This window comes from Flavobacterium sp. ALJ2 (genome assembly GCF_015594725.1).
Classification (GTDB): domain Bacteria; phylum Bacteroidota; class Bacteroidia; order Flavobacteriales; family Flavobacteriaceae; genus Flavobacterium.
In genome coordinates this window covers 1-57671 of sequence record NZ_JADNRC010000018.1, presented here as the reverse complement: position 1 = coordinate 57671, position 57671 = coordinate 1, and the positions used below count along the sequence as shown (strand labels likewise).

Below are 57671 nucleotides of genomic sequence, written 5' to 3'. Positions count from 1 at the left end.
ATGGGACAATATATCAAAGATGATGATTTGCCAAAGGCAATAATTGCCGATTTAAAAAAAGTTTGGATTGCAGGACAGGTAAAAGAAAAAGACATTCGTTTTATTAAAAAACTAGATGGCGCCGAAATTCAGGTAGCCTCCTATCCTGATAAAAAAATTATTGGAAAAATTTACCACGTCGATGAAATAGTTGATGAAGCTACCCGAAGCATACAAGTATTAATAGAGTGTATAAACAACGATCATATACTGAAACCTGGCATGTATGTAACAGTAAAATTTATAGATACTCCCGAAAACACCTTGTTTGTTCCTGCCAAAGCAGTATTACAATATAACGACAGAAGTTTTGTACTTGTTCAACTAGAAAAAGGAAAATATGCAAGACGATATGTGGAAACAGGAATTACAAACAACGGAAAAATTGCAATAGTATCAGGATTAAAACAAAATGAAATAATCATAAGTGAAGGTGCTTTTTATCTGCTTGAAGCGAAGTAAAACAAAGAGGTTCTGAGTAGCAAAGAGACAAAGGTTTTTCCCAATATTGTCATTTCGACGAAGGAGAAATCTTCGCGAGAAACTCCATAATCATTGTTAAGCTACTGGACGAGTTTTACTACGTCTGTTTGCTATCGCTCGGATCTACTTCGTCGAAATGGTAAACAAGATGTGATATTAACTACAAAATACTAAATATCAGGTTATTATTGTCTTTGGAGCTCACTTTGAACCTTTGTACCTCAGACCCTTTGACCCTTAACAAGAAAAAAAATGAAAAAACACCTATTTCAAACAACAATAGCAAAACGCTGGTTAATACTAGCATTATTCTTACTTCTTTCCGTATTTGGCTATTATTCATGGACAAAGCTTTCGGTAGAAGCCTATCCAGACATTGGCGATGTAACCTCGCAGGTAGTCACGCAAGTTTCGGGTTTAGCAGCCGAAGAGATAGAACAACAAATCACTATTCCGATAGAACGCGCCATAAATGGTTTACCAGGTATGCACGTAATGCGAAGCAAAAGCACCTTTGGACTATCTATGGTAACTATTGTTTTTGATGATGGAGTCGATGATTATTTTGCCAGAGCAAGGATTCAGGAGCGTTTAAACGATGTTGAATTACCCTATGGGGCAATTCCGGGTTTAGACCCACTTACCTCTCCTACTGGCGAAATTTATCGATACATCATCGAAAGTAAAAACCATGACCTGAGAGCCCTAAGTGAATTACAACAATACACCATTATTCCGAGAATAAAACAAATTGCAGGAGTTGCCGATGTTACCAATTTTGGAGGTATTACAACACAATATCAGGTAGAACTAGACCCTCGAAAAATAGAACAATATGGTTTATCATTAAGCGAAGTAACTGAAACTATCGAAAAAAACAACGCCAATGTTGGAGGAAGTGTCATCAATCGTGGAGATCAGGCGTATGTAGTACGTGGAATTGGTTTGGTAAAAAACCTAGAAGATATTGGGCGTATTGTAGTAAAGTCAGTAAACGGAGTTCCGATTTATCTAAATGATATTGGAAAATTAAAATATGGAAATCTGGAGCGCAAAGGGGCATTAGGATATTCAGACAAGCGAGGTGCAGATTATTCAGATAATATACAAGGTATTGTACTTTTGCTAAAAAACGAAAATCCATCAGTAGTTTTAAAAGGAGTAAATGAAGCTGTTGCTGATTTAAATAAAAATTACCTTCCAGAAGGAGTTCAGATACATACTTTTTTAGACAGAACCGATTTAGTCGATACCACACTTACCACCGTATCACATACCTTATTAGAAGGAATGGCACTGGTAATTATTGTATTAATTGTTTTTCTTGGAAGTTGGAGAGGCGCATTATTAGTAGCAATTACAATTCCTATTTCGCTTTTAATTGCCTTTATTTTAATGAAGCTTACTAATATCCCAGCCAATTTACTTTCGCTGGGAGCAATTGATTTTGGAATTATTGTAGATGGCGCAATAGTAATGATGGAAACCATACTGAAGAAACGAGAGGATCATGAAGACATAGAACTCACAGAACAAAGTGTTGCCGAAAGAGCAAAAAGTGTAGCACGACCAATATTTTTTGCAACGCTAATTATCATTATTGCTTACTTGCCATTATTTGCTTTTGAGCGTGTAGAGAAAAAACTGTTTACACCAATGGCATTTACTATAGGATATGCATTATTAGGAGCATTAGCAGTTGCCTTATTGCTTATTCCGGGATTGGCTTATTTTATTTATCGCAAGCCACAAAAAATGTATCATAATAAATGGTTGGATAAACTAACCAATGCTTATCATAACAGCATCCTAAAGATAATGAAGGCTCCTAAAAAAGTAATTGCACCATTAGTTGCAGTACTAAGCTTTGCATTTATACTTACTGCAATGGTAGGAAAAGATTTTTTACCTCCACTAGACGAAGGTTCAATCTGGTTACAAGTATCGTTACCACCGGGTATAACTTTAGAGAAATCAAAAGAAATGAGTGATACGCTGCGTCATCGAACATTAAAATACGATGAGGTAACCTATATGATGGTACAAGCAGGTCGTAATGATGACGGAACAGACGCATGGACGCCATCGCACTACGAATGCAGCATTGGTTTAAAACCATATAGCCAATGGAAATGGGGAAAAACCAAAGCCGATTTAATAAAAGAACTCGGAGAAGAATACGCAAGCATGCCAGGTTATAATGTAGGATTTACTCAACCGATGATTGATGGTGTAATGGATAAAATATCAGGAGCACATAGCGAATTAGTTGTAAAAATTTATGGAAACGATTTTAAAGAAACCAGAAGAATAGCCGAAGACATCATTAAAACATTAAAAAACGTAAAAGGTGCAGTTGACTTAGCTATTGATCAAGAGCCACCATTACCCCAAATACAAGTTATTGCCGACCGTCAAAAAATTGCTCAATACGGACTGAACGTAGATGATGTGTCAGAATTAATAGAAGTAGCAATGGGTGGAAAAGCAGTGTCTCAAATATTTGTAGAAAATAAAGTTTATGATATCATAACGAGATACAATGAAGAAAGCCGTAATAGTCTGGAAAAAATAGGAAATCTAATGCTGACAAATTCCGAGGGAATTAAAATTCCGTTGTCACAAGTATGCGATATTAAGCTTAATACAGGAGAAAGCACCATTGCAAGAGAAATGAACAAACGCCATCTTACGGTTAGATTAAATTTAAGAGGTGCCGATTTAGGTTCTTTCCTAGCAGAAGCACAAGCTAAAATTGAAGAAAAAGTAAAATACGACCACGAAAAATATAAAATAAAATGGGGTGGCCAATTTGAAAATCAAGAGCGAGCATACAGCCATTTAGCTATTATTGTGCCACTAGCATTATCATTAATGTTTGTGTTACTATATGGTGCATTCGGGAAATTTCGTCAGGCAGGATTACTAATGAGTATCGTTCCACTAGCATTATTTGGAGGAATGCTGGCGCTTAATGTGCGAGGTATGACGCTTAACGTATCATCTGCTGTAGGTTTTATTGCCTTGTTTGGAGTTGCCATACAAAACGGAGTTATTATGATTTCGCACATTAATCAGCTTCGCAAAAGAGGAATGGATTTACTTGGTGCAGTAACAAATGGCGCAAAACAACGCTTTAGACCTGTATTAATGACTGCAACTGTTGCCATATTAGGACTATTACCAGCCTCATTAGCAACCGGCATTGGCAGCGATGTACAGCGCCCTCTGGCAACAGTAATCGTATATGGATTGCTGTTCTCTACCATTCTGACACTATTTGCTTTACCATCACTTTATTATCTGATGGAGAAAAAATTTGGAAACGAAAACGAAGTACTACAAGAAGAAGTCGATAATCAATAAAACGATGCATTATGATTAAAAATATAAAATATAAATGGGTACTCGTTTTGATACTGCTGTCGATTTCGGCAGTATCAAATGCTCAGATAGATACCACATTTACACAAGTAAAAATAAACTATACTCATTTTTTATCATTAGTAAATAAAAATAATTTAGGGTATGCAGCTGAGAAATTTAATATAAACATAGCCGAAGCAGATATAGAAGCTGCAAAAGTATTTCCTGATCCAGAACTTGCTATTGGAGCTAGCGACAATGGACAGCGAAGAATGCAAATGGGATATGGTTTTTCGTCAGAAGTAAGCTGGACATTAGAACTTGGCGGAAAGCGAAAAGCTCGAATAAGTGTAGCAAAAAGCACAAACGAGCTTACAAAAGCATTGCTAGAAGATTATTTTCGTAACCTGCGTGCTGAGGCTACTTTAAACTATTTAACCAGCTTAAAGCAAAAAGACATCTTCAAGGTACAATTAAACTCCTATACTATTCTTAAAAACATAGCAGCAGCAGATAGCATTCAGTATAAATTAGGGAATATAGCCGAAATTGATGCACGCCAAAGTAAGTTAGAAGCCAACTCAATGCTCAATGAAGTGTACCAAAGTGAAGCCGATTGGAAAACTGCTCTATTAGAACTAGGAACTATGGTAGGCAATCAAAAAGCAGATACATTGTATTCGCCATCAGGAGACTTAGCGAAGTTTGACCGTTTGTTTGATTTGAATGAGCTAATTACCGCTGCCGAAAACAATCGAGCCGATTTACAGGCAGCACTAAAAAACAAAAATGTATCTCAGGAACTTTTAAAATTAGCCAAAGCAAATAGAGTAATCGATCTGGGGTTAGGTTTAGGTGTAGAAAGCGCATCGATAGTGAGTAATGCAGTAGCTCCTACTCCATCATCAAACTCCGTTTCGGCAGGCATCACAATACCTTTGAAATTTTCAAATCGATATAAAGGAGAGTTAAAAGCTGCAGAATTTGGTACGCAACAAGCTGATGTATTATACAAACAAACAGAATTACAAATTCAGATAGAAGTAAGAAAAGCATACTTTAATTATCTCACAGTACAAAAACAAGTGCGCCAATTTAATACAGGTTTACTAGCAGATGCACAAAAACTTCTTGATGGAAAAGTATATAGCTACAAACGTGGAGAAACTAGTTTACTCGAAGTTTTAAATGCACAACGAACCTATAATGAAACCCAACTTAATTATTATGAAACCTTATACAATTATGCTGCCGCACTAGTTGAACTAGAAAAATCAGCAGGTATTTGGGATATTACTTTTTAAAATAATACAGCTAAAATGAAAAACATATATACAATCTGCATCATGCTCTTTTTTATATTAAAAATTAGTGCACAACAAGAAAGCTTCACATTTGGCATAAGTGGGGGTACAAACTGGTCATCATTAAAAGGAAAAGATATTGATAATCTATCCAGTGATGGATCATCCAAAAGAACAATCGGACATTCAATCGGGATTACACTCGATAATAAAACATCCAATTACTTTGGTTTAAAACATGAGCTTTTTAATAGCCAGCGTGTTACAACAATCAGAATAGATGATGAGATAAATCCAGAATTCGACAGCAAATTTAAACGTCAATATATAGACCTGTTTCCTGCCAGCCCTACTCTTTATTACAAAGGGTTTGAAGTTTATGCAGGACCATATCTAGGCCTTTTATTAAACGCTTCGGTAAAACGCAAAGATGAAAACGGAAATACATATACCGACAAAATAATTTACGGAACTGGGCAATCTTCGGGCAATTATAGCCAGAAAATGGATGCGGGATTTATAGTAGGGTTAAATTATGCATTACCAAATGGTATTAACATAGGTGCAAGATACACTAGAGGTTTGGTGCCAATATTAGAAAATTCCGAAAGTAAACACCAATGGAAAATATACAATGAAAGCTTTTTTGTAACAATCGGTTATAAATTCAATAAAAAGTAATCTGTTTTTTCTACACATAAATTTTGTGCCATGTAAAATTACAGAATACAAATCTGATTCCTAAATTGATATTCTAAATTTTAATATTTATATGGATAAGTATTACTTTCAAAGTTTGATTTTGCTATTAAAAACATATATATTTCCGCCTAAAATAATTATTAATTTTGTAAAAAATTTAATATGATTGAAGATCAGGAAATCGCTAGTAAAGCATCTCTTATTGCTTATTTTGAAAATATTATTCCACTTAACCAAAAAGAAAAAGCGCTTGTTTTAGAAAAATTCCAGTCAAGACATTACCGAAAAAAACAATATGTATTACAAGAAGGTGATATAAGTACACATATGTATTTTGTAGTACACGGATGCCTTCGCATGTACAAAGTAGATAATAAAGGTGGTATTCATATTATTCATTTTGCAGCAGAAAACTGGTGGATGAGCAACATCGGAAGTTTCTATTCTGCAATGCCCTCAGAAATGAACATCGATGCTTTAGAAAATACATTGGTTTTGCATATTAGCTATAATGACTTAACAACACTATATGTTCAGTCTCCAAAATTCAATCGTATCTTCCGTGTATTAATAGAAAACAGCTATGTATCACTACAGAAACGCTTGCTCCAAAATATCAGCTCCACAGCAGAAGACCGCTATAATTCATTTCTAGAAACCTACTCTCATTTAGCAAACCGCCTGCCTCAAAACCAGATTGCTGCCTTTTTAGGCATCACTCCAGAGTTCGTTAGTCGCTTACGTCACCGCTTAAACAAATCAAATACTTAAACTAGATCAATACTTTTTCTTGATCTAGTTCATTGGTAAACTCACATTCTTACCTGAACTTTGCCTTTTCAAAATTTAACTAATAAATCTAAAAGACATGAAAAAGTTTAGTGTAACAATTTTACTTTCTACTTTATCAATTATATATAGCTCTGCACAAACGATAAACTATGATGGTAAAGAATTTGAACTTTCTAATGTAATTGCAACCACTACCTTTTTAAATGGTGAAAAAGTTCTAAAAGTTGAACGTGATTTAACAAAAGTCCCATTCAATATAAACCATTTAGAAAAAACTGTTGACGAACCTACGTTTCTTAAACTAAAAAATGTAGAATTTGAAAATGGTATAATTGAAATAAAAGTTTTGAGCCAATTACAAGATCCTTTACCTTTTAAGTTCTCAAAAGGATTTATAGGACTTGCTTTTAGAGTTAATAAAGATAATAGTTCCTACCAGTCAATTTATTTAAGACCTAAAGCTGGAAGATCAGAAAACCAATTAGAAAGAAACCATACTGTTCAATACTATGCTTACCCAAACTATAAATTTGCTAAACTCAGAAAAGAGGAATACAAAGGTCAATACGAAACTTATGCCAATATTGATTTAAACGAATGGATAACAATAAAAATAGAAATCAAAGATAAAAAAGCAATACTTTACCTAAACGAACAAAAACATCCTTCGTTTATTGTAAATGAAATGTTAGGAGATTTTAATGGCAATGGCATTGGTCTTTGGGTAGATGTTGGCACAATAGGCTATTTTAAAGATCTAAAAATAATTAAGACAAAGTAACCAGATAATCAAAGCTATTTACTCCTGTAGCTAAAGTAGTAGATTTGCTAAGTGTACCTCCTGGTTCTAAAATTTTATCATTTTTGTGAAGTCCATTAGATGCTCTTATCTTATTCAAAGAAATCTGTTTTTTCCATTCCAATACTTAATACTATTATTTGATTCATTAAATATTACAAGTCCTTTTGCCTTTACATCACCAATAAAAGTAGATATAATAATTTTAGAGCAAAAACAGATATACTCCTTTTTTTAAATTTTCACTTAAAGCCATAAAAGGAGTACAACAAGCTATAATATGTTTTACTTAATTTAAAATAATACAACTAGTGAAAACAGAATTTTAAAAACTCATAATTTTTTTACTTCATAAATAATAGCTATGCTTTTTGTTTCCATTTTAGCATTTGGGATTTTCGGTAAACCAAAGGAGAAACACCTTTTATTTCTTTAAATTTTCTATTAAAATTAGAAATATTATTAAACCCGCATAATTCTGAAACTTCTAAAACCGAAAATTCTTGTGACCTCGATAATAACTTACCCGCCCGCTCAATCCGTATTTCTATCAGGAATTGAAAAAAAGTCTTGTTGGTCCGGACTTTAAAATATTTACAAAAAGCATTTTTTGTCATATTCGATAAAGCAGCGATTTCTTCGAGGGTAATATTCTTCTGAAAATTAGTCATCACATATTCAAAAACCGTTTGCATACGCTTTCCTTCATTGTCTGTAATTTTCTTATCATAGATATAACTAGAAAGTGGCACCTTCTTATCTTGAGAAAGTTTTTTAATTATTTCTAAAAACAGAATAAAACGGTCAAATTCGTTTACCTTTTTAATTTTCTTAAAACACTTAACTGTTTTATTAGAAGGATTATTAACTACAAATCCATTCTTGCTATTTTCCCAAAAAGGCTGGATATCTTTTAAACCAGGCAACATAAAGAAATCTTTTCCAAAGGAATTAGATGTAAAAAACAATGTTAGCATAACTGATAACTCATTTGTGCTGGTTTCGCTTCTAAACACATGTGGCAGATTACTTCCTATAACGATAATATCTCCTTTTTGATAAGGAGAAATAGTATCGCCTACAAAAATGGTTCCTTCACCATTCTCAATATAGCTAATTTGAATTTCTTCGTGTTGGTGCAATTTATCATAAAAAACAAACTCTACATCCTCTTGATAAATTAGCGAATCTTCTTTAGTTTTTGGAATCTTAAACGGAAATACTTTCATAAGAGATAAATTATATGCCATAAATATAAAAAAACATATACATATTAAGTAATAATTTTAAATTTTAGCATTAAACAGGATAATATAATACCTTTTTATGATAACTTAACTAATTACATATTTACTGGTTATAAATATTTTTGAAAAAATTAAAATCGTAATTATGAGTATTCAATGGAAAGGCGTTATGCCAGCAGTTACAACAAAGTTTACTGCCGATGACAAGTTAGACTTCAATATGTTTGAAGTAAATGTAAGAGCTCAGCTCGAAGCAGGTGTTTCTGGAATTATTTTGGGAGGAACACTTGGAGAAGCAAGTACATTATTAGAAGATGAAAAAAAAGAATTGATTAAGGAAACGATCAATATAGTTAACGGACAAGTTCCAGTGATCATGAATATAGCCGAACAAACTACTCGGGCTGCCATTCTAGCTGCTAATAAAGCCGAAGAAAATGGCGCTAAAGGATTAATGTTATTGCCTCCTATGCGCTACAATGCAGCTAGTCATGAAACAGTTACCTATTTCTCTGAAGTGGCTAAAAGCACTTCGCTTCCTATCATGATTTACAACAATCCTATTGATTATAAAATTGATGTTTCATTGGATATGTTCGAAGAAATTTTGAAATTCGATAATATTCAGGCAGTAAAAGAATCTACTAGAGACATATCAAATGTAACCCGAATTATAAATCGTTTTAAAGGTCGTTTAAAGGTATTGTCTGGGGTTGATACTCTAGCATTAGAAAGTATTTTCATGGGGTCTGACGGATGGGTTTCGGGTCTAGTAGATGCTTTCCCAGCAGAAACAGTAGCCATTTTTAAATTAGCAAAAGCAGGAAGAGCCGAAGAAGCATTGGCTATTTATAGATGGTTCTTGCCGTTGTTAGAATTAGATATCAATCCGCTTTTGGTACAAAATATAAAATTAGCTGAAGTAGCTACAGGTCTGGGAACAGAATATGTTCGTGCACCGAGATTACCACTTCATGGAGCTGAAAGAGAAAGAGTCTTGGCAATCATTGCTGAAAGCTTACGTACAAGACCTACACTTCCTGATTATAAATCGATAGTCATATAGGTTTACATTAAAAAGAATAAACTTTATTTAAGTTTGGTTTGTTTTTAGTTTGGTTTGTTTTGGAGCTGGTTATTTTGTGAGGATAGCCAGCTCATAAAACATACTGCTTTTAGCAAGTCTCGATTCAATTATAATCTTAAACATATAAAAAATGATTACAGGAAAAAATTATATAGGAAGTAAGCTTAAAGCAGCAGGAACTAAAATATATAAAACAATAAATCCTCAGTTGAATATAGAAAATCCTTGGTCATTTATAGAAGCAACTCCTGAGGAAATAAATGAAGCTGTTGCTCTGGCAAATGATGCGTTTAAAATTTATAAAAATTATCCAGCACAAAAAAAGGCTGATTTTTTAAATGATATTGCCGAAGAAATTCTTGCTCTTGGTGATGGATTGCTAGAAGTATATTGCTCCGAATCAGGATATCCAAAAGGCAGAGCCGAAGGTGAACGGGGACGCACAATTTTTCAATTACGTTCTTTTGCAAACATGCTAACTGAAGGAAGCTGGCTCGAAGCAACAATAGACACTGCAATTCCTGATAGATTGCCTTTACCAAAAGACGATTTACGTAAAATGCTAGTTCCATTAGGACCAGTTGTTGTTTTCGGCTCGAGTAATTTTCCATTTGCATTTTCTACTGCAGGTGGTGATACCGCTTCGGCCTTGGCAGCAGGCTGTCCTGTTATCGTAAAAAGTCATTCGATGCATATCGGAACAGGCGAAATGGTTGCCTCGGCAGTTATAAAAGCAGCTAAAAAGAACAATATGCCCGAAGGTATTTTCTCAAACTTAATTGGTAGCGGAGTAACACTCGGAACAAGTTTGGTGAAACATCCGCTTGTAAAAGCTGTAGGATTTACAGGAAGTATTAATGGTGGTAGAGCTTTATTTGACTTGGCTTCACAGCGCCCAGAACCTATCCCTGTATTTGCCGAAATGGGAAGTATTAATCCTGTTGTTATACTACCAGAAGCATTAGAAAACAACAGCAAAAAATGGGCAACTGCCTACGCAGGTTCAATAACCTTAGGAACGGGTCAGTTTTGTACTAATCCAGGATTACTTTTAGGAATTAAAGGCGAAAAGTTAAATCTTTTTATAGCTCAATTAGCAGATGAAATTGAAAAAATAGCGCCCTCATGTATGCTGCATCCATCCATCAAAGCTGATTTTAATAATGGAAAAGAGAAGATACAATCGCAAAACGGAGTAAGTACTGTTGCTGAATATAAAGGAGAAATCGCTCCAAATTATGCTCCACAAACAATACTCGCCGTAGATGGTAAGACCTTCTTAGAAAACCCTACTTTAAGCCATGAAGTTTTTGGTCCGTTTTCTATTATTGTTCAATGCGAAAATAATGAAGAATTGCTGAAAATAATTAATAATTTAGACGGACAATTAACAGGAACTATAATTGCCGAACCAATGGAACTTTATAATTATAATACAGTTGTAGATGCTTTACAGAACAGAGTCGGGAGACTAATTTTTAACGGTGTTCCAACTGGTGTCGAAGTGTGTGCTTCGATGATTCATGGTGGCCCCTATCCTGCTTCATCTGATTCACGATTTACAGCTGTAGGAATTCATGCCGTTAAACGCTGGGTTCGACCATTTAGTTACCAAAATTGGCCAGACGAGTTATTACCTCCTGCATTGCAAAATAAAAATCCTTTAAATATTACCAGAACTATAAATGATATAATAACCAACAAACCTATTTAGTTTATGCCAAGAAAAACTTTTTTTTGTGTCGATGCACATACTTGTGGTAACCCAGTGAGAGTAGTTGCTGGAGGCGGTCCAAATTTAGTTGGGAATAATATGAGCGAGAAACGCCAACATTTCTTAAAAGAGTACGATTGGATTCGTAAAGGGCTAATGTTTGAGCCTCGAGGGCATGATATGATGAGCGGCAGCATACTTTATCCGCCAAGTGATCCAAATAATGATTTTGGAATTTTATTTATCGAAACATCTGGCTGTTTGCCAATGTGTGGTCATGGAACTATCGGAACGATAACTATCGCTATTGAAGAAGGATTGGTTACGCCAAAAATTCCAGGTAAGATAAAAATGGAAGCTCCTGCTGGTTTGGTTCAGATTGAATACCAACAAACGGGTAAAAAAGTAGATTGGGTACGATTAACCAATGTTAAATCATATTTAGCCGCAGAAGGTCTTACTGTGGATTGTCCTGAACTCGGTGAAATAGTTTTTGATGTTGCTTATGGCGGAAATTATTACGCAATTGTAGATCCGCAAACCAATTTTTCAGGAATACAGGATTTTACAGCAGGAAAAATTGTTCAATACAGTCAGGAAGTTCGCAAACGAATTAATGAAAAATATCCCAATCTTTTCATTCATCCCGAAAATGATACTATTCGCGATGTAAGTCATATGTTATGGACAGGCGATCCTATAGATCCAACATCCTCAGGAAGAAATGCCGTTTTTTATGGAGATAAAGCCATTGATCGTTCCCCATGCGGAACTGGAACATCTGCTAGACTTGCTCAGCTTCACGCAAAGGGCAAACTAAAAAAAGGAGAAGATTATATACACGAAAGTTTTATTGGTAGCAAATTTATAGGAAAAGTCGAAGAAGAAACTTCTATTGGAGATATAAAAGCCATTGTTCCGAGCATACAAGGATGGGCAAAAGTATACGGATACAACAATATAATCATTGACGAAGATGAAGACCCGTATGCATTTGGTTTTCAAGTAATTTAACAAAAACAAAACCCAAAAACAAATCATTGTTTTACAGAACATAATTCTTACCAATGATTTTATAAATTTATAAGTATAATGAAAAAAGTAAGCATTATTGGTGGAGGAATAATCGGACTATGTTCAGCATATTATTTAGCAAAAGAAGGCTATCAGGTGGTTGTTTTCGATAAATCGGATATGACAGATGGTTGTTCTTATGGCAATGCAGGAATGATAGTTCCTTCACATATTATTCCGTTGGCACAACCAGGGATGATTACTCAAGGGATAAAATGGATGTTTGATAGTCAAAGTCCGTTTTATGTAAAACCAAGATTAAGTATAGATTTGGCAAAATGGGGATTACAATTTTACAAACATGCCAATAAACAACATGTAGAAAAAGCAATGCCAGCACTTTGTAATTTATCACTTTTTAGTAAAGAGCTATATCAAGATTTTATCAAAGAAAATAATTCTTTTTTTTATGAAAAAAAAGGACTTCTAATGCTTTATAAAACAGAGAAAACTGCCGAAGAAATTAATCATGAGGGAAAACTAGCTGAATGTTTTGGCTTAGAAGTAGATTACCTTTCTAAAGATGAAGTAACCAAACTAGAAACAGGAACTAAAACTGATGTACTGGGCGGTGTGCATTATAAAAGTGATGCGCATATCTATCCTCAAAAATTCATGCAATTTATAAAAGCAGAGTTGAGTAGATTGAATGTAACAATTCATAATAGAACGCTAGTAGAAGATTTTGTAATAAAGAACAATACTGTTACCGAAATACTTACCGACATGGGGCCTTTTATGACCGACGAAGTTGTTTTGGCAACTGGATCATGGAGCCCAAATATTGCTAAAAAATTAAATCGTTCCATTTCAATATTACCCGGAAAGGGATATAGCTTTACACTAAAAGATGTAAATAAAAAACCTTCTATTCCAGCAATTCTATGCGAAGGAAAAGTGGCTGTGACTCCTATGAACAATGATATCCGTTTTGGAGGTACAATGGAAATTACTCATACTAACGATACCAAAATTAACCAAAATAGAGTTCAGGGAATTGTTAATAGTATCAATGATTTTTACCCTGATTTAAAAATTGAAATGCCAAAAGAAAAAGAAATATGGTACGGATTCAGACCTTGTACTCCATCCGGAATGCCAATAATTACTCGTGACAAAAGAATAAAAAACTTAACTTTGGCTACTGGACATGCCATGATGGGATTAAGCTTGGCTCCTGCAACTGGTAAAATTGTTTCAGAAATTATTTCTGGAAAAAACACCTCTGTTAATACACAAATGTTTCAATTATAAAATCTTATGAGATACGAATCGATTCCTTCTTCTTTATTTACCGAAAACAGAAAACGCTTTTCGATAAAAATGAGCCCAAATAGCTTGGCTATTTTAGTTTCTAATGATGTAATGCCTAATAATGCAGATGATGTTATGGGGTTTGCGCAAAACAACGATTTATTCTACTTAACAGGAATCGATCAAGACGAAACTATTTTGGTTCTTTATCCAGATGCGTATAAAGAAGAAAATCGAGCTGTTTTATTTGTAAAAGAAGTAAGTGAACATACTAAACTTTGGGATGGGGATTTCTTGACCAAAGACGAAGCAACAGCAATTTCGGGTATAAAAAACGTAAAGTGGATTCATGAATTTGAAAAGACTTTACAACTTTTTGCTTTTGAAGCTGATACTTTTTATTTGGGTCACAATGAACACATAAAAAGAATTACATCAGAGATGGCTACTCGTCAGGACCGAATGATACAATGGTGTAAAGAAAAATATCCATTACATCAATACGATCGAACTGCGAAAATTACCCGAGAATTAAGACCAATAAAGTCCGAAGAAGAAGTTACTCTTATAAAAAAAGCAGTAGCAATTAGCGTTAAAGGCTTTAAAGGGCTTCTTAGTGCTATTAAACCAAACATAAATGAATTTGAATTAGAAGCCGAACTTGTTTATGAGCTAATAAAAAATGGAGCTACACGTCATGCTTTTAAACCAATTATTGCTACTGGAAAAAATGCATGTGCTCTACATTATAATTCTAATGATACCATTTGCAGAGACAATCAAATGGTCTTAGTTGACTTTGGTGTTTGTTATGCCAATTACAACTCAGATACTACCAGATGTGTTCCTGTAAATGGAGTATTTTCTCCTCGTCAGCGAGAAGTATATTCGTCTGTATTACATTGTTTAAAAGAAGGTTCTAAGTTTTTAAAACCGGGTATCAAACATAGTGATTATGAAAAACAAATGGCTGGGTTGGTCGAAAAAGAACTAATTAAACTTGGTTTAATTACAAACGAAGATATTGCTAATCAAAAACCAGATTCTCCAGCTTATAAAAAATATTTTATGCACGGAACAGCCCATCATTTAGGACTAGATGTTCATGATGTAGGATTGTATTCTCGCACTTTAGAAAAAGGAATGGTGCTTACCTGCGAGCCAGGAATTTATATACCAGAAGAGGAAATCGGTTGCCGATTAGAAAATGATTACCTGCTTACAGATGATGGCAACATCAATCTCTCTGAAGCATTACCTATAGAAATTGAAGATATAGAAAGACTTATTCAAAAAAAATAGTCTTATACCCTCCTTTTAGGACTATTAATTTTAACAGTTACAAGAGCATTTTTGTAACTGTTTTTTTTATCCTACAAAGTTTTTTTCAAACCATGTAAAGGGTTTAAGGAACTTTAGTTTAAGCAAAATAATCCTAAACTTGTCATTTCGACGAAGGATACTCGAGCGATAGTGAACAGGCGAAGTAAATCTCCGCAAGAAACTAACTCACAGTTTTTCTTAAATTGTCGAGCTACTCATGGAGATTTCTCCTTCGTCGAAATGACAAGTTTGTGTAAAAATCTGCTTTAAATTGAGCTATGTTTGAGTTTGAAATCCATGTCAAACTGTTCGGTTTATACCCCATTTATACCTCATCATTTTAGTAAATATTATCCCGTAATTTTTCAACAAAACACATAAAGAACCATTTAGTAAACAAATACTTTCAAATCTAGAAAAGACAATAAATCAAAAATAAAGTATACTTAAAACAAGATAATATAATCTGAGTTTATGATAATATATTGGCATAAAAAAAGCTATAAATGCAAAATATTTGCACTTATTAATAATAAAACCAGTATATGAAATTTAAATTTAATTTTAGGAAAGTTGCAATACTCTTTTTTGTATTTGCAACACAACTAATTCTTGCACAAGAAAGATTAGTTACAGGAATTGTGACCGATGATACAGGAATGCCTTTACCAGGCGTGAGTGTATTAGTTAAAGGAACCAAAACAGGAACACAGACTGACTTTGATGGAGCATACGCTATCAATGCGTCTCCTAGTCAAATTCTTTCATTTAGCTACATCGGAATGAAAACTCAAGAAATGCCTGCAACTAACAATAAAGTAAACATTAAAATGTCTGGCGGTTCGACATCACTTAACGAAGTTGTAGTTACTGCATTAGGTGTAAAAAGAGAAAAAAAATCGCTTGGTTATGCTACTCAGGAAGTAAAAGGAGAAGATTTAACTAAAGTAAATAGCGGTAACGTAGCAAACTCACTCTCAGGAAAAGTTGCTGGTGTTGATATTAGACGAAATAATAACATAGGTGGTTCAACGAATGTTGTTATCCGTGGATCATCATCGTTAACTGGAGATAATCAAGCTTTATGGGTTGTAGATGGTGTTCCGTTAAACAATGATAACACCAATACTAAAGAACAAAAAACAGCTGGAAACACTGGTGGATATGATTACGGAAATGCTGCATCGGATATAAATCCAGATGATATCGAATCTATAAATGTCTTAAAAGGAGCTGCTGCATCTGCTCTTTATGGCTCTAGAGCTGCTAATGGAGTTATTCTTGTAACTCTAAAAAAAGGCAACAAGACCAAAGCTGGATTAGGCATTACTTTTAACAGTGGTGTAAACATAGGAGTCGCTGATAAAAAGACTTTACCTGAGTACCAAATGGAATACGGTGGTGGTTATGGCGATTTTTATGGAACTGTAGATCTTGGAGGTGGCGTACATCCTTATGCAGCAACAGACGATGCTTCTTGGGGACCAAAATACGATCCAAATATATTAGTTTACAAATGGAACTCTTTTTATCCAGAATTACCTACCTATGGCATCCCAACTCCATGGGCTCCTGTTAAAAAAACGCCTAATGATTTTTACCAACATAGCCTTACTTACACTAATAGTATAGCTGTAGCAGGTTCTAATGAAAATGGAGATTTTAGATTTGGATACACAAACTACAATCAGGCACAGGGAATATTACCAAATAGCAGTAACAAAAAAGACAACTTTAACTTTTCAGCAAGCTACAACCTTAGCCCAAAAACCAAAATATCTGCTTCAGCAAATTACCTAAAGGCATATGCAAAAGGAATGAATGAAACTGGGTATGGTGATGGTGGAAATAACTACCTAAGTAGTGTGAGACAATGGTTTAATACAAGTATAGATTTTCAGGATTTAGAAGATGCTTACAATATAACAGGCAGAAATACGAGTTGGAGTATTGGTGGACCAAATGATTTAGAGGTACAATTTCATGATAATCCATACTTTCAACGAGATAAAAACTACAACTCTTTAAACAGAGATCGTTTCTTTGGTAATTTTGCTATAAGCACTGATGTGGCAAAATGGCTAAACGTTGTAGGTAAAGGATCTGTAGATTATTACACCCAATTACAAGAAGAACGTATAGCTGTAGGATCTAGAAGAGTAGCAAATAAAAAAGGCCAATATTCAAGATATGATAAAACATTCCGTGAAGTCAATTTAGATTTAATCTTAAACTTTAAAACTGACATAACAGAAAATATAAAATTTTATGGGTTATTAGGAGGGAATTCAAGACGATCAGTTAAAGGTAATACCCTTTCAACAACTAATGGAGGTTTAATTGTTCCTGAAAAATATATGTTAAGTAATACTATATCCCCTATTAACTTCCCTCAGGAATATTTAGAAACTATAGGCACACAAAGTGTATATGCAAACGCAACTTTCAATTTTAATGAAACCTATTTCTTGGAAGGTTCATATAGAGTTGACCAATCATCGACATTACCTAAAAAAAATAACACATACACATACCCTTCTATTACAGGTACTTATGTTTTTAGCAATCATATCGATGCTAGTTGGTTGTCATTTGGTAAACTACGTTTAAATTATGCTGAAACTGGAAATGATGCTGAGTTTGCAGTAATCCAATCAACATATGACAAGTTGAGTAATTTTGGACCTGATGGCATACGTTTTTCTGATGAAAATAATAAAAGTAACGCCGACTTAAAGAGCGAACTTACTAAAGGATATGAAGCCGGTATAGAACTTAAATTCTTAAAAAATAGAGTAGGATTAGATTTTTCTTATTACAAAACAAATACTACCAATCAAATTTTATCAATCGAAAATCCTTCGCAAACTGGATATAGCAGATCATGGATTAACGGTGGAGATGTTGAGAATAAAGGATATGAACTTTCTTTGAATGTTATTCCGTTTAAAACCAAAGACTTTTCTTGGGAAGCTAGAATTAACTGGGCAACCAATAAAAACAAAGTGCTTGACCTTGGTGGCGCCCAAAGACTTTCTATAGGATCAACTCAAGGAATTGGATATATCGCAGAAGTTGGTAAACCAATCGGACAACTTATCGGAAGAGGATATAAATATCTTGATGGACAAAAAGTTGTAAAAGACAACGGAAGATACGAAATTGTAAATGGAGCAACAATTGGTGATGTAAATCCTGAATGGACTGGAGGTATCAACAACATCCTTAACTACAAAAATTTCACTTTTAACTTCCTTATAGACATTAAAAAAGGTGGTGATGTATACTCATTAGATCAACAATTTGGACATACAACAGGTATTTACCAAAGTACCGTAGGAAATAACCATTTAGGCAACCCCGTGAGAAATTCTATTGCTGATGGAGGAGGAATTATCCTTGATGGTGTAAAGGCCAATGGAACTCCTAACACTACAGTTGTTTTGGCTGATTATGATACTTATAACGCTATGCCACAAGAAAGATACGTTTACGATGCATCTTATGTAAAATTACGTGAAGTAGGATTAAGCTATAAACTGCCTTCAAAATACTTAACAAATACATTTATGAATAGTGTCATTTTTGCTGTAAACGGTAGCAACTTATGGATCATTAGTAAAAATCTTCCGTATGCTGATCCAGAAGCCGGAACCTCATCTGGTAACTTACAAGGTTTTCAATCAGGAGTATTGCCTACAACAAAGGAGTATAACTTTAATTTAAAAGTTCAATTCTAAAAACAAATAAAATGAAAAATTTAAAAACAATATTCTTTGCAGGAGCACTATTGCTTACAATAGCTTCTTGTGATGATCTCGATACATTAAACGAAAATACTAAAGCGTATACAACAACTGTACCTAGTGCTTTAATGACTACCTCTCAAGTAAATTATTCTTATTTCTTGACAAATGCATCAGTAAATGATAATAACTTTAGAGGATATGCTCAATATTGGTCTACATCAACTTACACAGATGAGGTAAACTATAATCAGGCAAAAAGAAACTTAGGAAACTCTCATTCGGTACTATTATATAGAGATGTTTTAAAAGATTTACAAGTTGCTAAAAACATGATAACTAACGAGCAAGCTCTAGGCTCGATAGAAATTGCTGTTAAGAAAAATAAATTAGCTGTATTAGATATTCAAATCATAATGGCTTACCAAACTTTAGTTGATATTTTTGGTAACATCGTTTACTCAGAAGCACTAGATATTACAAATCATCCAACTCCAAAATATGATGATGCCAAAACAGTTTATCTTGATTTAGCACGCAGACTAGATGAGGCTATTGGAAATCTAGATAGTGGTAACAAAAGTTTTGATTCAGCAGATCTTATTTATAAAGGCAATGTTGCAAAGTGGAAAAAACTAGCCAATAGTGTTAAGCTAAAAATGGGATTACATCTTGCTGATGTTGATGCTGCAAAAGCAAAAACTATGGTAGAATCTGCGTATAACTCTGGATTAATAAATAACAATTCCGAAAATGCTTTGTTTCAATACTATAGTACTGTTATAGATCAAAATCCATTATATACAAGTTTGGCAGAAGAGAAACAAATCATACTTGCAGAATTTTTTGTAAACGAATTAAATGCTAAATCTGACCCAAGAAGAGATGTCTTTTTTGATCCAATTTCAAAAATTGGTGGCGTATATAAAGGTGCTCCATATGCAAAACAAGTTACTTACAGTGGCTTCTCACTCCCAGGAGTTAGAATAAAACAAAAAACAAATCCAGGTGTAATTTTCGATTATACCGAAACTTGTTTCTTACTTGCTGATGCTGCAAACAGAGGTTTTAGCGTAGGTGGCACAGCTGCCGATTACTATGAAAAAGGAATTCGTTCTAGCATGGATTATTGGAACGTTTCAAGTGCAGATGCAAATACTTATATAGCCAGAACTGATGTAGCTTTTGCTACTGCTTCTGGAACGGATAAACAAAAAATTGCTTACCAACTTTGGATTGCTTACTACAACCGTGGTTTCGAAGCTTGGACTGAATATAGAAGGTTAGACTTCCCTATTTTAGTAGCTCCACCAACAGCAGTTTCTGAGGCTGAAGGAAAAGTACCAGTGAGAAATATCTATTCTCTTTTTGATTCTACATTAAACAGAGATAACTACAATGCTGCTGCTACAGCAATTGGTGGTGATAAAATGACAACAAAATTATTCTGGGATAAATTTTAATTTTGAATTAGTAACATATTAAGCTTTCCTTGAATTAAAACAGGCACTCCCCAGTGCCTGTTTTTTTACGCTTCATTTCGAACCTTAATAGAAAACATTTTTTAAATACGAAATAAATAATATTTTATAACAATAAAAACACATAATTAAAGGTTAAACATAATTTATAGATAATTTAACATCATAAAAGAATAAAATAGTACAACTCCATAATTTAATATAAAAATATCTTTGGCTTCATACTAACAAATTCCAAAGAATATGAAAACAAAATTATTTTTATTTATGACGCTCATTTTCGTTTTAAAAATAAGTGCACAAGGGTTGCCTTGTCGGACTAGTGAAGAAAACGAAAAAATCTACAAACTAAATCCTCATGCATTAAAAGAAAAACAAGACTTTGATGCTTTCAGCAAAAAATTCAGCACAGAGAAAAAATCCAAAACATCCAAAAAAGTAGAAACATCCTATGTTATACCAGTAGTGTTTCATATTTATGGTGATGTGCAAAGTGGAAAAACCGTTACTTACCAAAAAATTGTAAATCATCTAAAAGAACTTAATGATGATTTTAATGGACGTAATGCTGATTACGCAACAGTTGATCCTTTTTTTCAGGCAAGAAGAGGAACATTAAAAATTGAATTTAAACTTGCCAAAATCGATCCAAATGGTGGTTGTAGTACTGGTGTTGTATTTCATCCCGCCAAAAACGGTTATGGTAACGGTGGTGGATACGATGACCAAATTGCTGCAGATGCATGGGATAATAAAAAGTACATGAATATTTACATCCAAAACGATTTATATGCCGATGGAACACTTAACAATTCAGGCGTTGCATGGTACCCTAGCTCAAGTATGACAGCAAGCAATACGGCTAGAGTTGTATTTAATGGAGCGTATTTATTTGATAATTCATACAGCAAAGAATTCTCGGCTACTTTAACACATGAATTTGGTCATTTCTTAAACCTAATACACACTTTTGAAGGTGGATGTACAGGTTCTGATGAGGTAGATGATACTCCACTTGAAGATGGAAAACATACTTTATCCTGTACACAAGGTACAAACTGTAATGGAGATAGAGTAAATAATGAAAACTATATGGGATACAATGGTGCTCAAGGTTGTTATAAAATGTACACTCAAGGACAAATCGACAGAATGCTTGCTGCCTTAGAGCATCCTGCTAGAAAAACACTTTGGCAAGAAAGCAATTTAATTGCTACTGGCGTAAACACAACAGGCGGATTATTAGCTTCAAACACAAATTTCTTTAAAGAAGCCGTTGTTAACGATGGTTCATTTGATTCTGCACCAATAATTACCCTTACAGGAACAGAAACTTTTGCACTTGCATCTGGAACAATGACTTCTGGAACACATTTTACTCATACTTTTCCAGCAGGAATTACTCCAGTAATTACAGTTAATTCTAATTCTCAATTAACTGTTACTTTAACAGGAAAAGCTACAAGCCACTTAAAGTCTAATAGTGCCAAAGGAACAATTACATTTTTACCAGCTGCATTCTCAGGTGGAGCTTCAACCATGACATGTACGGCTTTATATTACGATATTAAATTTGTAGATCCTTATGGAATATACTTTGTAGATATGCCAGATGCTACAGCAAATGCAGCCCTTACTTGGAAAGCATTTGATATAGAAACAGGAGATGATCCCTCTTTTGGAGCTTGGAGATACACAACCGATGCATTAAAAATTGAGACTTATGCAAAAAAACTTGTATGCGAAACAGGAACTAGAAACATTTCGCTACTTCCTGCAAATACGCAAGTAGGTCCTTCAAGTAATTTTAAAGCTCCGGGAGCATATCCTGATCAATTGGATTTACGTACTACAACATACAAAGCTTGGGATGGTAAAACAGGATATGTAGGTTTTGACTATCTACTTGAGGGCGCAACTTGTTATGGATGGTTCAAAGTTACTGTAGATGCTGATGGAAACGGATATACAATATCCGAATACGCTTACAACACACAACCAGGAGCTCCTATTACTACAGGAGTAACAGCTAAAGTTGGTGTAACATTATCACCAAGTACATTGTACGAATCTGATGTTAATGATGGTGCTATTACAACAAATGCAGCAATTACATTATCAACAAATAATGGAACTTTTACAAAAAGTACAGGAGCATTAATAGCAGGTACAGACTATACAATAACAGGAATACCAGCAGGATTAACAGCAACTTTAACATTAGAGAATAACTCTAAAGCAATACTAGCTTTAACAGGAAAAGCAACTTCTCACTTACCTAATAATAATTCTTCGGTAATAGTAACATTTAAAGATGCAGCTATAACTGGTGGAATCACAACACTTGATAATGCAGCAAAAACTATAAAAATAGAATTTGAAGCTCCTTACGGGATCTATTATGTAGACAACCCTGATTATAGCGCTTCATCTGCAATAAACTGGAAATGGTTTAATTTAGCCATTGGAGATAATACCGAATATGGCGCATGGCAATTTACAGCAAATGCACTAAAAATTGAAACCTATGGCAAAAGATTGGTTTGCGAGCCTGGAACAAGAAATATCACCAAAGTTCCTGCTGGAGGTACAATAGGTACAACAAGTAATTTTACAGCGCCTGGAGCATATCCTAATCAATTGGATTTGCGTACCTCAACATACACAACATGGGACAACGAAACTGGCTATGTAGGTTTTGAATACACAAACAGAGGAAGAACATGTTATGGATGGATGAAAGTAAAAGTAGATGCAACCGGAAATGGATATACAATTACCAATTTTGCTTACAATACGAAACCAAATGAATCTATAACAACCCCAATTATTAATGCTCCAAGCAATCTGGCAGCAACAGCAAATGTAGCGGCACTTACGGTTGCATTAACATGGGTAGATAACTCAGATAATGAAACAGGATTTACATTAGAAAAAGCCGAAGGAACTGGCGCATATAGCGTTATTAAAACTTTTGCTCCAAACGTAACTTCTTATACAGATACAGGATTAATAAAAGGAAACGCTTATTCGTACAGAATGAAAGCAAACATGAATGCAACGAGCTCTGATTATTCGAATGTTGCAACAGTAACTATCGAAGATTCTAATCCTAACCCAACACTGGCTAAACCAGTAATTAATGAAGGAGACACAGGAATTTATGCTACAGGATTTTATGTAACATGGGGATTAATCAATAATGCTACAAGTTATGATATTCAGGTATATAATGAAACTGACGGATGGGTTGATCAAGGAACTTCAACTGCTCACTACTTATATATCAATAAAAAAGGAACACAAACAAGTTATAGAGTAAGAATGAGAGCTGTAAATGCAACCGGTACAAGCGACTGGAGTACTCCTAGAGATTTCACTCTTCCAGGAGCATTACTAGCACCATCTAACCTAACCGCAAATGCAATTGCTCTTGAAGTTGATTTAACATGGGATGATAACTCAGACATCGAAACTGGATACTCAGTAGAAAGAGCTTTAGGAAACGGATCCTATAGCGTAATTGCAACTCTTGGAGCCGACGAAACTTCATATACAGATATAGGCTTAACAGCAGGAAGTAGCTACTCATATAAAGTAAGAGCAAACGAGAATACAACATATTCTTCATATTCAAATATTGTAACCGTAACTTTCGATAATGCAAACCCAACTCTTGCAGTACCGGTATTTTATGATCCTAAAAATGGGACTTATACAAATGGATTTTATGCCACATGGGCTTTAATCAATGGTGCTACTAGTTATGAGATACAATTATATAACGCAGTAACAGGATGGGCAGATTTTGCAATATCTACTACTTACAATCAATATATTGAAAAACAAGGTGAAGAAAAAAACTATAGAATAAGAATAAGAGCAGTATACGCAAGTGGAACCAGTGACTGGAGCACTCCTATGGATGTTACACTTCCATCTACACTTGGAGTTAATGAAGTTGAAAATGAAAAATCATTTACAATGTCCCCTAATCCTGCTTCAGATGTAGTTAACTTTTCATTTAAGAATATAGAATCAATAAATCTGGTAATTACAATTTATAACAATAACGGAGCGTTGATTGATACCGTTCATAATACAACCAGTTATTATCTGAACCATTTACCAACAGGTATATATTATGTAGTTTTTACTGATGGTACGCTTAAAGAAACCAAAAAGTTAGTAATTAAATAAGTAGTAATTTTAGAAAAATAATTTCTAAAACTAAACCGCCGAAAGATATCCTTTCGGCGGTTTTTCTTTTTACATAACTTTGCATGATTAAGTAAGAAACAATATGAGAAAACAATATAACTTACGTCAGAGTGAAGAAGGCCTAAGAGCATGGGATGTACATAGATTAATAGAATTATCTAAAAACTTCCCCATCAAAAATATTTTGCTAAGCGAAATTAAAGAAGTAAACGAAACATATTGGTTTCAAGACCCAAGCCAATTACCCACTGGTACAGCAATTCTGGAGCATATAAAACTTATGGAAGAAGCAAGTTTAGAATATCCAATTATTTTATGTGCCAACGGACGTTTGATGGATGGTATGCATCGTGTTATGAAAGCACTACTACAAGGACATACAGACATTAAAGCAGTACAATTTCAAACCACACCCGAACCCGACTTTATAGGCATTCCTGCCGATGAATTACCATACTGAGGTTAAACACAAATTCCACAGATTTACACTAATTAGTTTGCGTAAATCCGTGGAATTTGTATTTATTTTGACTTTTGAATCTGCGTGAAACTTTAAATAACATTAATACCCAAAAGGGTTTTCAACACTATTCATTGGTTCAGTAAACCACTTAGGGCCATTTGTAGTCATATAAAAATGATCTTCATGACGAATACCAAATTTTCCTGGAATACAAATCATTGGTTCATTACTTACAACCATACCTTCACGAAGTTCAATTGCACTACCTCTAACTAAATAAGGATATTCATGAATATCCAAACCAGTTCCATGTCCTACCCTATGTGGTAATCCCGGTAAATTATAATCTGGACTCAATCCCGCTTCCGCTAAAGTTTTTCTGGCAGCATCATCTACAGAACCACAAGTCGCTCCTATTTGAGCAGCTTCAAAAGCGGTACGTTGTGTCGCTTTTTCAAGATTCCAAATCGTTTTATATTCTTCAGATGGAGTTCCGTAAGCGTATGATCTGGTAATATCCGAAAGATATCCTTCTAATCGACAACCTGTATCTATAATAACAGCTCCGTTTTCTTTTAAATCCTGAGGAATAGAAACACCATGAGGAAATTGAGTATCATCAGCAAACAAAACAATACAGAAATAAGACCCTGAAGCAACACCAGCTTTAATATGTGCATCATTGATAAAACTTGTAACCTCATTAACACTTATTCCAGGGCGTAATATCCTAGCTGCTGCACGTTGCACTACCATCGTAATGTCTTTCGCTTTTTGTATAATAGCAATCTCATTAACCGATTTTTGCATTCGACAACCCGAAGTAATTGGAAGTGCATTTACGATAGTGTATGTGTGATTTCTTTTGGTTACACCGTCAACTAAAAAATATGGAGCCGATTCGTCTATGGCTATAGTTCCATCAACTATATTTTTATTTTTTAATAATTCTCCCATTAATACATATGGCGATTCATGCTCTTCCCAACAATTGATTTTTCCGTTTATTTCCATATACTTTTTAAAAGTACCTTCTTCAAACTTAGGAACAATATAATCTAGCGTTCCATCATCATACAATAAAGCCCCAACCATTCTCTCAGAAGGATTCCATTTTGTACCAGTAAAATAATAAAGGTTCGTTCCAGCATTAACATAAGTTGCCTTTACCTTTATATCCTTCATAATGGCAACTGCTTTTTTAATTCTGTTTAAATATTCCTCAGACTGGATTGGCTTTACATCCAAAGTCATATTTACTATTTTTTCTAACTCAACAGCTGCGGTTGAACCGCCTATTCCAATTGTCATTTTTTATATTTTAAGTTATTTTTTTTATCCAAAACCGTTAAGACATATTATTTATGTAGCGGAAAATTTAACCGCTAAGTTCGCAAAGATTTAGATGTATTTAACACAAAGTACGCAAAGTTTTTCTCCAATATTGTCATTCCGACACAGGAGAAATCACCGCAAGAAACTTCATAATCTTTATCAAATTAGTAAATGAGACCATTCGTTCCTCACAAACTTTGAGCCTTTGAACCTTTGCCTCAAAAAAAACCTATCTCAAAATAAATCCATTTTTCATTGGGTCTTTTGGATCTATAATAAAAGTATTTACACCAGTTACAAAAGCTGTTCCTTCTACTTGTGGAATCACGGCCTTAAATGGTCCAAAGTCTTTCTCTTCAACAAGAGAACCTTTAAAAGTACTTCCGGTAATGCTTTCTATTCTAATAGACTCATTTGGTTTTATGGTATTTCTAGTTGTCTCAATAGCAATTCTACCCGAAACACCTGAACCTGTTGGAGAACGATCTACTTCTCCATCGGCAAAAACACAAACATTCCTGCTATGATTAGCAATATCCTGAGGTTCATCTATAAAAATTGTTCCATAAAGAAAACTCAAATCATCTTCAAAAGGATGCAAAACTTCTTTATCTTGATTCATTACAGCATGCTTTATATCCATTCCACTCTGGATAATAGTACGGTAATCTTGTTCCGTTAATCCAAAATTCAAATGCGTATTTTTTCTCAAATCTACATAAGCATAAAAAGCCCCACCATAAGCCAAATCATAAACTACATTTCCTATTCCTGCAACATCTACAACACGATCCAAGCCTACTACAAAACTTGGTACGCAATGAAATCTAACACCTGTTACTTCTCCATTTTTAATAGTAACAAAAGAAAATATTCGACCACAAGGAGCATCAATTTTTAGTTCGTTTTCGCCTTCCTTTATCGTAATCCAATTCATTTTTGCAGCAAGCGTACTTATCGCAATAATAGCATGCCCACACATACTGCTATATCCCTCATTATGCATAAACAAAATCCCAAAATCAGCATCATCGTCATTTGGCGGAAGCAAAATACAACCGTACATATCAGCATGCCCACGAGGCTCAAACATCAATGAAGTTCTTAAATAATCGTAATTTTCTTTTATATCCCGACGATATTCCAATACATTGTTTCCTTTAAGTTCAGGAAACCCAGAAACTATAACACGCAATGGTTCGCCGCCAGTGTGCATATCAATAGTTTTTATTTGCAGCGTATTCGATGCTACTTTATATGCCGTATTTGCACAAATATTGCTATACATTTTAGACATTTGTTTCTGATTTTAAATTAAATTCTTTATAAAAATAAGCAGCCGCAACAAGGTCTTCTAAAGCATGTCCAACCGATTTAAAAAAGGTGATTTCTGTATCAGATGTTCTGCCTGATTTTTTATTACAACATAATTCAAACAAATCTGCTTTGATAGATTCTCTAGTAATCACCCCATTGTTTAACGGAATCAAAATATCACCACTTTCTTTTAGTCCACCCTGATATGTATCAAGAAATACACTTGATCTAAGAATCGCTTCATCGTCGGCCTCACGCATATCTTTTTTGTAAGCGCCAACCAAATCCAAGTGTTGTCCTTCTTTAAGCCATTTGCCAAACACAAGCGGAACAGGAGATAATGTTGCCGAAGAAATAATAGCAACTTGCGATATTACTTCTTCGATTGTAGCAACTGCTATACATCTAAAAGGAAAGTCTTTTAATGCATCACAAACCAATTGTGCTTTTTGCAACGTTCTCCCCCACACATATACTTGTTTTATGGGGCGTACACTAGCATGTGCCTGAATTAAATTAATTGCCAAAGCGCCAGTTCCTATCATAAGCATAGACGATGCATCCTTGCGAGAAAGATAACTACTTGCCAATGCAGATGTTGCGGCAGTTCTTTTACCAGTTAAAGATTTTGCATCCAGAATAGCTTTGATGTTCCCTTTATGTGCATCAAGATAAATGTATGTACCTTGTATAGAAGGCAAATCATACTTGCCGTTGTTAGGGCTAACCGTAACAATTTTCACTCCTAAATCTCTCCCAGGCTGGAATGCAGGCATTAATAATAATGTTGAATCTTTGTTTTCTTCTGGATTAGAAAAATCATGATGATGCCGCAGAGGCACTTCTATTTTATCTGTCGAAAATCCCTCCCGAAGTCCTTCGATTAGGCTTTTAAAATCACAATTTTCTTCAATGAAATTGTCCGAAATAAGTTGAATAGGTTCCATATTTTAAGTTGAAATTTCACTAAAAATAGTAGAATTTTTTTTCCAAATCCAATTTTGCAAAGAACTAGTTAACATAAGGCAACTTAAAGTTAATATAGTATAAATTGATTAGTTTTGAAGGCTATATTTTTATAAAAAATCAATCTAAAAATAATGAAAAAGTTAAAACACACTGTATTACTCCTAGTAGTTTCCCTCATTTCATGTTTGAGTTTTGCTCAAACTGAAACTGCTATTAAAACCGATTTAGAAAATAAACTATCCCAATTATTTCCTGGTGTTGAGATTACCAAAATGAAAGATCTGGAAGGTTTTACCCAATCATATCAATTAGTTCTTAATGAACCATTAGATCATAAAAATCCTAAGAAAGGGACATTTAAACATTACATCTATTTATCACATTTAGATTTTAATAGTCCAATGATCATTGAAACAGAAGGATACGCAGCTCGATACACAAAAACCGAATTGAGCTCTTTATTAAAAGCTAATCAGCTTATTGTAGAATATCGTTTTTATGGAAAATCAAGACCAAACCCAATTCCTTGGGAATACTTAACCAACGATCAGGCTGTAGCCGATTACCATAATATAGTTACCAAACTAAAACAATTATATACAGGCAAGTGGATTTCGACTGGAATTAGTAAAGGCGGAGAAACAACTTTAATTTACAAATCGAAATACCCAAAAGATGTTGCTATTGCAGTTCCTTATGTAGCGCCATTAATTAATACTCAAGAAGATCCCAGAATACAACAGCATCTTGCAACTGTAGGAACTGCTGAGTGTCGTGAGAAAATAATTGAGTTTCAACGTGCATTACTGCAAAACAGAACTGCCCTTCTTAACGAAATAAAAGCTTATGCAGAACTAAAAAAAATGACTTTTACTGAAGTTTCTATGGATGAAGCATTAGAATATAGCGCTATGGAATTTCCTTTTTCTTTCTGGCAATGGGGAGGAAAATGTGAAGATATTCCAAGTAAAAATGCTACTTCAAAAGAATTGTTTGATTATATGAATAAGATAGTTGGCATTAGTTTTTACAACGATACAACATTCCATGATTTATTACCGTCTTATTACCAACACATGAGCGAATTGGGTTATTATGGTTTTGATTTTACACCTGTAAAAGATTTAGTAACTTCAGTAAAGAGCACATCAAATTCTCGGTTTGCACCAAAAGATGTTCAAATAAATTACAATCCAAAATACATTAAAAAAGTTAGGGAATATGTAGAAAATAAAGGTTCCAAAATACTTTATATTTATGGAGGCTATGATACTTGGGGAGCTTGTTCTCCAACGCCTAATCCTAAACTTGATGCTCTAAAAATGGTTTTACCTAGCGGAAGTCACGCTACAAGAATTAAAAACTTCCCAGAACAGGATCAGCAAAAAATAATGAAAACTCTAAAAAATTGGCTAATGCAATAATAACAACAAAAATATTTTTTTTTAAAAAAAAGATAGCCCAAAATTGTTCTTCTCTATTTTTACCTGCATACTAAAATCTAATAAAATAAGACTAAAACCAGATGACAAATCATCTCGGCAGACATTAATTTGTCATGTTTGTACACCTTTTTTTATGTTTTAATTTCTTTGCGAATGAATTATAAGAAATAATTTCATTTTAACTTATTGAGATTGTGCTCGTAACAAAATAAGAAAATTCAACAAGTCAAATCAAAAATAATCATGACTTTTTTAAGCTAATCTGATTAAAAACCTTTAATTTTATGTTCTAAAATATCTATTATGAAAAATTATGTATTACTATTCGTTTCTGTTTTAACACTGTCATTTAATTCTTGTACAACAATGAAAGACACAACAAAAACTGCTGATCTTTATAATACAACTTGGGAACTAGAATATATTACTGGTCCACGTATTGCTTTTGAAGGTTTATATCCAAACAAAAAACCATTTCTTAAGTTTGACGAAAATGCAGGTCAAGTTTATGGAAATGCAGGTTGCAATGGCTATACAGCTCCATATACTCTAAAAGGAAAAAAACTAAGTTTTGGAGAGCAAGGTCCAGCAACACTAATGTTTTGTGAAGGCGGTGGAGAACAAACGTTTTTACAAACAATTAAAAAAATTAACGGCTATTCTATCGATAAAGATGGTAAACTCAGTTTAATGATGAATGAAATCCCAATGATGAGATTTAAAAAAGTAGCAAAATAATTTTATTAAGATTCTGAGAATAAAACTTGAATCGAATACTTTTTTTATCCGAAAATAACTCCAATATTGTAACATTTACATAAATGACAATATTGGAGTTATTTTTGCGGTTCATTTTTTACTTATTGAGAGTAAATACTATACTGCTAAAATAAAAAAACGTGACACAATACTAAAACAAAATACTATTTCTTAATTATTCTCTGTCGATGTATAATCCCCCAATCTGCGATTACTTTAGTAACATTTTTGAGTGTTGCGCCATATTCAGTAATTTCATATTCTACCATTATAGGTTGAGTACTTAAAACAGTTCTTGTAATAAGAAGGTTTGCTTCTAACTCCTTCAAATCTCTACTTAACATCTTCCCTGATATCCCTTTAATTTCTTTTAATAAGTCAGAATAACGCATTTTTTTATAGCATAAACAGGCAATAATAGATATCTTCCATTTACCATTTAGTATATCAACCACATCTTGAATTGCCATTACTGTACTATAGCATTCTTTTAATCGAATTTCATTTTCTGTTTCCATAGTATGTTACTTGGTTACTCATTTGTTACTATTTCTTTTCGTTACAAAGTTACCAAAAGTAACAAGCTTTTATGTAAATTTGTACCTAATAATTAAAAACAATTAAAAGATGAATTTAATAGATACCTTACAGTGGCGTTATGCTACTAAAAAAATGAACGGCAATAAAGTACCACAAGAAAAATTGGATTATATACTGGAAGCTACCAGACTTACTCCATCTTCTTCGGGATTACAGCCTTATAAAATTTTTGTAATTAGTAATGCTGATTTATTAGAAAAAATAAAAAATGTTGGTATGAACCAAAGCCAAATTACAGATTGCTCACATTTACTAGTTTTTGCTGCTTGGGATGGTTATTCTCTTGAAAGAATTACTGCTGTATTTGAAAAAACTCTTGCCGAAAGAGGCTTACCAGCTAATACGATGGATGATTACAAGAAAACACTTTGGGGACTTTACGAACCACTTTCTACAGAGTGGCATGCAAATCACGCGGCTCATCAGGCTTACATCGCTATGGGAATAGCAATTGTTGCAGCAGCTGAGCAAAAAGTAGATGCTACGCCAATGGAAGGTTTTATTCCTGCAGAAGTAGATAAACTTTTAGGTTTACAAGATCAAGGTTTAAAAAGTGTATTAATGTTACCTCTTGGGTACAGAGACGAAGCTAATGACTGGCTGATTAATATGAAAAAAGTAAGAACTCCAAAAGAAGCTTTTATTACAGAAATTAAGTAAAAAAGACTCTAAGGAACTAAGGCTCTATGATACAAAGGTTTTTAAGGCTCAAAGATTCTGAGCTACAACTGTTCAAAAGACAGTATTGAATATCTTTATTTTCAATAATAAATACTTTAAAATCAATGGCTAAAAAAACATTCATTGTGTTTCTTAGTAACATAGAGCCTTAGTATCTATCAACCTTTAAAAAATACTTATTTTTTTATTTCTTCAAATACAAACTCAGCATCAGTATATGTTATAGGAACTCCGGCAGCAAAACAAGGTAATCCAAGATAGGTGGTTATTACCCCGTTCCCTAAGAATAATTTATCATCTTTTCTTAATAAAGATATCGGAACTCTTTTTAAATTGCCTCCGTAAGGCCTACAATAATACTCCCCTAGTAATATATTATCTTTAATATTTCCTTTTACACTCCCAGAATCTTTAGTAGTTTCACCATATTTTATTTCATACTGACCATAAAAACGGGTTTTGTTTATCACTATTGATAAAGTCGCAGTGTCATTATTGGCATTTACTGCACGATAAATAGATTGCTTTTCTTTAGCAGCCTTTTCTTTGGTATTGCAACCGTAGAACAACACTAACAGAATAATCCCAAATAAAGAAATTAATAGATTTACTGCACGCCTTTTTATTGTTTCCAGAATCATCGTTAGATTATTTCATTTATTCAAAAATATGAAATAGTAAATTAGTATTGTCAGGTTATTTTGCAACAGCCATATTATTTTTTAAAACCCGTAAAAATGACTAAAACTTCACCATAATTTTAAATTGTGAATATCTATTTTATATATTGTTGATTTCTTTTTCATTAAAATCTATCTTTGACACCCTTAAAAAAAAAGAAATGAGCACAATTTGGTACGAATGCAAGGTAAAATACAGAAAAACAGATGATACTGGAACACAAAAGGTTACTACAGAACCTTATTTGGTAGATGCTTTATCTTATACAGAGGCTGAAACCAGAATTAATGAAGAAATGTCTGCTTATATTAGTGAAGAATTTAAAATCACAAATATAAAAATGGCTAATTATGCCGAAATTCACCCTTTTGAAAATGCAGATCGCTGGTTTAAATCAAAAGTGTCTCTAATGGCATATGACGAAGAGAGTGGCAAAGAACGAAGATCCAATATGTATATATTGGTACAAGCCAATGATGTAAAAGAAGCTTATGACAATACAATTGCCATAATGAAAAATACTATGGGAGATTATACCATTCCTGCTATTGCAGAATCTCCAATCATGGATGTTTTTCCTTATTTTAGTGGCGAAGAAGGAGAAATGGAACAATTAGAAAGATTTAATACTCTTAAGGCTTCAAAACCTGAATTGGTTGCCGCTGGAGAAACAGGAGATGATTTTGTTGGTGCCGAAATCGAATAATCACTGAACTTTTATAATAATATATGGAGAGGACTTTTATAGTCCTCTTTTTTTATTTAGAATACAAGCGTAATGATACAATATAAAAAACAAAACCACTCCGGTTAAGAAGTGCTTATTTAATTATGATTACATACAATAATTAAAAATCAGTCTAGCGTTACATACAAAGCATTATTAATATGAGTTTCGACACACAAAAACCATCCCAATTTTATATTAAGGCAATCTAAAACACAGTAGTTTATGTTTTTGATTATCACAATCAAGAAAAAAAATTCAACCAATTGCCACAACTAGAACGCTACTTCCGACTCATTTTACTCAAAACCTATTCAGCTGCACAAATACGTATAAAATACTTATTCGACTTTTCAAAAGAAGAAAGTTACCAGCATTTTGCTTCAAGATTTCCTGAATTACTTCAGCGAATTCCACAGTATATGCTCGCATCACATTCAAATTTAACTCCAGAATATTTAGGCGAAATAAGAAAAAAACCACTTAGAATCATTTCTTAAACTAGCTTAAGGTTTTTCATTACTCATGTAAATAGCATTGTTTAACAATTAAATAAACATAGAAACTAAGAACGCTTTAAACAGAATTGGCATTACAACCGAACTAAAACCAGCATTGAATAGCTAAAAAAACAAGCTTTAAACCATTAAGATATTAAGCTTTAACCTTTAACTTTCTTAATCTCATAATGGTTTAACAAAAATACCATTTCTTCCTTATTTAACTATCTTTTCCTAGTCGTAGTTGTTAAAACCTTAATTTTAAGATAAACAAAATATTACAATTAATATTTTATACATTATTATTTTATTGCCAAATTATTAATATTAAATACAAATTTTAATAAATACGCAACATTAACAATTCTTCTTTTAATTTCATTGCATTATTCAATTATCTTTGTGAGAACAAAATTATAGTATAATGGAAGAATGTATATCGGTATTTGATATGCTCAAGATTGGTGTAGGACCATCAAGTTCACACACTCTTGGACCTTGGCGTGCAGCAGAACGTTTTCTTGCTGAATTAAAAAGTGAAAATCTGTTTTCTCAAATCACTCGTATCAAAGTCGATTTGTATGGCTCCCTTTCTTTAACGGGAAAAGGTCATGCAACCGATTTGGCAGTTATGTTAGGATTAAGCGGTCAAGATCCTGAGTATATTCCTATAAACGATATTGCTGGAATCATCAAAACTATTGAAGAAACCAATACGCTTGTACTTGGAAACGAAATTACAATTCCGTTTTTCTTTTTGCAAGACATCATTTTCAATAAAGAATTCTTGCCCTTCCATGCTAATGGTTTAAAATTTACGGCCTACGCCAAAGATGATTCCAAATACGAATCCGTTTTCTATTCTATTGGTGGAGGATTTGTCGTAAAAGAAGAACGTGAAAATGCAAAAATAAAATCGGAGATAAAATGTGCATTTCCATTTACTATACAAAATGCAGCTGAACTTTTAGAATATACTATTACTCAAAACAAAACCATTTCAGAAATTGTTTATGAGAATGAAAAATCGATGCGTTCCGAAGAATTTATTAACAACGAATTAATGCGTATTTGGGATACTATGCTCGAATGTATGTATATTGGCTGTCACTCTGAAGGGATACTACCTGGCGGATTAAATGTACGCCGTAGAGCATTTGATATGCACCAAAACCTCATCGGATTATCTAACTATAACTCTCCACAAACGTGGTTAGAAGAAATAAGAAAAACAGAAGTTAAATTTCGTCAAATTCTAAAATGGGTAAGTTGTTTTGCACTCGCAGTAAATGAGGTAAATGCCGCTTTAGGGCGTGTTGTTACTGCCCCTACTAATGGTAGTGCTGGTGTAATCCCAGCTGTTTTAATGTATTATTTGGTAATCGAAAACCACGATGCAGGCGAAAAAGAAATCAAACAATTCCTAATGGTTGCAGGCGAAATAGGAAGTATCTTCAAGAAAGGTTCTACGATTTCTGCTGCAATGGGAGGTTGTCAAGCCGAAATAGGTGTTTCATCATCTATGGCAGCAGCAGCACTTTGCGAATTAATGGGCGGAACCCCTGCACAAGTTTTAATGGCTGCCGAAATTGCCATGGAACATCACTTAGGTTTAACCTGTGACCCAATTGGAGGTTTAGTACAAATTCCTTGTATCGAAAGAAATACAATGGGAGCTATAAAAGCGATCAATGCAGCCGAATTAGCGCTGGAAACAGACTCTAAAAACGCAAAAGTACCTCTAGATAAAGTTATTGATACCATGTGGCAAACTGCCAAAGATATGAACTCTAAATACAAAGAAACCTCAGAAGGAGGATTAGCAATTGCCGTGAATATGGCGGATTGTTAGTTTTTAGCTAAAAATATTCAGTATTCAACTCTAAAAAAAAGTGTTCAGTCGCAGTTTGTATAAACTGAGTACTGAACACTTTTTTTATTGATTACTTTTTACAAAACACTGCAAACTGCGACTGAACACTGAACACAAAATTCTACGCTTTTAAAAGTTTAAACCAGAAAGAACTTCCTAATCCCAACTCACTTTCTACGCCAATAGTTCCGTTTTGCGCTTCGATAAATTCTTTACTAATAGATAACCCCAATCCAGTTCCTGATTTATGACTTCCTGGAATTTGGAAAAATTTATCAAAGACTTTAGACTTATAATGACTATCGATTCCTTTTCCAGTATCAACTACCTCAAAAACAATCTGATTTTTATCTTTTTTTAATTTAACTGTTATACTGCTTTTTTCATAAGAGTATCTGATAGCATTCGTTAAAAAATTAATCATCACCCAAGTCGTTTTCTCCGAGTCAGCTTTTATGTCTACTAAATTCAATTCACTTTCAACGATCAACTCAATTTGTTTTTGCTCAGCTTGAACCTTTACAGCCTCAAGTGCATATTCTATAATCTTATATGGGCTACATTGCCCAATATTCAGCTTGATATTACCCGTTTCTAGTTGAGCTAAATCTAACAATTCTCCCGTAATTTTCAATAACCGTTGGCTATCCTCTTTAATACTATCAATTAATTGCTTTTGTTCCTCGTTAATGGCACCTGTATTTGGTTTTTCTAATAATTGAAGACTTAATTTGATTGATGAAATTGGAGTTTTTAATTCATGAGAAACTGTCGCTATAAAATTAGTTTTAGCAAAATCAAGTTCTTTAAACAACGTTATATTTCGTAAAATAATTACCTCTCCTATATTAATAGCCTCATCCTCCCCTGTTGGAGTAATTGCAATATTAACCTTCTCTTTATCAAAATAACTTTCTTTACCATCAGCAAAAATTTTCATGGGATGTGCTTTTGTACTTTCCAGATCATTAATGATTAAAGATTTCATCAAATCATTTTTTAAAGCCAAAGTCGTAGCCAATTCACCAATCACTTCTTCCGATTTCATTCCAATAATCTTAAGAGCCTCATCATTTACAAATAATACTTTCCCTTGATTATCTAACCCAATTATTGGGTCATGCATATTGTTTATTAAAGTCTCCAGTCTTTTCTTTTCAAATGATAATTTATACAAATTACTATCATGATATTCCTTGAGTTTCTCTGCCATTGTATTAAACGATTTTGCTAAATCACCAAACTCGTTATGATTCATAAAATGTACTCTTTCCAAATAATTTTTATTAGCAATTTGTTTAATACTTTCTGTTAATTCTTTAATTGGATTTGCAATATTATTCGGCAGATTAATTAATAAATTAAATGCAATTAAAAAACAAAGTGTACCAACAATTGCAATTGAAAAATTAGCTGTTTCTGCTGTTTTTTTTGCAATATCACCTTTCAGTTTCATCGCATCCATATTGAGTTTCATGATTGTAAAAATATCATGGCGCACCTGACTTTTTAATGTTTCATCAGCCCAATTTTTTTCTAACTTACTAAAACTTTTTTTTAAAATATTTGTTGCATTATCTTCGCCACTTTCTGTTACATTGACAATTTGTTTTTTCAAGTTATCCCTAAAAGAAACGATTGCTTTACTTTCATTATCATGTGTTACATCAAGTGAAGTCAGCATGTTTCTAGAATATTCTAATGTATTATAATTAGCCTTCAAGATGTTTTCTGTATCTTCTTTTATCAAAAAAATATAAAAGGCACTTACTAATGAAAGAATAATTATCATTAAAAATAATAGTCCAACGCCCAAGTTTAATTTCGTTTTAATTTTCATTTCCTATAATTTACAAAACATTTTATTTTTTATCTAAGTACATTACCTTCCCAAACAGTTTAATAAATACTCCCATAACTTATATAGTCAATCTTTAAACGTCTAACATCTCAAAATCTTGCTTCTCAACCTCTATCAACTAAGACAAAATAACAAGATCAACATTCGACAAAGAAAGACGACTCAGTAAACGTCTAAAAATCGATGTTGACAAAATTACCCTAAAAAAGTTAAAATGCGGTTTCCCAATACAAACCGTTGTAATTTCTTTTTGTTCAACAACCTTAAGCATTGTATCAGTAATATTAGTGCTTTCTATCTTAATGACTTCAGCACCAAGTTCTGTGGCCAGTTTAAAATTATTAATTAAATGACGTTGTTTATCCAACGCTATTTTATCACTACTTTCCTTTGGTAACTGAACGTATAAAACATACCAATCGCTATTATAGTAACTAGCCAATCGAGCTGTTTTTCTAATAATATTCTTTGCCGTTCGTTCATTACTACTTATGCAAGCTAATAATTTTTCGTGTCGCAGCGCCTGAGTTTTAGGAACTTCATTTTCTACTTTTCTAACAACCTGACTTGCAACTTCTCTAAGAGCCAATTCTCGGAGCTGCAAAATCTGATCTGCCTTAAAAAAATTATTCAATGCAGTCTGAATTTTATCTGCAGTATAAATTTTCCCTTCCTTCAAACGGTCAATTAAATCTTCAGAGGTCAAATCAATATTTACAACCTCATCTGCTAATCGCAATACATTATCAGGAATGCGTTCCTTAACATCTATATTAGTAATGCGTTTTACATCTTGATTTAAACTTTCAATATGTTGGATATTTACTGCCGAAATTACATTTATTCCAGACTCCAAAATCTCAAGAACATCTTGCCAACGTTTTTCATTCTTGCTTCCTTCAATGTTCGTATGCGCTAATTCATCTACAATAACCACTTCTGGTCGTAAATTAATTATGGCCTGTACATCCATTTCCTCCAGTTGCTTTCCTTTGTAAAAAATAGAACGACGCGGAATCACAGGTAAACCATCTAATAATTCATGTGTTTCCTTACGATTATGCGTTTCTATATACCCAATTTTTACATCAATTCCGTTTTTCAACAATGTGTGAGCTTCCTGTAGCATACGAAAAGTTTTGCCTACACCAGCACTCATGCCAATGTAGACCTTAAACTTACCTTTACGGGATTTCTGAATTAAATCGAGAAAGTGCTTAACATTATTTTCTTTATCGCTATCCATATATTTTATCTGTAAAAAAAGATGAAAGAAGTTAGAAGCAAAATGCCAAAATAATTACAAAATAAATCTTGCCTCTTGCTTCTGACTTCTAAATAATCTAAAGAGTGATTGCCAAAGATGTCGTTATAAATACGTTACTATCTGTTGGATTATTATTCTTCAAAAAGATATCATCTTTACTATTCAAAGTTCGTGCTTCTAATCTAAATATTACGTTTTCTGCAGCTAAATAATCAAAATTTGCCGAGAAACCATACGTTTTAAAACCATTTGGGGTATCAGTTGCAATGATTACACCCTTTTTATCCTGGTAATACTCCCCTCTTGCAGCTACCATGATTTTATTTGTTGGTTTATACTGCGCTATAACAATTGGAGCATACCAAACATCATAGTCAGAGCTTCCGTTAGTCGCTTGTTGTACACCAATGTCAAAACCAGCAACCAAATTCACTTTTTCAGACACTTTAAACTGTCCGTAAAAATCATTAAAGTATCTCCATTTTCTATCTACATCTGGTTGTTCATTCCCAACATACGTACTCCAGTTTAATGTAACTAGCGAAGTTGGTTTGTAAGTAACCTGAGTTCCAAAAGCTGGAGTCTGATTACCTTCAACTTTCTGGATACGTTGCCATCCATTTAAATACATCACAGCCAAATACCATTTTTCGCTCTTAGATGTATATCCTAGCTTTACACCTGCTTCATAATATGGAGAATTTTCAGCTAAGATACTTCTAGTCAAAGTCACACAATCCTTCCCGATTGCACTTTCAAAACCAATATGTGAAGGCATAATTCCTGCATCAATCCAAAGATTATGTTCCTTAGAAATTTTCACTCCTACATTAGCCTCATATACATTTTTCAATAAACCTTGCTCAGCTGCCAGATTATATTCGGCATAAGTTCCGGCCATAATTGCAAAATTACCTCGAACATTGTCTTTAGCATAATTAACTTTTGCTAAACCTAAATTTAAATTTACTTCATTGTGCTTATTATAATTATAAAGAAAACCTGGACGAGTATGATTGTCAGGTTTTCCAAAATCATAACTGTAATAAGTATCTATATAACCCGAAAATGTAAACGGACTTTTAGATTCTTCTTGAGCATTAACTGTTGTATATCCGAAAGCTATTAAAGCTATAAGTATTATTTTTTTCATTTTATAAGGGGGATTTAAACCCGACAAGTTTCTTTAACCTATCGCGTATAATTAAATTTTATTTATTATTATTTTTTAGGAGCAATCCCGATAGCTATCGGGACCAGCTATCAGCTATATCTTTTCCTGATTAAAGAAGCAAGAAAAGAATACCGCTCCTTCCGATACTTATCGGAACTGGGCTAAAAACACTTCGGGGTAACAAAGGCTTTAGTTTTTCCTAACAGGCTTGCAAGAACCTGTTAGGAAGTAAAGGACAAACTTAGATAAAGCAACTACAAGTCTATCGCTATTTTGTCCATAAATATGGATAATACAAAGCACTAGCATCCTAGCCAACACGTTTTAAAAACCTGTTAGATTTAGTATTAATTAGTGTATCTACTGCTATTTTCTTATCCTAACAGGTTTCCAAAACCTTTGCAGAAGTTAAAACTTAAGACCCTTTTTTAGAAAGTTCATCCAGAGCAACGTTTAATTCCAAAACATTAACTATTGGAGTTCCCATAATCTTAGGAGTATTGATTTTAGATTCAACCAAAGCTTTTACTTTGTCTTCAGGTAATTTTCTTTCTTTAGCAACACGTTTCACCTGAACCAAAGCGCCTTGTGGTGAAATATTTGGATCCAATCCACTACCAGAAGCAGTAACCATATCGGCAGGAATTTCCGATTTTATTAAATAAGGATGAACGATTAAAAAAGTATCAATTCTCTTTTGAACCACAGCTAAATAATCAGCATTACTTGGTCCTTTATTACTTCCACCACTTCCAGCAGCATTATAATCTACAGCTGATGGACGTCCCCAAAAATAATTAGACTTATCAAATTTCTGACCTATTTTTTGGTACCCTACCACTTTACCATTAACCAAAATAGTTTCTCCTTTACCTTGATTAGGTGCAAACTGTGCAATTCCATAAATTGCCAAAGGGTAAATAACTGCAAACAGAACTACCATAAGTAGGGTAAATTTTACTATTGAAAATATATTTTTCATTTTGTTTTTATTTTTTTGAATTTCTAAGAGACTAAGGTGCTAAGACACTAAGAACAAATCTTAGAACATTAGTCTCTTAGCATCTCAGAACTTTTATTTAATTACATAAACAGAGCTACAACCAAATCAATTAATTTAATACCAATAAAAGGAATAATCAATCCACCTAAACCGTATATCAATAAGTTTCTTTTTAAGATTGCACTGGCACCGATTGGCTTATAATCAACACCTCTCAACGCTAGCGGAATCAATATCGGAATAATAATCGCATTAAATATTACAGCCGATAAAATAGCACTCTCTGGACTATGCAAATGCATGATATTTAAACCTTGCAAAGCAGGAATCGCTGTTATAAAAAGCGCTGGAACAATTGCAAAATACTTCGCTACGTCATTTGCAATAGAAAATGTTGTAAGCGTACCTCGAGTCATTAATAACTGTTTTCCAATCTCAATAATCTCAATTAACTTAGTTGGGTCATTATCTAAATCGACCATGTTTCCAGCTTCCTTAGCAGCTTGAGTTCCACTATTCATTGCAACACCTACATCGGCTTGTGCAAGAGCTGGTGCGTCATTCGTACCATCACCCATCATTGCGACAAGTTTACCCATTTGTTGCTCATTTTTAATGTAGTTCATTTTATCCTCAGGTTTCGCTTCGGCAATAAAATCATCAACACCAGCAGCTTCTGCAATAAACTTAGCCGTAAGAGGGTTATCTCCAGTAACCATTACCGTTTTAACACCCATTTTTCTCAAACGGTCAAAACGTTCTTTCATTCCCGTTTTAATGATATCCTGTAATTCGATAACACCTTGCACCTGGTCGTTTTTAATCACCACCAATGGAGTTCCTCCTTTAGATGAGATATCAATTACTTTTTGAGCAATATCTTCTGGAAAAACATTCCCAGCCTGAAGTGCAATATTTTTTGCAGCATCCTGAGCTCCTTTTCTAATATTAGTACCGTCTTTTAAAACAACACCACTAGTTCTGGTTTCAGCAGTAAACTTGATTAAAGTAGCCCCTTCAATAGATAAGCTTTGAGCCACCGTTGTACCAGCTAGTTCTACAATACTTTTTCCTTCTGGAGTATCATCTGCAAGGGAACTTAATACAGCTGATTCAATAAATTCTTTTTCCGAAACGCCTTGAGCAGGATAAAAATTAGTTGCTTTTCTGTTACCAATAGTAATTGTTCCTGTTTTATCCAGAAGCAATACATCAATATCTCCAGCAGTTTCTACCGCTTTTCCAGATTTTGTAATTACGTTAGCGCGCAACGCTCTATCCATACCCGCAATCCCGATTGCAGAAAGTAACCCTCCAATTGTTGTTGGAATCAAACATACAAACAGTGCAATAAAAGCAGCGATTGTTATTGGAGCATTCGCATAATCTGCAAATGGTTTTAGTGTAATACAAACAATTACAAAGATTAGTGTAAAGGCAGCCAACAAAATAGTCAATGCAATTTCGTTTGGCGTTTTCTGACGACTTGCTCCTTCAACCAAAGCAATCATTTTATCAAGAAAACTTTCACCTGGTTCAGAAGTTACAATAACCTTAATTTTATCCGACAATACTTTTGTTCCACCAGTAACTGATGATTTATCTCCACCAGCTTCACGAATTACAGGAGCACTTTCTCCAGTAATCGCACTTTCGTCAATAGTTGCCAAACCTTCGATAATTTCACCATCGGTTGCAATTAAATCTCCAGCTTCACAAACAAAAACATCTCCTTTTTTTAATTCCGAAGAACTAATATTTCTGATTTCTCCGTTAGGCAGAATTTGTCTTGCGGGAGTTTCCTCCCTAGTTTTTCTTAAACTATCGGCTTGAGCTTTACCCCTAGCTTCGGCAATTGCTTCGGCGAAGTTGGCAAACAAAAGTGTTACGAGTAAAATTAAAAACACAATTAAATTATATGCAAAACTACCTTGATCCTGTGCTCCCATTAATATGGAAATACAAACGGCAAACATAATAGCAGTACCTATTTCTACGGTAAACATTACCGGATTTTTAATCATCAATTTTGGATTAAGCTTCACAAAAGATTGCACCAAGGCATCTTTTACCTGCTTACTTTCAAACAATGAATTGGATTTATTGTTAGTCATTTTCTTTTATATTATTTTAATGTAAAATATTCTGCCAATGGACCTAAAGCCAACGCTGGGAAGAATGATAAGGCGGCGATAATTGCGATTACAGCAAAAACCATAACTCCAAAAATAGAAGTGTCAGTTTTTAAAGTTCCTGCACTTTCTGGGATATATTTTTTATTAGCAAGCAATCCTGCAATAGCCAATGGCCCGATTATAGGAATAAAACGACTCAATAACAATACAATACCAGTAGTAATATTCCAGAATGGGTTGTTATCTCCTAAACCTTCAAAACCAGAACCGTTATTGGCAGCACTCGAAGTATATTCATATAACATTTCCGAAAATCCGTGATTACCTGGATTGTTTAACCAACCCGTTGCATTCCCGCTAAACCAAAATCCCATTGCAGTATCATTTGCAGCAAAATAAGACGCTAAGGCTGTTCCTGATAATATTAATAAAGGATGAAGAATAGCAATAAAAGCAGCAATTTTAACTTCCCGAGCTTCGATTTTCTTTCCTAAAAACTCTGGAGTTCTACCTACCATTAAACCCGAAATAAATACAGCTAGAATAATGAATACGTAAAAGTTAAGAATACCAACACCACAGCCACCATAAAAAGCATTAACCATCATAGCAAGCAATTCCATAGCACCAGATACTGGCATCGAGCTATCATGCATACTGTTAACAGAACCTGTAGAGATCACTGTAGTTGCAATACTCCAAAAGCCTGAAATGGCTGGTCCAAAACGAACCTCCTTACCTTCCATTGCACCTGTAGCTTGAGTAATCCCCATTCTTTCGATAGCAGGATTTCCGTTAATCTCGCTCATAACTGTTGGGATAACTAGCAATAAGAATCCAACCGTCATTACTCCAAAAATTACGTATGAAAATTTTCTTTTCTTAAGATAAAAACCTAAAGCAAAAATCATAGCAAACGGAACAATTAATTGCGCCCATAATTCAACGGCATTCGTAAAATAAGTAGGGTTTTCTAATGGATGAGCTGAGTTAGCTCCAAAAAAACCACCCCCGTTTGTACCTATATGTTTTATAGCGATAAATGCTGCAGCAGGTCCACGAGAAACCTCTACATGATCACCTTGTAAAGTAGTAATTGCATCTTTACCTTCAAAAGTCATCGGAGAACCGCTAAATATAAGAGCAATAGCTACAATAGCCGAAAGAGGTAATAAAATACGAGTACAGCTTTTTATAAAATAATTATAAAAGTTACCTAGTTTATCTGTAGTTCTTTCTTTCATAGCAGTAAAAACCATTGCAGCAGCAGCCAGTCCAACACCTGCTGAAACAAATTGCAAGAACATCAGGAACATTTGAGATAAATAAGATACACCACTTTCGCCTGAATAATGCTGTAAATTACAGTTCACTATAAATGAAATGGCAGTATTAAACGCCAAATCTGGACTCATCGATGGATTGTTATCAGGATTTAAAAATAACGACCCTTGAAACAATAAAATAAAAAAGCAAAGAAAAAACCAAACCATATTTATACTTAAAAGTGCTTTTAAGTGCTGTTTCCAGTTCATTTCTTCGGTGGAATTGATTCCACTGATTTTAAAAATAAGTTTTTCAATTGGATTGAAAATCGGGTCAAGTAATGTTTTATCACCCAAATAAACTTTAGCAATATATTTCCCCAAAGGAATGGCTAAAACTATCGTAATGATAAAAATACTGATGACGCCAAATAATTCTGTATTCATAGTTATGAGATGTTTTTTTGTGAATTCTAAAATGTTTTTTTTGTGAAATGTAAATTGTAAAATATGAAAAGTAAAAACAAACTGATGTACACCATCTAACCTTCTTACTTTTCTTCTTTTAGTTTTTACATTTTTATAGAAAGCATTTTACGTAATTTAAAATTTTTCGGGTTTGATTAGTACATAAACCAAATAGCCGAAAACGGCAAGGGCGATGATAAATAGTGCAGTCATGATTTAAATTTTTTCAAAAAATTCAACAGATTTAAAACAAATCGCAAAGAGCAAAACTGCCAGTGCGAGTAAAATAATAGTGAGTAACATAGGTTTTGATTTATTTAGATTATTGGATTATTTATTTTTAGATGAGGAGAATCAAGACTTAAAAATACAAGATTTAGTCTTTTTGCCTTGCTTCTATTCTCTTGTTTCTATTCTCTTGTTTCTATCAGTCTTTCTTACACTCCCGACGCATTAATTTGTTTTATATATTCTGCCTTCAACGATTTTGGAAATAAATCCGAAATCGTACAGTGACGCAATTCCATAAAAGAAGAAACAGAGAAAATATATACATTCGAAATAGCACTTTTAGTTTCGTAACTTCCCGTAGTATATAATCTCTCGGCAAGAGCCAGGCATTTTTTTGCTCTGACAATATTCCCCGTAATGATTGCAGTCTTAGTGATTTCGGCAAAACGCTCTGCTTGCTTGTAAATCGTGGTGACTTGATTTTTCATAAGAATAATTTTTTTAGTTCTCCATCCCTTATGCCAAAATACATTCCAAAAAAAACAATTAATCACAAAGCTCTAAAAACTAAAACATTATCAAATCTACTGAATATTTAGACATAAAAAAAGCCTATCAAAATGATAGGCTTTTCTCAAAATAGTATGTTTAATTATTGGATATTATATTCGTCTAGTTTTCGATAAAGAGTCGCAATCCCAATTTCGAGTAATCGTGCCGTTTCTGCTTTATTACCTTTAGTATAATTAAATACTTTCTGGATGTGCAACTTTTCTACACTTTGCATAGAAAAAGCTGAGACACTTTTATTCGTTTTAACTACCTGATGTTGCATTTCATAAGGCAACACATCTTCTGTTAAAACATCATCATTTACCAAAATTACCGAGCGTTCGATAACGTTCTTTAATTCACGAACATTTCCGGGCCATTGGTAAGTTTCCAGTTTTTGCATAAAACCCTCATCAATAGATAATTCTTTTTTATTTATTTTTTCAGAAAATTGCTTCACATAATAATATGCCAATGGAGCAATATCCTTAACCCTTTCTCGTAAAGGCGGAATCTTGATTTCAAATATATTCAACCTGAAATATAAATCCGAACGAAAACGATGTTCTTCACTTTCAATCTTTAAATCCCGATTGGTTGCTGCAATTAACCTAAAATTAGATTTTCTTGGTTTAGTATCTCCAAGCTGTATGTATTCGCTTGTTTCCAGAACACGCAATAATTTAGCTTGCAGTTCTAATGGCATTTCTCCTATCTCATCTAAGAATAAAGTCCCCCCGTTAGCCTCTTCAATATATCCTTTTTTATCTTTAATAGCCCCTGTAAAAGCACCTTGCTTATGTCCAAACAATTCGCTCTCAAGAATTTCTTTACTAAAAGTACTGCAATTTAATGCCACAAAAGACTTACCAACCCTATTGCTGTTTTCATGAATTGCCTGAGCAAAAACTTCTTTACCAGTTCCTGTTTCACCCATCAACAATACAGTCGAATCAGTTTTAGAAACTTTTTGCGCCAAATTAATAACCTGCTCCAACCCCTTAGATTTACCGATAATATTATCAAATGAATATTTATCAGAGATTCTCTTTTCAAGTTGCTTAACTTTCTTCTGCAATTGTACTTTTTCTAAAGCTTTATACAAAAGCGGAATAATTTTATCATTATCATCGCCTTTCACAATATAATCGAAAGCACCATTTTTCATGGCTTGAACGCCATCCGAAATTTTACCAAAAGCAGTTAACAAAATAACTTCCGTGAGAGGGAAACCTGTTTTTATTTTTTGAAGAAAATCAACACCATTTCCATCGGGAAGTTTTACATCGCAAAGTACAGCATCAATATCATTATGTTCCAATTTTTTATAACCTGATTTTAAATCTGGTGCTTCAAAAACTTCGAAACCTTCTGAACGTATAATTCTAGCGAGAAGATTACGTAATTTTTCTTCGTCGTCAATAATGAGGATATTTTTCAAAATGGGAATTTGTGAATTAGTTTTTCAAAATTAGTTAATTTACCCATTTGTTAATTAAATACTTCAAAATACTTTCCATTAATAGCAATTCTATAAAACTTTTACTTCTCATTTTTATATTCCCAATCAAAATTCAATTTAAAAAAATTCAATTTATTACTTTTACAGATTCAAAATATAAATCAATCCCGATTCTGTCGGAACTAAATCATAGATTACAATGTCTGTAGCAAAAAAAGATTACAAAAGAATTACTACTAAATCATTAATTGAAATGAAAGCCAATGGGCAAAAAATTTCAATGCTAACGGCTTACGATTATACCATGGCCAAAATTGTTGATACTGCTGGAATTGATGTGATTCTTGTGGGAGATTCAGCTTCAAATGTGATGGCTGGTCATGAAACTACATTACCAATTACTTTGGACCAAATGATTTATCATGCTTCATCTGTAGTGAGAGCTATCGAAAGAGCTTTGGTAGTTGTTGATTTACCTTTTGGAAGTTACCAATCGGATCCAAAAGAAGCATTACGCTCTGCTATCAGAATCATGAAAGAAAGCGGTGGCCATGCAGTAAAACTAGAAGGTGGAAAAGAAATTAAAGAATCTATAAAAAAGATTTTAAACGCAGGAATTCCTGTTATGGGACATTTGGGTTTAACACCACAATCAATATATAAATTCGGAACATATACTGTTCGTGCTAAAGAAGAAGACGAAGCCGAAAAACTAATTGAAGATGCAAAAATGCTAGAAAAAATTGGTTGTTTTGCTTTAGTCCTAGAAAAAATTCCTGCACATTTAGCTGAGAAAGTTGCCAAAAGCATCTCTATTCCTGTAATCGGAATCGGTGCTGGAGGTCAAGTTGATGGTCAAGTTCTTGTAATTCACGATATGCTAGGAATGAACAATGAGTTTAGTCCACGTTTCTTAAGACGCTACATGAATTTATATGAAGGAATGACTACAGCAATTAGCCAATATGTAGATGATGTAAAATCTGGAGATTTTCCTAACGAAAAAGAGCAGTATTAAGTATATAGTCTTTAATATTCTTAATTAATGTGTTTGAATTAAGCTATAATAATGAACAAAGAAATCAATTACATACAAGATCAGTGGAGAAAAGAATTACTTCCAAAAACTGACTGTATTTTGTTTAAAAATGGAAAAGTTATTATAGCAAATATCTATAAGTTACAAGAACCTAACTCAAAGAAGAGCAAACAATATTGGATTCCATTATGTGACACAACAATTGATAGCTTAGAAAAATACGAAAGTGATATTTGGACAACTGTTAATATTTTTCATGGAGCAATAAATCATGGAGATGAAATAATTGTATTTGGAGATGGAAGTATGGGACATGAAGGATTTATTGCATCAACTAATAAAAATGGTGACTTAAATTGGGCGATATTTTTTACCTTTTCAAATCCAATTTTTAGTGCAGAAATAAAGAATGATGAATTAATTTGTATTTCAGAATTAGAAACTAAAATTACAATTCAACTTAAAGATTTAACCAAAATTTCAATTGAAACAAAATATTAAACAATCATAGCTCCTTAAAATAAGTTTTCTAAAAATCCAATAATCTAAGCCAATCTAACTATGAAAATTATTTCGACCAAAGACAATCTCCAAGTTCTACACGAAGACAACCATATTATTGTGGTTAATAAGCGTGTAGGCGATATTGTACAAGGTGATAAAACAGGTGATAAGCCCTTATCGGATGTTGTAAAAGAATATATTAAAGATAAATATAATAAACCTGGCGAAGTGTTTTTGGGTGTAATACATCGCTTAGACCGCCCTACAACTGGAATAGTTGTTTTTGCCAGAACAAGTAAAGCCTTAACGCGTATGAACGAACTGTTTAGTAATCGCGAAACTCAAAAAACCTATTGGGCAGTTGTTAAGAACAAACCTCAGGAAACAACTGCCAAATTGGTTCATTTTTTAAAAAGAAATGAAAAAAACAATACATCAAAAGCACATCTAAAAGAAGTTCCAGAGAGTAAATTAGCTAGCTTAGATTATACTGTATTTAAAGAACTTCAGAATTACGTAGCACTGGAAATTAATTTACATACAGGCAGACATCATCAAATTAGAGCGCAACTTTCGGCTATTGGATCACCTATAAAAGGAGATCTAAAATACGGTTTTGACAGAAGCAATCCCGATGGAGGAATTCATCTTCATGCACGAAAATTAACCTTCATACATCCAGTAACAAAAGAATCACTTACTATTATAGCACCTACTCCAGATGAAGTAATATGGAATGCTATATAATTTTTAGAAAAAAACTATTTTATTTGATATTTTAAAATTAACTTGCATAGTGTAAAACTAAGCTGATTTTTAAAATGGACTATAAAAATGACATTGGTTACAGAAAAGAGACGCTTAAAAAACTATTGTTCAACATACAAGAAAGCGAAGATTTAATCGTTAAAGCTTTGTATGATGATTTCAAAAAGCCTGCTTTTGAAGCTGTTCTAACCGAAACCAATTATGTCATTTCGGAATTAAAAGATACTATTAAAAACATTTATAGCTGGGCAAAACCGCAACGTGTTTTTTCATCAATACTTAATTTTCCTTCTACCGATTATATTTATAAAGAGCCTTTTGGGAAAATATTAATTTTAGCTCCTTGGAATTATCCTTTCCAACTTGCTTTATGCCCATTAATATCAGCCGTCGCAGCAGGAAACAAAGTCACTTTAAAACCTTCAGAACTTACTCCTAAAACAGCCGAGATTATAAGTGAAATAATTCAGAAAACATTTCACATTAATCATGTCGAAGTAGTACAAGGAGGTACCGATGTTTCGCAAAAACTTTTGGAAAAACGCTGGGACTATATATTCTTTACCGGAAGTGTAGCCGTCGGGAAAATTGTAGCAAAAGCCGCTGCCGAAAACCTCACTCCAGTTACACTTGAACTTGGCGGGAAAAACCCATGTATTATTGATGAAACAGCTAATTTAAAATTAGCAGCAAAAAGAATTGTATGGGGTAAATTCATCAATGCTGGACAAACCTGTATTGCTCCTGATTATATCCTGATTCATAAAAGTATGAAAACTTATCTTATAGGTTATTTAAAAGATGAAATCATTAAAGCTTACGGTCAAAACCCACAAGATTCCCCTGATTTTGCAAGAATAATCAACATCAAAAACTGGGTACGATTAGATAGCATGATTGAGTCAAATAAAGTAATTTTCGGAGGACAAACAGATCCTAAAAGCCTTTACATTGCTCCCACTCTTATTGATGAGCCAAATATAGAAAGTAATATTATGCAAGAAGAAATTTTCGGACCATTATTACCTATACTTACCTACAAAACCGAGGCAGACATAAAGAACATCATCGACCAATACGAAAAACCTCTTGCTTTATATGTATTTAGTGAAAATCCCCATTTTGCAAAAAAAACAATCACACGTTATTCATTTGGTGGAGGATGTATAAATGATACAATTATTCATTTTTCAAATAAAAGACTTCCATTTGGAGGTGTAGGACATAGTGGCATTGGGGCATATCATGGTAAATTAAGTTTTGATACATTTTCTCATCATAAAGGCATTGTTAAAAAGGCCAACTGGCTAGATCTGCCAATGCGATATGCACCATATAAAGACAAATTAGCAACCATTAAAAAATTATTAGATTGGATGTAAATACAATCTATTTTAAATATTTATAGACAAATTAATTTTTCACAACTAAGTAACTAACCACACGAGATCCTTTTGTCAAAAAAATGTTTTAAACTTGATCGATTTAAAAAATATATTACATTTACTACTGATATTTTATAATTAAATAATCTAGAAAAAAATTAAATACAATCAAATAACTACTTTAAAAAACTATGAATCCTACGCAACAACGAATTGAAGAAATTAAAAAAAATGGGTATCAATTAAATTTTTCAAATGTATTTAATCATGCTTTCGAAAATTATAAAAAAATAGCCCTTTACGCTGGATTGATTATACTTATTTTTTACTTTATACTTGGTGTTTTAGGTTCTGGAGTTCTAATTTCTATTTTTGGAATCGAAAGTTTTACAAAAGAATCTTTAGAAAACTTACAACACGTTAAATTATCTGGACAATCACTTGTAATTTATATGGCAAGTATGCTTTTATTGGCTGTAATTTTTGCCCCATTTACAGCTGGTTTTTTAAAAATGGCTGACTGTGCAGATAAAGATGAAGAATTTAATGTATCTACTATTTTTTATTACTATAGATTACCATACCTAACAAATATTATTGTAGCTACATTGCTTATATCAATAATAAACGCTTCTATATCAGTAATTCTTGATACTCTTAACTTATCATTTATAGGAACAGTAATTTCATTGCTAGTTTCACTTTTTACTTACCTAACAATTCCACTAATTATCTTTGGTAATTTTAATGCTGTTGAAGCAATTAAAACAAGCTTTATGGTTGTCTCGAAACAACCTTTAATGCTTATAGGATTATTAATTGTTTCAGTATTAGGTGTAATGGTTGGATTCATCGGATGTTGTATCGGAGTAATTTTCACTATTCCATTTATTTATTCTATGACATATGCTATCTATTCTTCAATTATTGGTTTAGATAAAATCGAAGAAATTAAAGAATATAATTCAGGACCAAAAACATTTTTATAAAAGCACTATTAAAATAATAATTCCCACAAGAATCTATTTAATCAAACCAAAAACCCTCCAAAATCTATGGTTTTTTACTGTAGTTTTATATCAATAATATTCTCATGGCCAACCCCAATAGACTTGGCAAATAAATTATTGTTATTTAACGACGTAAGCATTCAATGGATGATTTCATATAACAATCCTAAGCTCCCTGCTCTAGGGCTAGTTCTATTTGGTCTTATTGCCTTTTTGGTTTATCATTTTTTTAATATAAAAAATCAATTAGGCAATTTTATCGAAAAAGAAAAAGAGAATGATACTACCGACAAAGAGTATTTACTTTATTTTTTATTCTTAGGGATCAACATAATATTAATAGAAGTAATTAATGAGCTATTAAAAATTAGACCAAAAAGCTTACTTATTATAAATACCTTTATTGGTTTGCTCTTTTTATTATTCTACTTCATAACAACCAAAGTTAACTACTTACGTAAAAATGTACAATTTATCTTCATTGCATTATTTTTGCTCTTTTTTATTTATATAGCACGTAATGTAATTATTTTACCCAATGACATCAATCCTATAATTAGCTTTATTGTTGCCTTTTACTTTTCATATTCTATTTTAAAACCTATAAAATTATATTGGATTTTTACAGCCTTCATATTTTTATTTTTAATTGATGCTACAATTTCACAATTAATTTCGTTTAAGACATCCGTAGTTTTAATTAATTTCTCTCTTATTTCATTTGTTGCCAACTATGTAAAATATGCTGTATTACTAAATATGAATGATAAATTTCGTTTTTCAAATGAAATAGTACATAAAGGAAATTCACTAACTATAGCAAGTAATTGCAAAGGAGAAATCTTATTTTGTAGCGAAACTATAATTAATATTCTTGGATATTCACCTGAAGAAGTCATGGGAATGGGTTTTTGGAAACTCACTGAAGATCCCGAATTTATTGCCGAAGAATATCATTTAAATTACGCCGACAACAAACTCTACATTAGGAAATTAAAATGTAAAAATGGAGAATACAAATACATTCAATGGAAAGATAAAAAATTCTCTGAAAACTTAATAATTGGTATTGGACAAGATATTACAGAACAAATTAATACCAAAGATTTATATAAAAATCTAATCCAGACAGCTACTGATTTAATTTTTGAAGCCGATGATGATGGTAATTTTACTTTTATCAATGAATTTGCAATTTCAACATTAGGGTATTCCCAATCAGAAATCATTTCACATAATTACCTAGAATTCATTCGATTAGACTACATCACAAATACGATGAGTTTTTATGAAAATCTGGAAGAGAACCTAAAGAAAAAAGAAAATAATTTTCCTGCTATTGAAATTCCATTATTGACAAAAAATAAAGAAGAATTATGGGTCTCACTTAAAGTTATTATCCGCAAAAATGATTTAGGAAAAATAACGGGTTATGCAGGTATAGCAAGAGATATTACCAAACTAAAAAACATTGAAATTGAAAATAAAATCAGGCACGAAAAAATAGAAGATTACAATACAGTATCCAAAAAATTATCAACAACAAACTTTAGCAATTATAATGACATAGACAGTGTTGTCGAACTAATTATCAAAGAAGCAGCAATAGCTTCAAAAACAAATCGGGTTAGTTATTGGAAGTATACTGAAGATACTATTACCTGTTCCAATTTTTTCAGCATAGACAATCATAAGCTTAATAAAAGAACAGTTTTAAAAAAAGAATCCTATCCTATATATTTTGATTCTATAAAAAACAAAACTATAATAAATGCTCCTGATGTCTTTAATCAATTAGAAATGTCTGAATTTACAAAAAAGGCTTTCTTAAAGAATAATATTAAGTCAATGCTAGATATCCCTATTTTTACAAATGGACAACTAACGGGTATTCTTTGTTTTGAAGCAACCCAAAATAAACGAATTTGGGACAATGAAGACATCAGTTTTGGTCGGACAATTTCAGATATTATTTCCTTAGCTATCTCATCACAAATGAGATTAATTGCAGAAAAAAAATTAGAATTCAAGAGTCAGTTATTATCTGCATTAGCATTATGTACCGAAAAGTTTTTACTGAGTAAAAGTACCTCCAAAATGTTTGAAGAAACTTTTGACATAATAGGAAAAGCGACAAAAGTTGATCATATGTTTTATTATGAAAAAGATATGGACACAAACCTTGTTAGTCAAAAATATAAATGGGCAAGAAAAGGAATTATAGAACAAATAACAAAACTACAAGGTTTTAGCCCTGAAAACTTAAATGAAATATTTTCTCAGGCACAAAACAAAAAAATATTAAATACACTCACCACAAAACTTAAAGATTCTTTTTTTAAAGAACTATTAATAGCCAATGAAATCAAATCTATTCTAATACTTCCTTTATATATTAATGATGAGTTTACAGGATTTATAGGATTCGATGATTGTACAAATGAGAAAAAGTGGAGCGAAGATGAGATTTATATTTTACAGTCACTTGCAAATAACATATCTTCAACCTTAGAAAGAAACAGAAACGAAACTAGAATTCACCAAAGTGAAGAAAAATTTAAGCTAATCGCTAATAATATTCCTGGCACTGTGTACCTATCAAAATTTGATGAACTAGCAACAAAGATATTCCTAAGTGATGAAATAGAAAATTTAACAGGATATCCAAAATCTGAGTTTCTAGAAAACAAACTGTCTTTTCTATCATTAATACATCCAGATGACAAAGAAAACATTACTAAAAACCAAATTAACGATTTAAACAAAGGAATTCCAATGCATTGCGTTTACAGAATAAAAAGAAAATCTGGCGAATATATCTGGGTAGAGGAATTTGGTGATGTAATCAAAAAGGGAAATACAATTGATTTTGTTGGTGGAATTTATTTTGACATTACAAGCAAAAAAGAAACCGAAGATGCAATAAAGGCAAAACAATTGGCAGAAGCTGCAAATAAATCAAAATCTGATTTTTTAGCAAATATGTCACATGAAATTCGAACTCCACTAAATGGAATTATTGGTTTTACAAATTTACTAATGAAAACAAATCTTCAGGAGATTCAGCAAAAATATATGATTACAGTTAATCAATCAGCACAATCATTACTTAATATTATAAATGACATTCTTGATTTCTCTAAAATAGAAGCTGGAAAATTAGAGTTAAATATTGATCAATATAACATACGAGAAGTACTTAATCAAGTTATTGATTTAATATTATATGAATCCAACCTTAAAAACCTTACATTAGAACTTAACATTAACGAAGATGTACCCAGCTGTTTCTGGATAGACATCGTTAGAATAAAACAAATTTTAATTAATTTACTTGCAAATGCAGTTAAATTCACCGAAAAGGGTACCATAAAACTTAACGTAACGATACTAGATAAAATAAATAATACGTACACAATACGCTTTTCAGTTTCTGATACTGGCATTGGAATACTAGAAGAAAATAAAAAACGGATTTTCCAAGCATTTTCACAAGAAGACAGCTCCACTACCCGAAAATTTGGAGGTACAGGATTAGGATTAACTATTTCAAACAAATTACTTAGCTTAATGGATAGTCATTTAAAAGTAGAAAGTAAGGTAAACGTAGGAAGCACTTTTTATTTTGATCTAGATATACAAAGCTGCAATATATATGATCCTGTTTGTTTTGAAAATTCTATAAACAACAACAATACTACCTATGTTTTAACCAAAGAACAACTTACAAAAGAAATAAAATTCCTTATCGTAGAAGATAATAATGTCAATCGATTACTACTCAAAGCCACTATAAAAAATCTTTTTATAAATGCTATTATATACGATGCTGAAAACGGAGAACAAGCTGTTGAATTATACAAAACAATTGATCCAGATATCATCTTTATGGACATACAAATGCCAATTATGAACGGATATGAAGCAACAAAAGCAATACGGAAATTAAAATCAGGAAAAAAAATCCCAATAATTGCTGTAACTGCCGGAGCAGAAAAAGATGAAAAACAAAATTGTATCAATGCTGGAATGACAGGTTATATATCAAAACCAATCATTAAGGGAAGCATCGAAAAAGCCATAATAAAATCTATTATCTAAATAGTAAAGAAATAGAAGATAGAAACAATTATTTCAAAAAATATATATAAATTCGTGTGTGTAAATTTGAGTAAAAACGTTAAAACCATATAATTATGAAATGGCAAGGCAGAAGACAAAGCGATAATGTAGAAGACAGAAGAGGAATGTCGTCTGGAGGTAAAACTCTCGTAGGAGGTGGAATTATTGGTGTTATAATTTTATTAGTGAATATTTTTGGTGGCGAAAATGCTCAATTTATAACTCCAGTCTTAGAACAAATGCAAGGCTCTCAGCCTAGTCAAACCGAAGTAGCTGCACCATTAAGCAAGGAAGATGAAGAAATGGGCAACTTTGTTCGAGTAAATTTAGCCGATAATGAAGACATATGGAGTAAAATATTTACTGAAAATGGAATGATATATAAAAATCCGAAATTGGTACTTTTTAAAGGTTCAGTAGAAACGGCTTGCGGTGGAGCCACATCAGCATCAGGACCATTTTATTGCCCTGGAGATCAAAAAGTATATATGGATTTAGCCTTCTTTGAGGAATTAAAAACTAGATTTGGAGCTAAGGGTGGTGATTTTGCAATTTCATACGTTATAGCGCATGAAATAGGGCACCACATACAAACATTATTAGGTACATCCGCCAAAATGCGTAAAGCTCAAGAAGGTAAAAGCGAAGCACAAGCCAATAAATTATCTGTAGCATTAGAACTTCAGGCTGACTTTTATGCAGGAGTTTGGGCACATTACAATGAGAAAAATCTAGATACTGGCGATATTGACGAAGCTTTAAGTGCGGCAAATGCAGTCGGAGATGATGCAATACAAAGTAAAATGCAAGGACGAGTAGTTCCAGACTCTTTTACACACGGTACTTCAGAACAACGAATATACTGGTTCAAAAAAGGATTTAGCACGGGAGATATTAAACAAGGAGATACTTTTGCTGAAATTAGATAACAATAATATAAGGTTCTCTTTCTAAAGAGACAACTTAAAGCAACTATTATATGATTTACAATAAGATATATTTTAAATAAAAATACATTTAAGCAATTACTAGCCAGGATTAAATACTTCTTATACAAAAACAAATCATAGTGAGACTCTGTAAAGCAGTTATTGGCCAGAAGTAGATATGCTCTTTATAAATCTCCGGAAAAATGGACTGAGAGTCAAAATGAAAGAACTTTGATCTTATTTGAGTTATATCCTGATATCAAAACAGCTTATAGAATAGTTCAGCAACTTCGTGGGATTTACAACAACTACAATGACAAACACATTGCTATGACCAAACTAGCTCATTGGTTCAGGAATGTAGAAGAATCCGGTTTTAAAAACTTTAGCACTCTACTTAACACCAGAACTATTAATTACCAGTCAATCTTAAACTATTTTAATAATAGAAGTACAAATGCTTCAGCGGAATCTTTTAACGCTAAAGTAAAAGCGTTTAGAGCTCAATTTAGAG

General features: G+C 33.0%; 44 protein-coding genes (1 of these 44 running past the window's edge). 29 read left to right on the top strand and 15 right to left on the bottom strand.

Features of this window, described 5'->3' with window-relative positions; all coding sequences use genetic code 11:
• From IUY40_RS17315 to IUY40_RS17290, 6 genes are all read left to right on the top strand, one after another.
• Positions 1-501, top strand: the 3' portion of a protein-coding gene (locus IUY40_RS17315) for an efflux RND transporter periplasmic adaptor subunit (RefSeq protein ID WP_195738118.1). It extends 672 nt beyond the left edge of the window; only the last 501 of its 1173 coding nucleotides appear in the window; its start codon lies beyond the left edge, outside the window; it ends in the stop codon at positions 499-501.
• 273 nt (positions 502-774) lie between these two features.
• On the top strand, positions 775-3888 hold the full coding sequence (locus tag IUY40_RS17310; protein WP_195738117.1) for a CusA/CzcA family heavy metal efflux RND transporter: 3114 nt from the start codon (positions 775-777) through the stop codon (positions 3886-3888).
• Positions 3889-3899: 11 nt separating this feature from the next.
• A complete protein-coding gene (locus tag IUY40_RS17305; RefSeq protein WP_195738116.1) occupies positions 3900-5192 on the top strand; it encodes a TolC family protein in 1293 nt (430 codons plus the stop codon).
• A 15-nt stretch (positions 5193-5207) separates the two neighbouring features.
• Entirely contained in the window at positions 5208-5873 is a 666-nt protein-coding gene (locus IUY40_RS17300; RefSeq protein ID WP_195738115.1) for a porin family protein, read from the top strand.
• 183 nt (positions 5874-6056) lie between these two features.
• Positions 6057-6665 carry a Crp/Fnr family transcriptional regulator gene (locus IUY40_RS17295; protein WP_195738114.1) on the top strand — a complete coding sequence of 203 codons (609 nt, stop codon included), beginning with the start codon at positions 6057-6059 and terminating at the stop codon, positions 6663-6665.
• A gap of 97 nt (positions 6666-6762) precedes the next feature.
• The gene (locus IUY40_RS17290; protein WP_229335630.1) at positions 6763-7467 is read left to right on the top strand and encodes a hypothetical protein; all 705 of its coding nucleotides are present in this window, start codon (positions 6763-6765) and stop codon (positions 7465-7467) included.
• Here the strand turns inward: IUY40_RS17290 and IUY40_RS19635 are convergent.
• Both IUY40_RS19635 and IUY40_RS17285 read right to left on the bottom strand, forming a co-directional pair.
• Positions 7454-7585 carry a hypothetical protein gene (locus tag IUY40_RS19635; protein ID WP_255520471.1) on the bottom strand — a complete coding sequence of 44 codons (132 nt, stop codon included), beginning with the start codon at positions 7583-7585 and terminating at the stop codon, positions 7454-7456. The two genes, IUY40_RS17290 and IUY40_RS19635, sit on opposite strands and share 14 nt — an antisense overlap.
• 262 nt (positions 7586-7847) lie before the next feature.
• A complete protein-coding gene (locus IUY40_RS17285) occupies positions 7848-8714 on the bottom strand; it encodes an AraC family transcriptional regulator (protein ID WP_195738113.1) in 867 nt (288 codons plus the stop codon).
• Between the two features lie 163 nt (positions 8715-8877).
• Here IUY40_RS17285 and IUY40_RS17280 point away from each other — a divergent pair, with 163 nt between their 5' ends.
• The 9 genes from IUY40_RS17280 (at position 8878) to IUY40_RS17240 (ending at position 25092) form a co-directional block, all read left to right on the top strand.
• The gene (locus IUY40_RS17280; protein ID WP_195738112.1) at positions 8878-9798 is read left to right on the top strand and encodes a dihydrodipicolinate synthase family protein; all 921 of its coding nucleotides are present in this window, start codon (positions 8878-8880) and stop codon (positions 9796-9798) included.
• A gap of 151 nt (positions 9799-9949) precedes the next feature.
• Positions 9950-11533 carry an aldehyde dehydrogenase (NADP(+)) gene (locus tag IUY40_RS17275; RefSeq protein WP_195738111.1) on the top strand — a complete coding sequence of 528 codons (1584 nt, stop codon included), beginning with the start codon at positions 9950-9952 and terminating at the stop codon, positions 11531-11533.
• A gap of 3 nt (positions 11534-11536) precedes the next feature.
• The gene (locus IUY40_RS17270; protein WP_195738110.1) at positions 11537-12547 is read left to right on the top strand and encodes a 4-hydroxyproline epimerase; all 1011 of its coding nucleotides are present in this window, start codon (positions 11537-11539) and stop codon (positions 12545-12547) included.
• Between the two features lie 78 nt (positions 12548-12625).
• Positions 12626-13861, top strand: a complete 1236-nt coding sequence (locus IUY40_RS17265; protein ID WP_195738109.1) for an FAD-dependent oxidoreductase — start codon at positions 12626-12628, stop codon at positions 13859-13861.
• A gap of 6 nt (positions 13862-13867) precedes the next feature.
• On the top strand, positions 13868-15163 hold the full coding sequence (locus IUY40_RS17260; RefSeq protein WP_195738108.1) for an aminopeptidase P family protein: 1296 nt from the start codon (positions 13868-13870) through the stop codon (positions 15161-15163).
• Positions 15164-15729: 566 nt separating this feature from the next.
• Positions 15730-18924 (top strand): SusC/RagA family TonB-linked outer membrane protein, encoded by a 3195-nt coding sequence (locus IUY40_RS17255; RefSeq protein WP_195738107.1) that lies wholly within the window; start codon positions 15730-15732, stop codon positions 18922-18924.
• Between the two features lie 11 nt (positions 18925-18935).
• On the top strand, positions 18936-20393 hold the full coding sequence (locus IUY40_RS17250) for a SusD/RagB family nutrient-binding outer membrane lipoprotein (protein ID WP_195738106.1): 1458 nt from the start codon (positions 18936-18938) through the stop codon (positions 20391-20393).
• Between the two features lie 285 nt (positions 20394-20678).
• A complete protein-coding gene (locus IUY40_RS17245; RefSeq protein WP_229335628.1) occupies positions 20679-24611 on the top strand; it encodes a M43 family zinc metalloprotease in 3933 nt (1310 codons plus the stop codon).
• Between the two features lie 103 nt (positions 24612-24714).
• Positions 24715-25092: a hypothetical protein gene (locus IUY40_RS17240; RefSeq protein ID WP_195738104.1), complete on the top strand. Its 378-nt coding sequence runs from the start codon at positions 24715-24717 to the stop codon at positions 25090-25092.
• A 102-nt stretch (positions 25093-25194) separates the two neighbouring features.
• Here IUY40_RS17240 and IUY40_RS17235 read toward each other — a convergent pair whose 3' ends face one another.
• The 3 genes from IUY40_RS17235 to IUY40_RS17225 form a co-directional block, all read right to left on the bottom strand.
• Positions 25195-26406, bottom strand: a complete 1212-nt coding sequence (locus IUY40_RS17235) for a Xaa-Pro peptidase family protein (RefSeq protein WP_195738103.1) — start codon at positions 26404-26406, stop codon at positions 25195-25197.
• Between the two features lie 253 nt (positions 26407-26659).
• Entirely contained in the window at positions 26660-27727 is a 1068-nt protein-coding gene (locus IUY40_RS17230; protein WP_195738102.1) for a proline racemase family protein, read from the bottom strand.
• Positions 27720-28694 (bottom strand): ornithine cyclodeaminase family protein, encoded by a 975-nt coding sequence (locus tag IUY40_RS17225; RefSeq protein WP_195738101.1) that lies wholly within the window; start codon positions 28692-28694, stop codon positions 27720-27722. The genes IUY40_RS17230 and IUY40_RS17225 overlap by 8 nt, the downstream gene beginning before the upstream one ends.
• A 153-nt stretch (positions 28695-28847) precedes the next feature.
• Here IUY40_RS17225 and IUY40_RS17220 point away from each other — a divergent pair, with 153 nt between their 5' ends.
• Both IUY40_RS17220 and IUY40_RS17215 read left to right on the top strand, forming a co-directional pair.
• Complete coding sequence (locus tag IUY40_RS17220; protein ID WP_195738100.1) at positions 28848-30140, top strand: S28 family serine protease; 1293 nt, start codon at positions 28848-28850, stop codon at positions 30138-30140.
• Positions 30141-30464: 324 nt separating this feature from the next.
• Positions 30465-30899: an META domain-containing protein gene (locus IUY40_RS17215; protein WP_195738099.1), complete on the top strand. Its 435-nt coding sequence runs from the start codon at positions 30465-30467 to the stop codon at positions 30897-30899.
• 185 nt (positions 30900-31084) lie between these two features.
• Here IUY40_RS17215 and IUY40_RS17210 read toward each other — a convergent pair whose 3' ends face one another.
• Entirely contained in the window at positions 31085-31438 is a 354-nt protein-coding gene (locus IUY40_RS17210) for a helix-turn-helix domain-containing protein (RefSeq protein WP_195738098.1), read from the bottom strand.
• Between the two features lie 109 nt (positions 31439-31547).
• Here IUY40_RS17210 and IUY40_RS17205 point away from each other — a divergent pair, with 109 nt between their 5' ends.
• Entirely contained in the window at positions 31548-32180 is a 633-nt protein-coding gene (locus IUY40_RS17205) for an NAD(P)H-dependent oxidoreductase (RefSeq protein WP_195738097.1), read from the top strand.
• A gap of 197 nt (positions 32181-32377) precedes the next feature.
• Here the strand turns inward: IUY40_RS17205 and IUY40_RS17200 are convergent, their stop codons facing one another.
• Complete coding sequence (locus IUY40_RS17200) at positions 32378-32842, bottom strand: hypothetical protein (RefSeq protein WP_229335620.1); 465 nt, start codon at positions 32840-32842, stop codon at positions 32378-32380.
• A gap of 200 nt (positions 32843-33042) precedes the next feature.
• Between IUY40_RS17200 and IUY40_RS17195 the strand changes: the two genes are divergently transcribed.
• The 3 genes from IUY40_RS17195 to IUY40_RS17185 all read left to right on the top strand — a co-directional run bounded on the left by IUY40_RS17195 (position 33043) and on the right by IUY40_RS17185 (position 35961).
• A complete protein-coding gene (locus IUY40_RS17195; protein ID WP_195738096.1) occupies positions 33043-33588 on the top strand; it encodes a DUF4494 domain-containing protein in 546 nt (181 codons plus the stop codon).
• A 287-nt stretch (positions 33589-33875) separates the two neighbouring features.
• The gene (locus IUY40_RS17190) at positions 33876-34109 is read left to right on the top strand and encodes a hypothetical protein (protein ID WP_195738095.1); all 234 of its coding nucleotides are present in this window, start codon (positions 33876-33878) and stop codon (positions 34107-34109) included.
• Positions 34110-34533: 424 nt separating this feature from the next.
• The gene (locus tag IUY40_RS17185) at positions 34534-35961 is read left to right on the top strand and encodes an L-serine ammonia-lyase (RefSeq protein ID WP_195738094.1); all 1428 of its coding nucleotides are present in this window, start codon (positions 34534-34536) and stop codon (positions 35959-35961) included.
• A gap of 142 nt (positions 35962-36103) precedes the next feature.
• Here IUY40_RS17185 and IUY40_RS17180 read toward each other — a convergent pair whose 3' ends face one another.
• The 8 genes from IUY40_RS17180 to IUY40_RS17140 form a co-directional block, all read right to left on the bottom strand.
• Entirely contained in the window at positions 36104-37822 is a 1719-nt protein-coding gene (locus tag IUY40_RS17180; protein WP_195738093.1) for an ATP-binding protein, read from the bottom strand.
• A 139-nt stretch (positions 37823-37961) separates the two neighbouring features.
• Positions 37962-39089 carry a sensor protein KdpD gene (locus IUY40_RS17175; RefSeq protein ID WP_195738092.1) on the bottom strand — a complete coding sequence of 376 codons (1128 nt, stop codon included), beginning with the start codon at positions 39087-39089 and terminating at the stop codon, positions 37962-37964.
• A gap of 97 nt (positions 39090-39186) precedes the next feature.
• Positions 39187-40263 (bottom strand): porin, encoded by a 1077-nt coding sequence (locus IUY40_RS17170; protein WP_195738091.1) that lies wholly within the window; start codon positions 40261-40263, stop codon positions 39187-39189.
• A gap of 436 nt (positions 40264-40699) precedes the next feature.
• Positions 40700-41266, bottom strand: a complete 567-nt coding sequence (locus tag IUY40_RS17165) for a K(+)-transporting ATPase subunit C (protein WP_195738090.1) — start codon at positions 41264-41266, stop codon at positions 40700-40702.
• A 101-nt stretch (positions 41267-41367) separates the two neighbouring features.
• The gene (kdpB, locus tag IUY40_RS17160) at positions 41368-43401 is read right to left on the bottom strand and encodes a potassium-transporting ATPase subunit KdpB (protein ID WP_195738089.1); all 2034 of its coding nucleotides are present in this window, start codon (positions 43399-43401) and stop codon (positions 41368-41370) included.
• An 11-nt stretch (positions 43402-43412) separates the two neighbouring features.
• Positions 43413-45134, bottom strand: a complete 1722-nt coding sequence (gene kdpA / locus IUY40_RS17155; protein ID WP_195738088.1) for a potassium-transporting ATPase subunit KdpA — start codon at positions 45132-45134, stop codon at positions 43413-43415.
• Between the two features lie 458 nt (positions 45135-45592).
• Positions 45593-45874 carry a hypothetical protein gene (locus tag IUY40_RS17145; protein WP_195738087.1) on the bottom strand — a complete coding sequence of 94 codons (282 nt, stop codon included), beginning with the start codon at positions 45872-45874 and terminating at the stop codon, positions 45593-45595.
• A gap of 164 nt (positions 45875-46038) precedes the next feature.
• Positions 46039-47382, bottom strand: a complete 1344-nt coding sequence (locus IUY40_RS17140; protein ID WP_195738129.1) for a sigma-54 dependent transcriptional regulator — start codon at positions 47380-47382, stop codon at positions 46039-46041.
• Between the two features lie 217 nt (positions 47383-47599).
• Here IUY40_RS17140 and panB point away from each other — a divergent pair, with 217 nt between their 5' ends.
• From panB to IUY40_RS17100, 8 genes are all read left to right on the top strand, one after another.
• Positions 47600-48418: a 3-methyl-2-oxobutanoate hydroxymethyltransferase gene (panB, locus tag IUY40_RS17135; protein ID WP_195738086.1), complete on the top strand. Its 819-nt coding sequence runs from the start codon at positions 47600-47602 to the stop codon at positions 48416-48418.
• Positions 48419-48469: 51 nt separating this feature from the next.
• Entirely contained in the window at positions 48470-48940 is a 471-nt protein-coding gene (locus IUY40_RS17130) for a hypothetical protein (protein ID WP_195738085.1), read from the top strand.
• 60 nt (positions 48941-49000) lie between these two features.
• Positions 49001-49690 carry an RNA pseudouridine synthase gene (locus tag IUY40_RS17125; RefSeq protein WP_195738084.1) on the top strand — a complete coding sequence of 230 codons (690 nt, stop codon included), beginning with the start codon at positions 49001-49003 and terminating at the stop codon, positions 49688-49690.
• A gap of 74 nt (positions 49691-49764) precedes the next feature.
• On the top strand, positions 49765-51093 hold the full coding sequence (locus IUY40_RS17120; protein ID WP_195738083.1) for an aldehyde dehydrogenase: 1329 nt from the start codon (positions 49765-49767) through the stop codon (positions 51091-51093).
• 194 nt (positions 51094-51287) lie between these two features.
• Entirely contained in the window at positions 51288-52085 is a 798-nt protein-coding gene (locus IUY40_RS17115; RefSeq protein ID WP_195738082.1) for a hypothetical protein, read from the top strand.
• A 123-nt stretch (positions 52086-52208) separates the two neighbouring features.
• The gene (locus IUY40_RS17110; protein WP_229335616.1) at positions 52209-56207 is read left to right on the top strand and encodes a PAS domain S-box protein; all 3999 of its coding nucleotides are present in this window, start codon (positions 52209-52211) and stop codon (positions 56205-56207) included.
• Between the two features lie 95 nt (positions 56208-56302).
• Positions 56303-57157 (top strand): neutral zinc metallopeptidase, encoded by an 855-nt coding sequence (locus IUY40_RS17105; protein WP_195738080.1) that lies wholly within the window; start codon positions 56303-56305, stop codon positions 57155-57157.
• A gap of 162 nt (positions 57158-57319) precedes the next feature.
• Positions 57320-57671 (top strand): transposase (locus tag IUY40_RS17100; RefSeq protein ID WP_195738079.1); only part of this gene is annotated, 352 nt, incomplete at its 3' end.

What these genes read in the sequence shown, in the direction of transcription:
- IUY40_RS17115 (WP_195738082.1), top strand. Translation starts at nt 51,288, where the DNA reads ATGAATCCTACGCAACAACGAATTGAAGAAATTAAAAAAAATGGGTAT.
- IUY40_RS17170 (WP_195738091.1), bottom strand. Translation starts at nt 40,263, where the DNA reads ATGAAAAAAATAATACTTATAGCTTTAATAGCTTTCGGATATACAACA.
- IUY40_RS17285 (WP_195738113.1), bottom strand. Translation starts at nt 8,714, where the DNA reads ATGAAAGTATTTCCGTTTAAGATTCCAAAAACTAAAGAAGATTCGCTA.
- IUY40_RS17250 (WP_195738106.1), top strand. Translation starts at nt 18,936, where the DNA reads ATGAAAAATTTAAAAACAATATTCTTTGCAGGAGCACTATTGCTTACA.
- IUY40_RS17225 (WP_195738101.1), bottom strand. Translation starts at nt 28,694, where the DNA reads ATGGAACCTATTCAACTTATTTCGGACAATTTCATTGAAGAAAATTGT.
- IUY40_RS17165 (WP_195738090.1), bottom strand. Translation starts at nt 41,266, where the DNA reads ATGAAAAATATATTTTCAATAGTAAAATTTACCCTACTTATGGTAGTT.
- IUY40_RS17260 (WP_195738108.1), top strand. Translation starts at nt 13,868, where the DNA reads ATGAGATACGAATCGATTCCTTCTTCTTTATTTACCGAAAACAGAAAA.
- IUY40_RS17175 (WP_195738092.1), bottom strand. Translation starts at nt 39,089, where the DNA reads ATGGATAGCGATAAAGAAAATAATGTTAAGCACTTTCTCGATTTAATT.
- IUY40_RS17295 (WP_195738114.1), top strand. Translation starts at nt 6,057, where the DNA reads ATGATTGAAGATCAGGAAATCGCTAGTAAAGCATCTCTTATTGCTTAT.
- IUY40_RS17120 (WP_195738083.1), top strand. Translation starts at nt 49,765, where the DNA reads ATGGACTATAAAAATGACATTGGTTACAGAAAAGAGACGCTTAAAAAA.
- kdpA (WP_195738088.1), bottom strand. Translation starts at nt 45,134, where the DNA reads ATGAATACAGAATTATTTGGCGTCATCAGTATTTTTATCATTACGATA.
- IUY40_RS17270 (WP_195738110.1), top strand. Translation starts at nt 11,537, where the DNA reads ATGCCAAGAAAAACTTTTTTTTGTGTCGATGCACATACTTGTGGTAAC.
- IUY40_RS17310 (WP_195738117.1), top strand. Translation starts at nt 775, where the DNA reads ATGAAAAAACACCTATTTCAAACAACAATAGCAAAACGCTGGTTAATA.
- IUY40_RS17290 (WP_229335630.1), top strand. Translation starts at nt 6,763, where the DNA reads ATGAAAAAGTTTAGTGTAACAATTTTACTTTCTACTTTATCAATTATA.
- IUY40_RS17125 (WP_195738084.1), top strand. Translation starts at nt 49,001, where the DNA reads ATGAAAATTATTTCGACCAAAGACAATCTCCAAGTTCTACACGAAGAC.
- IUY40_RS17235 (WP_195738103.1), bottom strand. Translation starts at nt 26,406, where the DNA reads ATGACAATTGGAATAGGCGGTTCAACCGCAGCTGTTGAGTTAGAAAAA.
- IUY40_RS17145 (WP_195738087.1), bottom strand. Translation starts at nt 45,874, where the DNA reads ATGAAAAATCAAGTCACCACGATTTACAAGCAAGCAGAGCGTTTTGCC.
- IUY40_RS17300 (WP_195738115.1), top strand. Translation starts at nt 5,208, where the DNA reads ATGAAAAACATATATACAATCTGCATCATGCTCTTTTTTATATTAAAA.
- IUY40_RS17215 (WP_195738099.1), top strand. Translation starts at nt 30,465, where the DNA reads ATGAAAAATTATGTATTACTATTCGTTTCTGTTTTAACACTGTCATTT.
- IUY40_RS17240 (WP_195738104.1), top strand. Translation starts at nt 24,715, where the DNA reads ATGAGAAAACAATATAACTTACGTCAGAGTGAAGAAGGCCTAAGAGCA.
- IUY40_RS17275 (WP_195738111.1), top strand. Translation starts at nt 9,950, where the DNA reads ATGATTACAGGAAAAAATTATATAGGAAGTAAGCTTAAAGCAGCAGGA.
- IUY40_RS17265 (WP_195738109.1), top strand. Translation starts at nt 12,626, where the DNA reads ATGAAAAAAGTAAGCATTATTGGTGGAGGAATAATCGGACTATGTTCA.
- IUY40_RS17220 (WP_195738100.1), top strand. Translation starts at nt 28,848, where the DNA reads ATGAAAAAGTTAAAACACACTGTATTACTCCTAGTAGTTTCCCTCATT.
- IUY40_RS17280 (WP_195738112.1), top strand. Translation starts at nt 8,878, where the DNA reads ATGAGTATTCAATGGAAAGGCGTTATGCCAGCAGTTACAACAAAGTTT.
- IUY40_RS17210 (WP_195738098.1), bottom strand. Translation starts at nt 31,438, where the DNA reads ATGGAAACAGAAAATGAAATTCGATTAAAAGAATGCTATAGTACAGTA.
- IUY40_RS17255 (WP_195738107.1), top strand. Translation starts at nt 15,730, where the DNA reads ATGAAATTTAAATTTAATTTTAGGAAAGTTGCAATACTCTTTTTTGTA.
- IUY40_RS17105 (WP_195738080.1), top strand. Translation starts at nt 56,303, where the DNA reads ATGAAATGGCAAGGCAGAAGACAAAGCGATAATGTAGAAGACAGAAGA.
- IUY40_RS17305 (WP_195738116.1), top strand. Translation starts at nt 3,900, where the DNA reads ATGATTAAAAATATAAAATATAAATGGGTACTCGTTTTGATACTGCTG.
- IUY40_RS17230 (WP_195738102.1), bottom strand. Translation starts at nt 27,727, where the DNA reads ATGTCTAAAATGTATAGCAATATTTGTGCAAATACGGCATATAAAGTA.
- IUY40_RS17245 (WP_229335628.1), top strand. Translation starts at nt 20,679, where the DNA reads ATGACGCTCATTTTCGTTTTAAAAATAAGTGCACAAGGGTTGCCTTGT.
- IUY40_RS17195 (WP_195738096.1), top strand. Translation starts at nt 33,043, where the DNA reads ATGAGCACAATTTGGTACGAATGCAAGGTAAAATACAGAAAAACAGAT.
- IUY40_RS17185 (WP_195738094.1), top strand. Translation starts at nt 34,534, where the DNA reads ATGGAAGAATGTATATCGGTATTTGATATGCTCAAGATTGGTGTAGGA.
- IUY40_RS17180 (WP_195738093.1), bottom strand. Translation starts at nt 37,822, where the DNA reads ATGAAAATTAAAACGAAATTAAACTTGGGCGTTGGACTATTATTTTTA.
- IUY40_RS17205 (WP_195738097.1), top strand. Translation starts at nt 31,548, where the DNA reads ATGAATTTAATAGATACCTTACAGTGGCGTTATGCTACTAAAAAAATG.
- panB (WP_195738086.1), top strand. Translation starts at nt 47,600, where the DNA reads ATGTCTGTAGCAAAAAAAGATTACAAAAGAATTACTACTAAATCATTA.
- IUY40_RS17130 (WP_195738085.1), top strand. Translation starts at nt 48,470, where the DNA reads ATGAACAAAGAAATCAATTACATACAAGATCAGTGGAGAAAAGAATTA.
- IUY40_RS17200 (WP_229335620.1), bottom strand. Translation starts at nt 32,842, where the DNA reads ATGATTCTGGAAACAATAAAAAGGCGTGCAGTAAATCTATTAATTTCT.
- kdpB (WP_195738089.1), bottom strand. Translation starts at nt 43,401, where the DNA reads ATGACTAACAATAAATCCAATTCATTGTTTGAAAGTAAGCAGGTAAAA.